The organism is Psychrilyobacter piezotolerans (assembly GCF_003391055.1).
Taxonomy (GTDB): domain Bacteria; phylum Fusobacteriota; class Fusobacteriia; order Fusobacteriales; family Fusobacteriaceae; genus Psychrilyobacter; species Psychrilyobacter piezotolerans.
Map to the genome: position 1 here is coordinate 57,672 of NZ_QUAJ01000001.1, position 57,671 is coordinate 115,342.

The window sequence follows — 57,671 nt, forward strand, 5'->3', positions numbered from 1 at the left end:
TATCTGTATCATAGGCTTTTTTAAACTCACCTATATCACGGATAGCCTGGTCTATTGTGTAAAATTGGGGGATTAATTTAGCTAATTTATCCACCTTATATAGGGGAATATTTAAGGCTCTTCCTACATCCCTTATGGCAGCTCTAGCCTTCATAGTTCCAAAGGTAATTATCTGAGCCACCCTGTCTCTGCCATATTTCCTTCCTACATATTCTATGAGTTCATGCCGTCTTTCCTGGCATATATCTATATCTATATCGGGCATAGATATCCGTTCAGGATTGAGAAATCTTTCAAATATAAGGTTATACTTTATGGGATCTAACTCTGTTATCCCCAGAGTATAAGCAACCATACTTCCTGCAGCAGATCCCCTTCCAGGACCTATGGGTATCTTTTGTCTTTTGGCATAGTCTATAAAATCCCAGACCACAACAAAGTACTCCTCATACCCCATCTTATTTATGATCCCCAGTTCATACTCTACTCTCTCTACTGCCTTTTCCTCTACCCCATTTGGGTATCTTTTATCCAGCCCATCATAGACCAATTTTCTCAGATACTCATGTACACCTTTAAATTCTTTCCCGACTTCATATTCAGGAAATTTAAATTTGCCGAATTCTATCTCTAAGTTGCATTTTTCTGCTATCTTTACTGTATTTTCCAGGGCATCGGAGTATCTGCCCAGTTTTTCTACAAGCTGATCTCTGCTTTTCATAAACAGTTCAGTTGTATTGATCCTCATCCTCTTCTCATCATCTATCCTGCTTCCTGTCTGTATGCAGATCAGCACATCCTGTAACCCATGCTGCCCATAGTAGGCATAGTGAACATCGTTTGTTCCCGCTACCTGAAGATCATGTTCCCTTGCCAGCTTATATAATTTATCGTTAATCGGATACTGCTCGGGAATCCCGTTGTCCTGCAGCTCTATATAAAAATCTTCCCTTCCAAAGATATCTATGTAGGAGTCTATAATACTTTTTAATTCTGCAGCGGTTTTCTCTTCTCTGATTCCACGGGCTATCTCTCCCTGCATACAGGCTGATAATCCTATGAGTCCCTCACTGTATTTTTTTAATGTAGTTTTGTCTATCCTGGGCTTGTAGTAAAACCCTTCCAAATATCCTATGGAGGATAGTTTCATGAGGTTTTTATAGCCTGTTTCATTTTTAGCTAAAAGTACCAGATGATAGGTTGTTTTTTCCTTGTCCTCCATGGAACCCAGGCTTATATATGCTTCCATTCCCAGGATTGGCTTTATCCCCCTTTTCCTGGCCTTTTTATAAAATTCTATGGCACCAAACATATTTCCATGATCTGTGATTGCCACAGCATCCATCTTTAGTTCCAGTGCACGATCTAAATACTCATCTATCTTCCCTACTCCGTCTAGGAGGCTGTATTCTGTATGTAGGTGTAGATGCACAAACTTATTTTTCATACTTTCCTCCCATTTTTCGATATTTATTTAAAAGCCTGACGCTGACTAAAATCTGACTGATCTTTTGAATTCAATTCTTTTTCTAAAAATTCTTAGCTTATGAAATAAGCTCTAGATATTTTGGTGATGACCCTTGCGGTTACTTTTTCGTTTCGATTCATGGGTATCAAATTTATTTATGCTCAATAAAGAAATTTAAATATGACTCACCAAAACGAAATGAACTCGTATTAAAGGCGAAACCTTTAGAATTTTCGATTCATGATTATTAAAATTATTTATATTCAATTAATAATTTTAAATATGTTCAAAGATTTTTAAATGCTTCAGAACGAAGAAGTGTCCTCTTTTCTATTATTATTTTATCACATTTTAACTGCGGTTTCCCAAAAACCTTGATAATAATCATTGTTAAATTACCCCAATATAAAAAAGATCTTCTACAACCTAGAAAATTCTAGTTTTGCGGGAGATCTTTTATATTTTTTCAATTTCTATATCCAACAATGATATTAATTTTTTATAATTACAATTATATGCTAATATCTCTGCATCTAATCTTTCTGAAGTTAGCGATTTAGAATAATCTATTTCATAGCCTGCTAGCAAACATAATTCTCTTATAAACTCTCTTATGGTTCTTCCGTTTCCTTCTCGAAAAGGATGAAGATGAATTAAATCTCCTGTCAATATAGCAATCTTTTCTATAAATTCTTCTTTTGTTAAATTTTTATAGTAATCTTCGGAGGCTATTTTATTCAAAATTTCATTACCTTGACTTTCTAAAAACCGGATATAACAAAATTGGCTTCCCTTCTTAGAAATCTCAACTTCCCTCGACTCTCCAGCAAAATAATAAATATCATGAAATAATTTTTTATGAATTTTTTTCAAATGTCTTAAATCAAAATTTCCATCTATAGGAATTTTTTCCAAATCCATTTGTCTTAGTTTAGTTATATAACGCTCAGCTTTTTCTAATTCTTCTTTATTTTTTAGGCCCAATTTATTTTTTAGGCCCAATTTATTTTTTAGTATATCAGTATTTTCATAACAATAAATTTTATCGACAGTTGTGTAATCTTTAGTATTCATAAGTGGCATTACCCGTTAGATTAGAGACTCTTTCCTTGTATTCTTTGATTAAAAGATCACTACTTAATTTTCCCATAGCCACTTCTTTAAGGGTTATCAAATCTCTTTTTGATAATTCAAATCCCTCTATTTCCATAGTTGCTTTTACTCGTCTGACTGCTCTATCAGCTTCTTTTGAATTCATAAACCATACCTCCTCTGTCCTTAGTTCCATAGTAATATTATACCATATCTTATTGCAAATCATTTAAAAAATCCTCCTACAAAACCAGATTTCTCTAGATTGCAGGAGGGGGATGTTTTTATTTTATTTTTTTTAAAATATCTCTTACTGCTAATATTCCCATTACTGCTGCGATATTTAATCCGCTTCCATAACCTGAGCTGTCTCCTGCTGAATAAAGACCTTTTACAGTAGTTTCCATATTTGAATCTATAGTCATCCTTGTGCTTCTAAACTTGATCTCTGGAAAATATAACAATAGATCGTTGGATGCGAATCCAGGAGTCACCTTATCATGTACCTCTATAAATTCCATGATGTTATCCAAAATCCTCTTTGGACAAGCCAGTGAAATATCTCCTGCTACATAGTCATCTGTTGTTGGCTCTATATTCAGTCTGGACATTCTTTCCTCTGTAGATCTTCTCCCTGCTTTCAGGTCTCCATATGACTGGCATAACACTTTCCCGCCTGTTAGCATCGTTGACATCTTAGCAATAGAAGCCGCATATTCAAAGGGCTGGTTAAATGGCTCTGTAAATGATTTAGTACATAGCAGTGCTAAATTTGTATTGGTTGATTTTTTATTCTTATATGCATGACCATTGGCTAACATAATATTGTCACTGTGTTTTTCTACAGCTATAAATCCACTGGGATTACTGCAGAAAGTTCTCATCTTATCATTATATTTTTTTGTATAAAATACCATCTTTGCTTCATAGAAGTTTTTATTGATAGTTTTCATAACTACATCGGGAATTTCTACCCTTACACCGATATCTACCGATCCAGCACTATAACCTATCCCGTGGGTCTGGCACATTTTCATCATTTGTTTAGCCCCGCTTCTACCTAAAGCTGTTATTATGTTATCACTATAGAAAGTTTTTTTCCCTTCTTTAGTCTCAATAACTGCACCTTTTACCTTCCCATCTTCAATGATTAAATCTTTGAAATCTGAATTCGAGCTAAATTCTACTCCCTTCTTTAAGAGAGTGTCTATTAATTTAGAATACAGTTCCCTAGAACCATCAGTTCCTAAATGCATAGTAGGAGTATCTACTAATTGAATATCATTTTCAATACATCTTCTCTTTATTAATTCCATCTCTTCGTTATAAACTAATCCTGTAGGTTCATCGTCAAATCCAAAATTCTTGTAGATATCTGAAACATACTGGATAGTCTCATTGACTAAACTTTTACTTGTTATAGTATGTACATCTCCTCCTACTCTATAGTCCATATTGAATTTAGAATCCGAATAAGCTCCTGCTCCACTTACACCATAGATGATAGCACAAGTAGGACATTTTACACATTTACCTAGCTTTTCTTTAGGACATATTCTTTTATCCAACATTTGGCCCTTATCAATCACCATTATCTTAAGGTTTGGATTTTTATTGATAGCTTCATATGCTCCAAAAACACTAGCTTGTCCCCCACCAACAAATATAATATCGTATTTCATTTTATACCTCCTAAAAATTAAAAAAATCTAAGTATATACATCTATATTAGTATACACTTAGATTAGATTTTATGTTTTCAAAGTTGCAAGCATCTATCTCATATTTTAAGATGAGATTATCTAAACCTATATAGTTTAAATCGAATACTTTACTTTTCATTTTTTCTCCTAAACTTACATTTTTTCTTTAAGCAATAATCATTTTATCATTTTTTATGCTTTTCTACAAGAATTTTTTAATTCAATAGATCCAGATAGACACATTAACTTATTCTGCCAAATTAAAACAACTGATATTATATGGTTTTTCAGCAGAATTCATAATTTTTTAGTATACATAACTTCTATTTTTACCATTCTTTTTGGCAATATATAACCCTTTATCAGCACAATCTATAAATTCTTTTTTTTCAATATCTCTTGTAGGAGCAACACTTGAAATGCCTATACTGACAGTTACAAATTTCGAGGTATCTACTCCCTCATTAACTATTTTTAAATTTTCTACATTTTTTCTTATTTCCTCTGCAATTAATTTTGCTCCATCTGAATCAGTTTCCGGCAGCAATACTATAAATTCTTCCCCGCCTAATCGTGCAACCTGGTCCGTTATTCTTCTCAAAGTCTTTTCGATGATTTTTGCAACATCTTTTAAACATTCATCTCCTTTAAGGTGACCATATGTATCATTAAAATTTTTAAAATTGTCTATATCAATCATTAATGCTGAGAAAAAACCATTGCTTCTAATGGTCCTTGCCCATTCTAATTTAAATATTTCCTCAAAGGCTCTCCTGTTAAAAACTCCGGTTAATTCATCAATTCTTATAAGGTGATTAAGTTTTTTTTCTACCATTTCCAATTGAGTTATTTTTTCTTCCAGTGCTCTTGTTTTTTCTTCGATTATTTTTGTCTGTTCGTTGAGTTTGACAAATACCTTTACCTTACTTTTCAAAATTTCATTGCTTATTGGTTTATACAGATAATCAACTGCTCCTAATTCATAGCCCTTAAAAATATATTCCTCTTCTTTATTGATGGCTGTAATAAAAATAATCGGAATATCCTTTGTCTTATTGTTAGCTCTCATCAATTCAGCAACCTCAAAACCGTTCATCCCGGGCATTTGAACATCCAAAAGAACAATATCAACTTTCTGTTTTAATAATATTTTCAGAGCATCATTTCCATTAGAAGCAGACAATATCTTTAAATTTTCACCTTCCAGGATCGCTTCCAATGAAATTAAGTTTGCCTTAGTATCATCTACAATAAGTATATTAGTGCTATAGTTACTCACAGTTGTTTCCCCCTATTTTTTTTATGTATCTATTAATCGAATCTAAACTCATAACATCACATGTTGAAACATATTTTAGTGCTGCTCGTGGCATGGTATCAAAATAAGCTTCTTCAGAATCTTGTACAATACATTTGCCACCTAATTTATTGATCTTTTCAATTCCTAAAGCACCATCTGAATTAGCTCCTGTCAGGATTATTCCCAGCAGATTATCCGTATATACCTCTGCAGCAGATTTAAAAAGTATATCGATAGATGGCCTTGAATAATTAACTTTTTCTTCCACCGATAAAGAAAATGTATAATCATCTTCAATGGACAAGTGATAATTTGAAGGTGCAAAATAAATAACACCATTTTTTATCTCTTCTTTATCCTCCGCTTCTTTAATCGTCAATTTATTTAAATTTTCATATATCTTTGAAAATCCATCTGTCCTTTCTTTAATATGGATCACAATAATTATAGGTAATTCAATAGTCGGCTCTAAATCTTTCAATACAATTTTCAGAGCTTCTATCCCCCCTGCAGAAGTTCCTATTACGATAGCTTTATATTTCATATTAACACCCTATCTTCTTTTTGTAAATTTTTGCAGTAGCAATACTTTCAAATTTTTCATTGACACTGGTAAATCTTAAGTTTTCTTTAGATCCGATACCAATTATCCCTCCTGGTATCAGACTTTCTTCAAACAACTCCAGAACTTGATTTTGTAATTCCTTATTAAAATATATCAATACATTCCTGCAGATAATTAAATTAGCATCAATAAAAATTTTATCTATTACCAGGTTATGTTCTAAAAACGTTACATTTTTTAATAGATTTTGATCAAATATAGCATGGTCATATTTTGCAACATAATAGTCCGAAAAAGATTTTCCCCCCCCTGCTTTTTGATAGTTTTTTGTCCATTTTTTTACCTCTTCTATAGGATATATCCCTTCTTTTGCAATATCTAACACCTGTTTATTGATATCTGTTGCATATATATTTACCCTATTTAACAATCCTTCTTCTTTTAATAAAATTGCCATAGAAATCACTTCTTCACCGGTAGAACAGCCGGCATGCCATATATTTATGGATGGATATGTCTTTAAAAGGGGGATCACTTCTTCCCGTAAATCTTTAAAAAATTCAGGGAACCTGAACATCTCTGTTACATTTATAGATAGATCTAATAATATCTGTTCCAGTACAACTCTATCATAAAGCATCTTTTCCGTTAACTCCGTTATATTTTTTAAATCATTTAATTTAACTCTTCTTAAAATTCTTCTTTTTAAATGACTTTTTGTATAATTTTTAAAATCATAACCATACCTTAAATAAATCGCTTCAATTAATAATTTTAATTCTATATTCTCTATTTCCAATAATTCTTTTTCATTCATAATTTACAACCAAACCCTGAGTAACGACAATAATTTATTTTTATCAATTGGCTTAGAAAGATACTCGTTGGCTCCAGCTTCAAGGCAGGCATCTCTGTCACCTTTCATAGCTTTTGCTGTCAAAGCAATAATAGATAAATTTTTAAATTTATCCATCTTCCTTATCTCTCTAATAGCCTCATATCCGTCCATAAGAGGCATCATAATATCCATTAAAACCAAATCAGGTTTTTTCATATCCTTTAGTTTTTTTAGTGCTTCAACCCCGTCATTTGCAACTTCTACATCAATCCCGTTCATCTCTAAAATACTAGATAACGCGAATACATTCCGCATATCATCATCTACGACTAATATTGTTTTATCTTTAAATATTTCGTCATCATTACTTGTGACAACATTCTTATGTTCTTTTACATTATGAACAAATAGTTTGATCTCATCCAATAATCTCTGACTTGATTTATCCCCCTTAATAATAATATTTTCAACTTTATTTCTTAATTCTTTTTCTTCATCCATACAAATTTCTTTACCTGTATAAACTATTATTGGAATATTTGAAAAATTACTATCTTCTTTCAGTCTTTCTATAAATTCAAAATCATTATAATCTAATAATCCTAAATCCAATATCAATAGATCTATATTATTTTCAGTTAGAATTTCTAATGCATTTTCCCCCGATCTGCTAGAAAAAATTTCAATATCTTTATAGTCATTTTTTATCAGTTCGGTCAGTGCATCATTCTGTATCTTATCATCTTCAACCACTAATATTTTATCGATTTTATACCCGCTTAATTCAGCATTCTTTAATATATTTTCAATTTGAACTTTACTTACAGGTTTTTTTAAAAATTCTACATCTTTTTCAAACATACTTTTTTCATAATCTCCGCCACTGATAATATTGACAGGAATATCCTTTGTTCTTTTATTGTTCTTTAATCTTTCCAGCACTTCTAACCCGTCAATTTTCGGCAGTCCTATATCTAAAATGATTCCTGTGGGCATATAATAGTCAGCAAGATATAACCCTATTTCTCCAGTTTCAGCAACAATCACTTTAAATTTTTTTGCTCTGCTGATATCCATTATAACCTTTGCAAAATTTGGATCATCATCAATAATGAGCAGTACTCTGTCATTGTCATTAATATCATGCCTGTCATCCAGTACATAGGGAACTTCAAAAGGTTTTTTAAATAGTTTTTCCCCTTCCTCTTTATTTATTTCTTCTATTAATTCATCGGATACTTTTTTTACAATATTTGTTTTTTCTTTTTCAAAATGAAAAGTATCGTATGTCACAGGTAAAGTTAAAATAAATTTACTTCCAAGGTCTTTAGTGCTTTCAGCCTCTAATGTCCCGCCTAATAATTCAGTGTATTCCTTGGAAATTGAAAGCCCCAGTCCTGTTCCGCCAAATTCTCTGCTTATAGTACCATCTTCTTGCTGGAAAGCATCAAAAATTGTTTTAATCTTGTCATCTGAAATTCCGATTCCAGTGTCATTTATTTCAAATTTAATTTTATTATCATCTTCTTTAATATTTAATTGAACACTTCCTTTTTTTGTAAATTTGAAAGCATTGGACATTAAATTTTTAACAATTTGTTTAACTTTAACTTCATCGGTCATTATATTTTCAGGCAATCTATCTGAAATATCAACTGAAAATTGAAGGTTCTTCTTAATTGATATTTGTTCAAACATCCCTAATATTTCACTTTTAAAGTCTTTAATATTCATCCTTGAAATATTGACTTCCATTTTCCCGGCTTCAACCTTGGATAAATCTAAAATATCGTTGATTAGTTTTAGTAAATCACTCCCTGAGGTGTTAATAGTTTTTGCAAACTTCCTTTGTTTTTCAGTTAAATTTGAATTTTTTTCACCTAATAATTCTGAAAGTATCAATATGCTGTTTAAAGGTGTTCTGAGTTCATGGCTCATATTTGCAAGAAATTCAGATTTATATTTATTTGATAAAACTAAATCTTTAGCTTTTCTTTCTAACTCTTTCTGACTGGTATTAAGCTCATTATTTTTATTTTCCAGCTCTTTTTTTTGTATCTCAAGCATCTCTGTATTTTCTTCTAACTCTTCATTTATGACCCTTAATTCTTCCTGCTGACTTTCTAACTCCGCCTGGGAATCTTTTAATACAACTGATTGTGTCTCCAGCTCTTCATTTGTAACCCTTAGTTCTTCCTGCTGTATCTGTAGTTTTTCAGCATACTCATTTGCAGCAGCCAATAATTTTTCTACAGTTTCAAAGTTTAAAATATTATTAATGGCAATCCCTATATTTATTTTAGCTAATTCTAAAAATTCAATTGCAGCATCCGAAAACTCCGATGTTGAAGCTATTTCCAATACAGCTACAACTTTACCCTGATAATTACATGGTATAACTACAATATTAGCAGGTGCACTGCTCCCTACCCCGGAATTTATCGATATATAATCTTTTGGAATATCTGAAACTACTATTATTTCTTTTTCTAAAGCTGCCTGCCCGACCAGGCCTTCACCAAATTTAAAAATATTTGGCAGCCCTTTTCTTCTTTTAAATGCATAACTTGCAGCCAATTCATATTGTTTTTCATCAGATTCCTCATTCAGTAGGTATACTACCCCGACCTGCCCGTCAATCTTTTTAGTGATAAATGAAATTAACTGTCCAAGTAAATTTTGCAGATCCTGATTTGTCTGAGAAATATCATTGATATCCATTTGTCCTTTTTGAATCCAATTTTTTCGTTTTCTTTCATCTAAATTCTCTTTCAACTTATGGATAAGCGAGCCATATCCTTTGGATAGTTCAACGAATTCACTGGATGAATTATCTGCAATATCCAATTTTACATCTAATTTATTAAAATCAAAATTTTTCATCTTTTCAACAAAATCAATGATGGGAGTAGTAATTTTACTTATTGCAATCCATAACAACATCAATGTTACGATTAATATTATTATCCCTGCTCCGATACTTCTATATGTTGTTTCCATAGTTTTATTTGTCAGTGTTTTTAAATCCGTAAATATATATATATACCAATTGACGTCCACCTGGGGTATTTCTATCTTTGAAACCACCTCATATCTGTCTTCGTTTTTCCTGGAAATTAAACTTTTTCCTTTTAATTCGTCAATGATGGAACTCACTTCTATCCCGATTTTAGAAACATTATTGTCATTTAAACCGGAATTAAAATTATTAAAAACAACCTTCCCCATATCATCCACTAAGGCTACATTTTCACCGGTGTTAACCAGTTGAGATATCAACTTTTCAAAATATTCCATTGAAATATCTATCCCTGCAACTCCTAGAAATTTATTTTTTTCATATAGTGGCTCCGCTATGGTAAACACTAATTTTTCTTCACCATTTTCAATAAATTTATACGGTTGTGAGATAATTGTCACCCCTGCTTTTTTTGCTTCTAAATAAAAATCATAATTCAGAATATTATTGATATTACTGATATTAACTTTTCCTGCTTCTTTTACAAGGTATGAAATATACTGGCCATTTTCAGCATACTTGTCATTGTTGATATAATCTGAATCTCTTCCGTCAAATGCGTCTAGCTCCATTACAATATTATAACCAATTATATTAGGTTGTTTAAGTATACTCTGTCCTATAATTTTTTCAAATACTTCTCTTTTATTGTAAATCTCATCATTATCTCTGATCGACATCAATATATTAGAAAACTCCTGATTTACTTTTATATCTTGATAAATTCTTTGTTCAATCTTTAACTTATTTATCTCTGCATTATTCTCTAATTTGAATACTCCTCCTTCAAATTCTAAATCTCTGCTATGTTTATACGAATATCCGATGAGTATCGTTCCTATAAAAAGTATTATGCTAAAAGCCCATGTAAAACCCTTTATTTTTATAGATTTATGTTTTTTCAATTGAAATTTCCTCCTAATTTTAATTTTTTACATATCCAGTTATTAACTAAACTTTCGCCGTGGTGCACGCATTAAAAACCGTAGAATAACATCTTAATATTATTACGGGCTTTGTAAGCGCGAGACATCAATTATTACAATAAAAAAATGGGGAGCCCCCATTTTTTCATTTTAGACTTTTTTAGTATATTCTTTTTCCTCTATTTTTTTCAATACGATTTCTAATTCTTCTGGTTTTCCATAGTAGTATCCTTGAAAAATTTCTACCCCCATCTCCTTTAACATATTTACCTCTTGTATAGTTTCTGTCCCCTCCACTATCACTTCTAAACCTAAACTCTTCCCTAACTCAATGATAGTTTTTATGATCTTCATATTTTCAGGACTCTCAAACATGTTTATTACAAATGAACGGTCAATTTTTAAGGTACTTACCGGCAGTTTCGATAAATAAGAAAGGGAGGAATACCCTGTACCGAAATCATCTATTGAAAAATTAATTCCTATTTTTTTTAAATTATCCATTTTTTCAATACATTTATCGACATCATCTATAAATGCACCTTCCGTTAGTTCAAAATTGATTCCTTTTAAAGTTCCGTGTTTAGTTATTATCTCCTCTGAAAAATATTTTTTATTAAAGTGAATGGGAGATATATTTAATGACACAGGAGTTTTTAACCTCACTATATCTTTTTTTACCTGCTCTATTAAAAAATAAGTTAAATCTATAATCAGTGAAGATTTTTCAGCTATTGGTATAAATATCCCCGGGGAGATATTCCCTTTTTCAGGATGGTTCCACCTCATAAGGGCTTCAAATTCAACCTTTTTAGTTTTTAGATTTACTTTAGGCTGGTAGTAAATTTTAAACTCCTTATTCTCTATTCCTTTTTTTATCTCATTTCCCAATAGATAGAATGCCCCGTCTCCGTGTTTTTTTTCAAAATCAAGCTGGTCAAATAAAGTCTTCATTGTAGTTTTTACAGATACATCTTTCTTATACTCCTTAAAAATTTTACAAATAAAGATCTTATAGTCGTTTTCCTTAGTTTGATTAAACTTATCTAAATTCTCTAAAAATCTTTTTTCTAATTTTATTACTTCATCTGAGTCAACTGAACCTTCTATAACCACTAAAAATTGATCTCCATTCAACCTTATAATTTGGTCCCCGCTTCTGAACGTTTCTCTCAATATAGAAACCAAAGAAATTATTGCCTTATCTCCTATTTCCATCCCAAATTCATTGTTGATATAGGATAGATCTACTATATCAAATAGCCCAAAATATATATTCTGATTGATTTTAGAAGCATTATTATAATTTATCAGTTCATTTAATTTTTCCATACCCTTTTCTCTTTTCAAAACTCCTGTAAGGTTGTCAAAGTTAGATTTTATATAGAGTTCTTCGGTAATTTTTTCTTTCTGGCTAAGTATTCTTCTGGTAGTAGAAATCAATAAAAGAACTAACAGTATTATTAAAACACCATTTAATATTATATAGGTAAATTTTTCTAAAATTCTTAAACTTAAATTTTCCATCTTTATATCTGCACCAGCAATATATTTTCTTCCATCTTTAGATTTCAACACCAGATATATCGACCTGAATCCTCCGCCTTTATCTGTGCTGTCTATATAATGTATATTTTTATTTTTTAATACATCTATAGTTTCCTTTATGGAATCATCTTCTAAATCTTTAAAATTTACCCAGTAAAGTTCTGTCGGATCTCCATTTTTCACCTTATCTATGTATTCCTCAACATCTCCTCCCACTGCTGTATAAGTAGGCATCCCACCTTCATCTATTACGGTAAACAGATAGTCAACATTATTTGCCCTTGACATCTCATTCAAAATTTTTGTTGCTTCCAATGCTTCTTCATCGGTATGTGAATTTTCATCCATACCTTCAAACGTATATTCATCTCCTAAATAATATGGTATATTTTTTGCCGCCCTGTACAGATTTGAATTTATCGCCTGTAACTCCTTATCTCTCAAATATGAATATCCTAAGTATCCGTAGATAAATATTCCTATTGTCAGTAGTACAAAAATTTTCATATTCTGCTTTACCTTCATCTATTCTCCTCTATGTTAAATTATTAATTAAATAATCATGTCCAATCATCAGTTATTACGCCTGTATTTTTTTCTTACTATTTAAATATATATTTTATTCAATTTTTTTGCAAATTAATTTCATACATATTAAAATAAATTAATTAGTTTTTAAGTTTTTTATTTCTATTTTTGTACAAATATTACTTTATTTACACTTTTTTTTTTCTATGGTATATTTAATTATAAAAATAAAAGGGGTTTTTATTATGAATTATATTGTTGAAAAGTTACATCTGACCAATGCAGAAGAGGTCAATGAAGTAAGATCATTTTTAGCTGCATTTCAATTAGACTATGAAAAAGATATCGATTATACCGTTGTTATCAGAGATTCCAATAAAATTATTGCTACCTGTTCAAAAGCTAAAGATGTTTTAAAAGGATTTGCTGTGGATAATTCACTGCATGGTGAAGGTATTACAAACCTCCTCATCAAAGCTATCCAGGACAGACTATTTCAAGAGGGAATTTTTCATTCCTTTATCTTTACAAAACCTGCCTATGAAACTACTTTTAAATCATTCGGTTATAAGGTTATAGCCAGTGTTGAAGAGGTTACCTTATTAGAGTACGGATTTAACGATATCCATAAAAGTTTGGCTACTATGAAAAATTTATACAATATCGACACCACCACTCCTAAAACAGCACTGGTTATGAATTGCAATCCTTTTACCTTGGGACATCGATATCTTATTGAGCAAGCAAGCTTAAAATCAGAGGAGGTTCTCATATTTATAGTTGAAGAAGATAAATCACTTTTTCCATTTATAGACAGATATCACATGGTAAAAGATGGAGTGGCAGATCTAAAAAATGTCACAGTTATTCCTGGTGGGAAATATATCATCTCCTCCGCTACCTTCCCTGCATATTTCCTGAGGGAAGAAACTAAGGTTTTAAGTGCATACACAAAGTTAGATGCTACTGTTTTTTCAGAATATTTTTGTAAACAGTTTAATATAACTAAAAGGATGCTGGGAGAGGAACCCTATTGTCCTGTCACAAGAAATTATAATGAGTCATTGGTGAATGTCCTGGAAAATCATGGGGTAGAGGTAGAAATTATTCCCAGAAAACGGATCTCTACACCTGAAAATTATATAAGTGCTTCTAAAGTGAGAAACCTTATAAAAAAAGAGGGCAGAGAAGCCTTGGAACATCTGTCAGATTTCATTCCAGCAGTAACACTAAATTATTTAAGATCGGAGGAGGGTAAGGAAGTAATTAAGAAAATTATAAATTCTAATACTCCCCATTAATCATTATGATAAACCCAATGGATATCTTAGATGCCAGAGAAAATCGCGCTTATTTACAGGAGGAATTAATAAAAAAGTTTAACCTTCCCCTCCTTGTAATCCGGGCTAACTACCCGGGAATAGATAAAAATAATGAAGTAACTAAATATATTATAGAAATAATGTATGAGACAATATTATCCTATATTTCCCCTATTAATATAAAAAAAATAGATTCCTTTGAAGGGATTGTCTACCTTTTAAGTATTGATACTTCTCCTGCTGTGTTAAAAAAGAGTGCAGTGGATATGGAAACTACCCACCCCTTGGGAAGACTGGTAGATATCGATATCTTAGACCTGAATAATCATACTTTGAGCCGTACCGACCTGGGATCTCCTCCCAGAAGGTGCTTTATTTGTTCCAGCCCGGCCCATAACTGTGTAAGAAGTAAAAAACATAGTTTAGAGGAAATTTTGAAACATATAGAAAATAAGGTTTCAGATTATAAAAATTTAACTGCAGATCACACAGACAGATACAAATAAAAAAGCAGCGTGACGCTGCACCCAAGGAGTTAAAAATGTATAACGACATAATATTTAAATTAGGTGAATTCGCCACTGAAGCTATGATCTATGAGGTCTCTTGTTTCCCTTCCTTTGGTTTGGTTTCCCCTGTATCTTCTGGAAGTCATACAGATATGGATTATTTTACCTTCATAGACAGCACCACTGCCCTAAACAGGTATTTTTTAGAAATGGCTTCTGCTGGATATTCCAACGACCCTATTAATGAGATATTTTCCAATGCCAGGAAAATCGGTGAAAAAGCTGAGAAAGCCATGTACATTAAAACTAAGGGGGTAAACACACACAAAGGGATGATCTTTGTTTTAGGTCTGGGGATCACTGCCAGCAGCAAAATTTTATATGATGGTGGAGATTTTAACGAGATCTCTAAGCTGATAAAAGATATGACCACTGGTATAGTAGAGAGTGAACTGAAAAACCTGAATACTAAAACTGACCTTACCCATGGGGAGAAAATTTTTTTAGAATATGGAATCAGCGGGGTTCGTGGAGAAGCTGAGATGGGATTCCCCATAGTCTTCGACTATGCCTTAGGCCTCTATGATTCTACCAAGGAATTAGGACAAAATAATCGTTTAGTCCAGGCGCTTTTAGGAATTATGAGCCGGTGTAAAGATACTACCATCCTTCATAGGCATGATTATGAGACCCTCCTAAATTTACAAAAAAACTCTGAAAATTTAATAAGTTTAGGAGGATTTAATAATTTAGATAACCTTTCTGAAATTAATAATTTAAATTATCACAATGAAAAACACGGTATTAGTCCCGGAGGGTGTGCAGACCTGCTGGCTTTAACTGTTTTTCTCAGTAAACTAAAGGAGTCATTTTTTCCTCTTAAATAAAATAAATAAATTTAAGTTGCAATTATTAAAAAAAATTAATATAATGACTTAAGAAATAAATATTCTTTCCCTAGTAATAATCTTATTTCTTGTTTGGACTCCCACAATATTTTTCTTCCCTAGTTAAATTATTGTAATATGGTGAGTCCAAACTAAAAAAAAACCATACTTTTCAGTGTGGTTTTTTTGTTTATTTATTTATTTTTTAAATTCTTGATTAAAAAAATCAAATATTATATAATTGTTTATAATCAAAATACCTTATTTTTGTATCTAACTGAAAAAAGGTTTTAAAAGGAGTAATATGAAATGAAACAATTTAGTAGGCAGTCTCTCCTAATTGGAGAGGAAAATACAAAAAAATTAATAAATTCTTCGGTAATCGTCTTCGGATTAGGTGGTGTCGGTGGATTTACCATAGAAGGATTAAGCCGTGCAGGTATCGGAACTATAACCTTGGTTGATTTTGATACTGTGGATATCACCAATTTAAACAGACAGCTTATAGCCACACACAGCACTGTTGGAGAAGAAAAAACAAAGTTATTTAAAGATCGTATCCTGGATATAAATCCTAATGCTGTAGTTAATATCCATAACCTCAGGGTTACACCTGAAAATGCAAAAACTTTATTTGATCATATTAAATATGATTATATTGTAGATGCCATAGATACAGTTTCTGCTAAATTAGCTTTAATTGAGATCAGTAAAGATAGAAATATCCCTATAATCTCTTCTATGGGATTTGGAAATAAATTGGACCCCACAACTATACAAATTTCAGATATCAGTAAAACCAGTGTCTGTCCTTTGGCTCGTACTATAAGACAGGAGCTGAAAAAAAGAAGGATAAAAAAAGTTAAAACAGTTTTTTCTACAGAGATTGCCATAAAGCCTAAGAATCCAGATGGTTCCAGGGAAAAAGCTGTCAATGTAGGGAGTGTCTCCTTTGTTCCTTCAGTAGCAGGGCTTATTATAGCCGGAGAAGTAATTAAAGATCTAATAAAAATTAAACAGGAGTTGATATAGATGAAAAAAATAGGATTATTTTATGGAACTACCGGTGGAAGAACTACTGGTGTAGTTGATGAATTTGATTTCAACCTAAGAGATGACGTTGAAATATTTGATGTAGCCAATGGAATCGAGAAAATAAAAGAATTTGAAAACTTAATCTTAGTTACACCTAGTTATGGATTTGGTGAATTGGAAGCTCACTGGGAAGCTGTCATAGAGGACTTTAAAAAAATTGATCTTAGTGGCAAAACTTTAGCTCTTGTAGGTTTAGGAAGCCAGACTACATTTGGAGAATCATTTGTGGGAGCTTTAGAAGTTTTATATAAGATTATCATTAAAAATGGCGGTAAGGTTATTGGATTAACTTCTACAGATGGATATCATTTTGAAGAATGTGAAGCTATAGTTGAAGGTAAATTTATGGGATTAGTTTTAGATGAAGAAAATCAAGATGACATGACTCCTGACAGGATCTATGAATGGCTTGAAGTTATTAAATCAGAATTTAACTAAAAAAATTAGGGAGGAAAAAATTCCTCCCTTTTTTTTACCTCGAACCCCTATCTCAATTTAAAGATAATTTTTATTGACAAATAAAGGTCATGCAGTTATAATGGTTATATATAAATAAAGATAACCAGGAGGAGTTTTTATGAAAGTTTCATCAAGGAAGAATAAATGGGTATTTGAATTTGACACTATCTCTATCGTCTGTGGTATTACTAAAGTTAATAATATATACACAGTCTTATTCGAACTGAATGACAAGATTATAAAAATAAATACCAGCGACCTGGATAAAACTTTTTTATCTCTAGAAGAATCTTTCAACTCCAACACTATCTCAAATTACAGATAATCTATAAAAACAGCTTTATGGATTTTTGGCGGCTATAAGCCGCCTTTTTTTATTTCAAATTTATGATATAATATAGGGAATATAAAATCATCAATTTGAAAAGATAGCACTATTGTAAAAAAAATTATTAGATAACTTAATTTGAAAGGAAATTTATGAAAGTATCAATACTAGGGAGCGGAAGTTCTGGAAATTCTATTTTTGTCGAGGTAGATAAGGTTAAAATTTTAATCGATGCTGGATTTAGCGGTAAAAAAATAAAGGAAAAATTAGAAGTTATAGGAGAAGATATCAATGATATTCAGGCACTCCTCATAACCCACGAACACGGAGATCATGTTTTAGGAGCTGGAATTATCTCCAGGAAATATAAGCTGCCTATCTATATAACCAAGGAAAGTTATAATGCCTGTCAGCATAAATTAGGAAAAATAGAACCTTCGAATCTAAATTTTATAGATGGGAAGTTTTATTTAGATAATATATCAATAACCCCATTTGATGTTATGCACGATGCAGAGAGAACTATTGGCTTTTCCGTGGAATACATGGAAAAGAAACTTACCTTGGCTACAGACATAGGGCATATAACCAATATTGTGCGGGAGCAGTTTAAAGGCTCTCAAATTGCCATTATTGAGTGTAACTACGACTATAATATGCTTATGAATTGTGATTACCCTTGGGATCTAAAATCACGTGTCAAGGGGCGAAATGGGCATCTCTGCAATGAGGACACTGCAAAATTTTTGACTGAGTTATATCATGAAGACTTAGAAAAAGTTTATTTGGTTCATGTGAGTAATGACAGTAATTGCTATGATCTGGCTTATAATACTGTGGAATTTGAACTGATAAAAAATGATATAAATATCGATCTTGAAATTGTGAGGCAAAATACCGTTACACCTATATATAAATCTAAAAAATAACCACCAATGGTACCAAAGAGATACAATTTTAAAAAAAATAAGAAGAATAGAACACGGATGTATAAATACATACACGGAAGAAACTTTGATGATCGCAGGATATGATGATAAATTCGTGTAATTTGTGACAAAAAAGATAAAAAAATTATATCAGCGATAATCAGAGCTATTATCAGATTTGATCCGCGTGCTATAGATTAGTGTAAATTGGTGGCAAAAAAGTCAGATTCTAGTCAGTGTCAAAGAAAGAAGGTTCTAAAGATTCCATCTTTAATACGGGTCTGTTTCGATTCACGAATATTAAAATTAGATGTAAATAGATCTAATTTTAAATGTGATTGACACAAGAAATAGACGAAAGAAAGTCAAGAAGGTTTATACCCGCAAGGGGCATCACCAAAATACTAGTAGTTTACTCTGTAAACATAGACTTTTGAGAAAATTGTCTTAGTGAGTAAGTCACGATCGTCATTGTAGGAAAAGTACTGCTGAAGCTCAACGACTATAAACTTCAGATTTTAAACCAAGAAAAATATTATCTCTTAGTGAGCTCTCTAGCTTTTCCTTTGTGAGCTTAGTGTAAAGGTTTTGGTTTTAATAATCAGAGCTATGATCAAATTTGATCCGTGTGCTATGGTTTAGATATTTTTTAGTGTAAATATGTGTAATTTGTGCCAAAGAAGGTTCTAAAGGTTTCGCCTTTAATACGAGTCACTTTTTCTCTGTAGCAAAAAAAAGTAACCAAAAAGTGCTAGAAGTTTACAATTGTCTTAGCTAAGTAAGTCACAATCGTTGTTGTAGAAACAGTACAGCTGAAGTTGGACGACTATAAACTTCATTTTTATAATCTAAAGAAAAGTCAGAACTTAGTCTACAGGAATGCTGACATTGTAACTTCATAACAACCTCATGCAACTGACTAAGTTCAACTACAGAGTTATATTCATAACTCTAAGTTTCAGTTATGCGTCAAAGAAAGAAGGTTATAACTAAGAAAAATGAAAAGATAGGAGGAAAATATGAAAATTAACAATTTATGGGAAGAACTCAATTTTGAGATAAATACCTGTAAGGTTTTTAAAAAAAGCGAAAAAGACAGTAAAGTATTGTTAGGAGGGGGAAATAGAAATTCTAACCTTTTATTTATAGGGGATGATCCCAGTCTTTTTGAGGATGAAAACCTGAGAGTTGCTCCTAACAGCAGCGGTGCATTTTTTAAAAATCTATATGAATTGGTCGATCTGCCACCTGAGGAATTTTATCTTACCAATATTGTAAAATGCAGTTTGCGATTAAAGGACCTTTCCCAGGAGGAGAAGAAGATCTATGCAGATGTTTTGGATATGCAGATTGCCCTTCTAAATCCTAAAGTAATAGTTACCCTGGGTCAGGAAGTCAGCCGGTTTTTACTGAGGGATAATACATTAAAAATTTCTGAAATTCGTGGAAAAACCTATGATTGGGATGGGGGAATCAAGGTAAATCCTATCTATGATCCTAATTTTTTAATCAGAAACAGTGACAAAAAAAAGGGCAGCCCAAAATGGCTCACTTGGAAAGATATGGAGGAGATCAAAAAATTCATGGAAAATACCCATGGATAAAAAACAAATAAGATCTGAAGTTTTAAAAAAAAGAAATAACCTCTCTAAGGAATTCATAAAAAAATATTCTGAAGAAGTTTTTAATATACTTATAAATTCTTCCATCTATGCAGATGCTCACGTTATCATGTCCTATATGAGTTTTGGAGGAGAGATCGACACTAATTTTATAAACAACCATATTTTAAAAAGTGGAAAGACTCTAATCCTTCCAAAAATGATGGAAGATGGCGGGTTGGCAGGAGTTATCTATGATGATTCTAAAAAATTTAATGATGATAATTCATTTAAAATCAAAGAGATAGACGGGACTCATGCAGATATTAAAAAAATAGATCTGATTATCATTCCGGGATTAGCCTTTGATCTAAATGGCAGCCGTATAGGATTCGGGAAGGGGTACTATGATAAATTTTTAGAAAATTATTCCGGCCTTATCGTAGCCCCCCACTACGACTTTCAACTATATGAAAACATTCCCTCTGAATCCCACGATAAAAAAATAAATTATTTACTGGGAGGCTCTCTAAAAATTGTTAAATAAAAAAACTCAAGGATGTCCTTGAGTTTTTTTACTTAACTTTCCTTTTTTCCTTCGATTTCAACTTTTTCTTTTTCCAGCTTTTTAGCTTCCACTTCTGCTTTCTTTTTTTCTTCCAACTCTTTTAGATATTTTTCTGCACTTATTTTTTTTATGGAAATAAGTTTTTCCCCTAGTTTAAATTCATCGTATTCCTCCTCTCCTTCCTTTACTTCCTTACTTCCCTTTGGAATTCTATAATAATATTCTACCTTCATCTTATTGGCACCCTTTGAAATCTTATTTAACTCTGTAATAGAATCTAAATAATTCTCTCTCATAGCCTTTCCCACCAATAAATCTTCTGTTTTTAATTTTTTCATATTTTCATAATAGGTTACCTTATAAACAACATCCAAGGCTGTTGTTCCTGTATTTGTTATCTTAGATACAAAATATGCCTTTTCCTTATCGGTAACAACCTGAAAGTCCTCAAAAATCCCCCCATACTCTAATTTACCCCTATAACCATATACTGTGGAAACCAGTATATGAATTATATCTATATTAACTCCTGCCTTACTCTCATCTTTTTCACTATTATCATATTTTTTTACCGGCAATTCTTCAAATACCAGATGGCTTCTATACTCTCCATCCACCAGACCCTGAGGAGGTCTGGCAGCCATCCTAATTGTTTTTTTACTATTGGGTTTAAGATAAACCAGCTTAGGATATACTATGATCCAGTCTCCCATATAGAGATCCTTGGTCTTCTGATCTTCAGGTCTCTGGGAATAAATTTTTATTTTTTTTAATTTATTGGTATCATTCCTCAGATAAATTTTCTGGGTTCCAGGTCTGTTTAAACTGACTTTTTGAACTTGAGGACCTACCTGGAAATTAGCATACAGCATTGAAATCATCAATAAGTATATGGATACTATTATTCTTTTCATCATTAACACCACCTATTCCTTTTCATAAGAGATAACTTTAAAGTTATAATCTTCATAATAACTTCCATATTTGTCCAGCTTAACATTTAATTTCTTAGTTTTTTCTTCGAAATTTAAACGTCCTTCTCCCCTGTAGTCCATCTCTAAGATATATTCTCCCGGGAGAACCTTATCCAGCATATAGAACCCCTCCGGTTCCACTCTTTGTTCCATAACTGTCTTTCCATCCAGAGTCTTCAACTGGATATAAAGCTGGGATATTATTGGAAAATGCTTTACCCCGTCCACTCCAGCTCCGCGGAACTCTAAATTCCCCATTATAACAGAAATTTGCTGAACCGGGATATCCATATGCCCTCCGGTTGCCGGATATAATTTCACATATTTTTTCTCATTGGCTGCTTCTAACATAGGATCTAACGTCTCTATATTAACCTCAAAATCCTTCACTTCATAGGAGCTGATATCATCTATAAAATACACTCCATCTGTTCCTGTTACTCCCTTTTTCCTTCCAACCTTTACCTCTACGCCTTCTAAGAGAACTTCCCCCTCATCAAATTGATCATTATTATTGTCATCCATAAATACTTTTCCTTCCATCCAGGACCTGCTTGGAGATGGATTAGAATTACTTGTAAATGGTTTTTCCAGGATAATAGTTTTTTCCACATCTACACCAACACTATAATCAGTTTCATCATCATCATGAGTTAAATCACCTATAACTTCTAGCCAGTTAAACACCTTATACCTCACTTCTAAACCTGCTTCATATTCATTTTCACTATTATACTTTACAAAAACACCTGCCTTTATTTTATTATTTTCTGCTGTTTTGAGGGCTACTTTCAGGTCTGTTTCATCCTCAAAATCTTGAAAATCAGAATTTATTTGGAGGATAAAATTCAAACTGGTATCATAAATTTTGATATCACTGTTGGAATAATTATAATATAATCTGCTCTTTCCATAGTCTTCTGAAAAAGGATAAGTAACTCCTAATTCATGGGTGGTATTATCTTTATTCCTATAAATCCCCGTACTACCGTATTCCTCAACTTCTCCAAATTTATCTAAGTTATCATATTTGAGATTGTATCCCCAATGCTTATTTATAACCCCTCTCCAATCGACAATATACCTGTTTTCATAACCTTCTAAAAAAGCTATGAAATCACTGTACATATACCCTTCCAGGGAAAGTACATTCCCGCCAAATCTTTGTCTTATCTTCCCTATATGGTTATACCTGTTTTCGGTATCATACTCTATATCATAGATCTCTGAGAACTCAAAATATGTGGGATATTTTACCGCTCCGGTTGTATAATATAAATTCAATCCCGCCAGTTCTGTAGGATAATTATAGATGGTTTGTCCTTCCCTATTCTCTGTAAGATCATTTATATATTCAGCCCCTATGGTTAAATTATTGGTCAATCCATAGGCGATCTTAATATTTCCTTCCACTTCTTTTTCTTCCAGATCAACTTTTTCTCCTTCCTCCTCACCGTTTATCTCCCTGTAGGTACCTATCAAAAGACCGTAATCTACTTCACCTTTTTTCAGAATCTTATCTCCACTCATCATAGAGACCTGCCTTATCTCTATGGAACCGTCAAAATGATATATCTTTATGGTATATATATCATTATAATTCTGGATATTAATATTTTCAAATATATAGGACCCGTCTTCTCCTACCCGGGTAAATTTATATAAGGAGCCGTTTCTGTATAATTCCACATTTGAATTAAAAGGCGCAAATCCTCTGATGGTGGTCTGCCCTATTTCTATATCCCCGACGCCATTCCACTCCTGAACAGCTAATCCTGTTAACCTTTTTGATCCCAGGAATTCATAGGTCTGCATATAGACATCCCCCACAATTATACTCTTTTCATCTATAATCTCATTGTATGTTAAGGCTGTATACCCCAGATAAGCATCCGGATGGATAAATCCCGTGGTGGTAAAATCCCCGTACAGCATGTGGGTATCATACCTTACCGATACAGTCCCCTCATCCTCCTCTAAGTTATAATTAGTGTATCTAGGACGTAAAACTCCCGGGGTAAACAATTTCCTCTCCTGGGAATATACATCTTCCTCCTCTATCTCTTCCTTCCCCTCAGCCCCCAATTCTTTGAGTTTTTTTTCCTGCTCCAGATAGATCTCATAGGGAGTTTTAAATTTGGTTTTTATCTTCATGAGATATGTCTCTGTATTCCAATTATATTCTTTCAGTTCAAAAACCCGGGACAGGTCCGTTCCCCTTATGTATACATCCTCTTCTCCTGTGATATATTTAGTATCTCCATAATAAAACTTGTAATCTCTTTCTCCCATCCTCCCGTAAATCATCTTTTTTTCCCTGTCTATCTTCATCCCCCTGGACATAGTTAGAGCAAATAAGTTCATCACCCCTATATAGGGTTCCTCCATCTCATAATCCATATATATGGGGAAAAATGAATATTTGATTTTTTTATTTACATCTATCTCTATATACCCCTCCTCATAATTCCCTTTAAATTCCTCCCCAAAGGAAATCATAGAGAATAATAATAAAAATATAATTATTTTTTTTTTCATCATCATATCCCCCCAAAAACAGCTTTCAGCCGGATTAACACACCACTAAGGTCAATTTTTTGAAACCGCTAATGACTACAATTTTCCTTTTCAAAGTCGTTTAAAGTCTGTGTCGAAATTTCTTGATCTTAATTTTCTATTTTCGTCTGACAACTATTTTTTCCCTAGTCCAGATACCTAACCACTATAGATAAATTATCTGTCAGGGTTTCATGTGCACTTATATTATTTAACTCTAGTTTTATATCTAACCTAAATTTCCCATTTCCATTGCCATCTAGTTTTATCATTTTCTCCCTGGGTCGGATAGTCATCTTATTCCCATCCAGATCATAAGTTTCAGGAACTATTATCTCCACCATTTTTCCTGACTTCCCCTCTACATAAACCCCTACATCGGTTAAGGAAACACTCCTGTCTCCTTCGACTACTACCCCAAAATCAAATGGATCTACACTGGAAATTTCCAGGGAAAAACTAAAACTCATCACCAGGAAAAACATTAAAATTAACTTTTTCATCTTATACACCCCCAAAATAACATCTATAATATTCATTTATAAGATACTGGATATTTTTTTATTTTCCTTTAAAAAAAAAATAAACTCGACTTGTATAAAATTTAACATCAATAATTATTTTTCTACCTGTATATAAAATAAGCAGGCCGAAGCCTGCTTATTATTTTTAGCTAATTAATCTTATTGATATTGAGCTATGGCAAATATAGTACCAGATTTCAATCCAGGGGTAGTTAATTTTTTAAAGTATGCGTCTATTTCTATTTCTTTTACTCCTAAACCTAAATATACAAATCTTCCTGCAACTTCTACACCTGCACCTAAATTACGTGTTTGTGTATAAGTGAATAATCCGTGATCCTTAATTGTTACTTTACCAGGAAGGTCGAATACTGGACCATGGAAGCTGAATACAACTGTTGCTAAACCTTGACCGGCAACTCTGAATCCGATATCACCAATTTGTAATTCATCACCTACAACTGCTTCAGTATACAAGTAGTCTACTTCAGAATCAATTCTAATAGGTCTAAGTACATTAAGATAAACCTTAGTCATTGCTGTATCTGTCCAGCCAGGACCTTTGTCTCTGAATATATTGACAGCTCTGTTATTGTGTATTGCATTATCACCAGTAGTTATATCTCTATAAGCGTTAAATCCTCCTGCGTGTCCTGCTTCTGCATTAAGTTTAATACTTGGACCGTACAAAGCATCAGGTCCATTTAGAGAGATTCCTGCAGATACTGCAAATGCAGTTGATCCTATTGCTAAAATAGCAGCTAATAATAATAATTTTTTCATTTTTCCCACCTCCGAAATTAAAAAAACGATAAGTTTTTAACTTCAGTATTTTCCATTGATGTTCTCTTGCTTTACATATTAATTGTTCCCCAACCACAGTAAAAAATCGAACAGATAACTCCCCTTCTATTCACTTTGAAACTCAAAGTAAATGTTTGATTTAGTTAGTTAAAGTGAATATTTCTATAAGGATATTCAAAAAAAATTTAAACTTTTTCAAAAAAAAATGACTTTCTACTGAAAGTCATTTTTTCTGCTATATATTTAATGCTTTTAAAATATCTTTTATACTTTCCTCTGAAACTTTATAGCAGACTTTTTTCCCGTTCTTCCTGGAACTTACTATCCCTGAATTCCTGAGGTGTGCCAGGTGCTGGGAAGCACTGGACTGGGAGACATTCAAAAGATCTTCCAAATTTCCTACACAAATTTCATCTCTAAGTGTTAATTCCCTCAATATCCCTAATCTTATTGGATTAGACATCATCTTAAGCAGTAAGGTTGCTCTTTCTATAGTCATCTTTCCCCCTCTAAATAATTCCATTTCTCGTCAAATTATTTTTTTCTTCCCCAATGGTAGTCATCCCTGAATGTCCGTTATATACCCTTGTTTCGGCCGGCAGAGTATCGCATAATTTTTTCAGGCTGGCAAATAAGCTTTTCCCATCACTGGTTGGCAGATCATACCTTCCATAACTTCCCTTAAACATAGTGTCTCCTACGATTACTATCCCTGATTCCTTATGGAAAAAACATTTCCCGCCTCTGGTATGCCCCGGAGTATCTATTACTACAAATTCATCTATAGTATCTCCATCCTTTACTGTTTTATAACTGTCTTCATATTTAAAATCTATCTTAGCTAAATAATCCGAAAGACTTAGGGCAGAATTTGTTAAAAACTCCTCCTCTTCCTTTCCTATATATACCTCTATATCAGGATAGATCTCTTTTAATTTTAATAATCCAGCAATATGGTCATAGTGCCCATGGGTAAAAACAACTTTTTTTAGAGTTAAATTGTTCTCCTCTATAAAAGTTTCTAATCCCGATAAGTTTGCTCCGCCGCAATCAAATAAAACAGCCTCTTTGTCCTTCCAAACTAAAAAACTATTTGTTGGCATCATTCCAAGTTTAAATTCCTTTATATTCATCTTTTATCTCCTATTTTCATCAATAAATTTTATTTTTTCTATATTATACACCCTGTTCAACCGGCAGCCTGTAATATAGTTATATTTGAATACTTGTAAAAAGATTAACATAAATTTTGTCAAATAACAACCGATTTTTATGTAAGTTATATTAAAAAAATAAGGATTGTGAATTTTATATCTCTTATATATAAAAATAAATGAGCCCGGAGGCCCATTTATTATTATCACCTTAGCAAACTGTAAAAATTAAGGTTACGTTTAATTGAATACAATATCACGTTATTTTTTATACATTAAATAAGAATTCCATTAGATCTCCATCTTTTACAACGTACTCTTTCCCTTCAAGTCTGAGTGATCCGGCTTCTTGGGAACCTTTCCATCCATTGTTTGTGATGAACTCATCATATCCTACTACTTTGGCTCTGATAAATCCTTTTTCAAAATCAGTATGGATCTCTCCGGCAGCTTTAGGAGCAGTATCTCCTATCTTTATAGTCCATGCTCTAACTTCTTTTACCCCTGCTGTAAAGTAAGTTTGAAGTCCTAATAATTTGTATCCACCACGAATAAGTCTGTTTAATCCAGGCTCAGTTACTCCTAATTCCTCTAAAAACATCTCTCTGTCTTCTTCATCCATCTCCTGTAATTCAGATTCAACCTGAGCTGATACGATTACAACCTCTGCATCAAGATCTTTTGCATATTCTACTACCTGCTCCACATATTCATTTCCTGTAGCAAGATCACTATCAGATACATTAGCAGCAAACATCATAGGCTTTACTGTTAATAACTGGTATCCCTTTATAGTTTCTAATTCTTCCGGAGTTAACTTTAACGTATTTAATAATTTAGAGTCTTCCAAGTGAACTTTACATTTTTCCAGTACAGGAACCAATGCCATAGCTTCCTTGTTTTTAGCTCTGACTAATTTAGCTTGTTTTTCGATACCTCTCTCTACAGATTCTAAATCCGATAAGATAAGTTCAGCATTTATTACTTCAATGTCTCTTATTGGGTCTACAGATCCATCTACATGAACTACATTTTCATCCTCAAAACATCTTACAACCTGGCATATTGCCTGTGTATTTTTGATATGTGTCAGGAATTTATTTCCTAATCCCTCTCCACTGGCTGCACCTTTTACCAATCCTGCGATATCTGTAAATTCTACTGTAGCATGTTGTACTCTCTGCGGGTTTATTATCTTAGATAGTTCCTCTAATCTGCTGTCAGGTACTGTTACCATACCTACATTGGGCTCTATGGTACAAAAAGGATAATTTGCTGCTTCTGCCGCTCCTGCCTTTGTTATTGCATTAAATAATGTTGATTTACCTACATTTGGTAGTCCAACGATTCCTATTCCAATCATCTTTACTTTGCCTCCTAAAATTCTTTTTTTATTGCTTATAAATTTATAAAATTATGCAATAAATTAAGTTTATTCCTAAGTGAATGCAACTTCACGTTGCTTTTTTACTCTTAATTTTATCATTTATAACAAGTAATTACAAGGCACTATCTGGAAAGCTTTTAAAAACCGCTGATCTCATTAATTATGTCAATTAAAGGCCATATTTAAAAATTTAATTTTTTTCGATTTTTATATTTTAACCCAAGTTGCTACCTTAATAAGATATTTAATTCTTCATGACAAAGTAAGGGCTAAAGAACTACCAGCGAGTGGTATCACCAATATTTCTAAAGATTATTACATAATCTAAGAACCTTGAGATATTAGTTTATTTCATAAACATAGAACTTTGAGAAAATAAGATAAAGAAGTAGAATAATAAATTCTAAGGGTTCCACCCTTAACTGGGTTCATTTCTCGTCTTAACACGAGAAACGGAACCAAAGAGAGTCAAGAAGTTTTATACTCTTCCTTTTTATGGTTTCTCTCAAATCAGAGAAACCGAAGCTATAACCATCTTGTCTTTGTTGAGTAAGTCAGTGAATCTCCGTTTCTTATTGGGATGCCTGACGGGCATGGTGGGTACGACGAAACTCGTTAGATATTTACTGTGAAGTCGGACGACTATAAACTTCAGAGTTATAAATAATAAAGACACTTAAAAAAATTATTTTCTCTTGATTTTTTTAACTTTGAAAGTGATATTACTTTGTACTTTCATATATACTAGAGCGTTCAACAAATTAAGTTTCGCAGTTAAGCGAGAACTGTAGCTTTCAAAGCTCGTATATGAATATTTTACATAGGAACAATTTTCAAAGTTTGAGCTTTTCTTTCCTCTGTTTCTTTTACTGCATTTTTATTTTTTTCTAATGTTATTAGAGGAAAATAAAATATTCGCATATCTGAAATAGAGCCAGTTAAGGATGGTATCCTTAGGTTATTTTATATTTTTTCAGATACTAAAAAAACCTATAAATATAGATTTTTCAAAACATCTATATTTATAGGTTTTGGTTTAAAATAATTTACTTTGATAAATCTATTAAGCGACTGCTTCTTCTGCTGCTTTTTCTTCTACAACTAAGCCGTTTAATTTCTTATCCAGTCCCCAAAGGATAATTCCGGCAAAGATAGCAATTGCTGCAATAACAAGATATGCCTTTGCAAAGTCAAACTTTAGCGTATATGCATATAAGTAACCATATGATTTACCTGCAAAGAACACCGCTAATACCCAGATACTCATCATCCCAGTTAGTAATCTTGGTGGCGAAAACTTTGCGATAAATGAATTTCCAAGTGGAGAGAACACCATTTCACCAGTGGATAGTACAACACCCATTGCAATTATCCAAGCGATAGGAGCAAGATTGTTTCCTCTTGAAATGTCAGCTAGTGCAAATATCACATAGGATAGTCCCATAAGCATCATACCTAAGGCAGTTTTCTTAAACATGCTCAAGTCACCCTTAGGTCTCTTAGCTAATGTAGACCATAACTTACCTAATACAGGTCCCAGCGCGATACACATAAATGCGTTTAATGAATCAAACCAAGCTGTAGGGATTGTAAAGTTTCCAATCATCCAGTTTGCAGCTCCGTTGTCTCCACCCCAGTAGTAATAAACAGGCATATATGCTAAGTACCATAGTACCCAAAAGATAATTGAGAAGACCGATACTAAAACGATAGCACCAATTCTTTTCTTTTCAATTGTAGTTAAAGGAACTTTTTCTTCTTTTTCTTCAACTTTTTTCTCTTCTTTATTCTCAGCGATTTTAAATGGCTTTTTACCTGTGTCCCCTAGAAATCTCCAACCATATACAAAGAAAGCTGCGTTAACAAACATTATGATTGCAATAACTAAGAAACAGAAAGAATATCCTTTAAATCCTACAAGCAAACCGATAATAGTTGTTCCCAAGAAAGCACCAACATTAACGAATGAATACTGAGTAGAAAATGCTCCGTCTAATTCACCGGGATCATCGAAAAGTCTACCTGTTATGGCATTTGTCTGGCACTTGAATAATCCTGTACCTAAAGATAGTAAGATAATCATTAAGTTAACCATCCCGGTACTATTAGCCTGCCATCCTACTAAGTAACCTGCTCCCATGAGTAACATACCGATAGGCACAAGGTATCTGGCTCCAAATACTTTATCTGAAAGATATCCTCCAATTATTGGTGCTAAGTAAGTAAATGCTACCAAGTTTGCTGTCATCTTTGCTGCATCCCCTGGTTCAATTCCTAATCCACCGTCTGCTATCTTAGCAACTAAGAATACTGCGATTAACCATTTAGCTGAGTAAAACGCAAATCTTTCAAATACGAAAGCCATTGAACACACATAAAATCCTAATGGCTTTTTTCTTGCTTTTTCCATCTTCATTCCCCCCGATTAAAAAAATTAATGTTGCTTTTATATTTATAAAAAACCAAGTTCCTACCTTAAAATCAGATAACAACTTGATTTTAAATACCGTAACTATGTATTATTAATTATTCATTAACAATTAGTGAATAACTTTAAAGTAACTACTTATATATATACCTTTTTTCATTGATATTTCAAAATATTAATGTCACTTTATTTCGAATAGCTCTTTTTTTTTCCACATCTACTCAATTTCATCTTTAAAATTCATCTTATGTCCGTTTTCCATCTATATTGAACTGCATTATAACATATAACACTTAGTTAAAACAATTTGTTTTTAATTTTTCAAAGATTTACTTAATGGAGAAATTGACATTTGAAGATAATCGTATTATAACTATACTAAATCAATAAAAAAATTTAGAATTTTATAAATATTAGAAGAGCTTATTCTTAAAAAAAGTCTCATCAATACTTTATAATTAACTATGGAGGTACTAACTATGAAAATTACCCAAGGTTACATGCCGTATTTAGAGTATAAAACTTACTATCGTATAGTGGGAGAATGCACAGGAAATAAAAAACCACTGGTATTATTACACGGTGGGCCGGGGTCAACTCATAACTATTTTGAAGTCCTTGATAAAGTAGCAAATGATGGACGGGCAGTTATCATGTATGACCAATTGGGCTGCGGGCTGTCTGCCACACCTTCCCGTCCTGATCTATGGAATGCTCAAACCTGGATCGATGAATTAATCCAACTGCGTAAACATTTAGGTTTAGATGAAATTCACTTATTAGGGCAGTCTTGGGGTGGGATGCAGGCCATTCAGTATGCTTGTGACTATAAACCTGAAGGAATCAAAAGTTATATATTATCCAGTACCTTACCATCTGCTTCAATATGGGAAAAAGAACAGCGTAGAAGAGTTGCATACCTTCCAAAAGATATGCAGGAAGCCATTGCACAGGCTGAAAAAACTAATGATTACTCCTCTGAAGAATACCAAAGAGCAGAGGCAGAGTTTATGGTTCGTCATTGTGCAGGTGAAGTAGGACCAGATTCACCGGAGTGTTTAAGACGTCCAAAAGTTTCTGGAACAGAATCTTATATAACTTCATGGGGTCAAAATGAATTTTGTCCCTCTGGAACATTAAAAAACTTTGATTTCACAGAAGAGATCAAAGATATAGAAGAGCCTTGTCTGGTTATTAGTGGTTTACTGGACCTTTGTTCCCCTCTTGTTGCCAAAACAATGTATGATAAAATTCCTAATTCAGAATGGGAACTATTTGAATTCAGTCGTCATATGCCATTTATAGAAGAAACTGATAAATATATAGAAGTCCTCAATAGATGGCTGAACAAAAACGACTAAAAACTAAAGAATATAAATATTTAAGATAATATGGTGAGTTATTTTACAGCCCACCTATTTTCTTAAATATTTTTTGATTTAAAATTTTAAGATCTTCTAAAAAACAAAAAAGGCTTCCAATTAAGAAAGCCTAAACATCTTTATTTTTTCCTATAGCTGAGAGCTTCCATGATATGGGATAACTCTATATTTTTACTCCCCTCTAAATCGGCTATGGTTCTCCCTACTTTGAGTACCTTATCGTAGCTTCTCCCGGAAAGACCAAATATATCTATGGAGTCGATCAGCACTTTTTTGCTTTTATCATCTAATTTACAGTATTTTTTTATCTCTTTAGGAGTCATATTCCCGTTAATTTTTGAGCTCCCAAATCTTTCCCACTGTATCTTCCTTGCTTTTTCTACCCTTTCCCTTATTTTAACCGACCTCTCTCCCTCTTCATAGGAGGCCAGTTCCGATCTCGATAATTTCTTTATTTCTAAATACAGGTCTATCCTGTCCAGTAACGGCCCTGAAATCTTATGCTGGTACCTGTTTATCTGGGACAGGCTGCAGCTGCACCTGTTTTCAAACAAGTTTCCGCAGGGACAGGGATTGGATGCCATTATAAGTACCATATCTGCCGGCATCTCCACCCTGTACTCTGCTCTGGTTATAGATACTTTTTTATCCTCCAGGGGCTGCCTAAGTGTTTCTAATACCATCCTTGGAAATTCTGTAACTTCATCTAAAAACAAGACCCCATTGTGGGCTAAACTTACCTCACCGGCTTTGGGAACCCTCCCTCCTCCTACAATGGAAACCATGGAGCTGCTATGGTGGGGAGATCTAAATGGTCTTTTATCTATTATGGGGATATCCTTTGTCAGCAGTCCTGTACTACTGTAGATCTTGGTTGATTCGATTATTTCACCCTCACTCATAGGCGGCAGGATGGTCGGCAGTCGTTTGGCCAGCATTGATTTCCCTGCTCCCGGAGTTCCTATCATATAAAAATTATGTCCCCCTGCTGCCGCTATCTCTATACATCTTTTCGCCTGGACCTGTCCCTTTACCTCTTTAAAATCAACTGAATAATCTTCCCCTTCCTTTTTTTCCTCTGCTTTTGGAGACTCTATCTCTATCTTATCATTTAAAAATTGGACTACCTGAACCAAATTATCAACGGGTATTATCTCCACCCCCTTTATGACACTGGCTTCTAAATAGTTCTCCCTGGGCAATATTACCCCAAATATCTCATTTTCTTTGGCACAGATGACTGAATTTATGGCTCCGTCAATTTTTCTGATATCCCCATTTAAAGACAGCTCTCCCAAGACTATATATTTCTTTAATTTTTTATTTTCCACCTCTCCCAAACTGGCTAATATCCCTATGGCTATAGGAAGGTCAAAGGAAGCTCCCTCCTTTCTGATCCCGGCAGGAGAAAGATTTATTACTATCCTTCTGGCAGGCACTTCATACCCGCTATTTTTTATGGCAGCTCTGACCCTTTCCTTGCTTTCAGAGATAGCCACATCTGCTAACCCTACTATATTAAAACTGGGCAGCCCTGCCATGATATCGGCTTCTACCTCTAATATGTATGATTCTATACCTATATAACTCGAACTAAGCACCTTGGAAACCATAAAATCACCCCTAGTTAATTTTTTCTGTATTCTTTAAACATATTCAAATATATTTAGTTTTTTCCTATAATAGGAGGGAAATTCCATTTATTATAATCGATCCCAGCAAGGAAATAGCAAAACCTGAAACACCCATGGCTATATATATGCATAAAATAATTATAGACAACGAGTAAAAATTATGATAAACTCGTTAAAATACTTCGTTTGTATAAAAATATATACATATTTGTATAAAAAAAAATACATGCGGAAATTAAGGGGGTTATATCATGTCTAAAACAAAACTAATGATTGATGAAGTTGAAAAGTGGAGTGCTCATAATTATCATCCCATTCCCATTGTTATTGCAGAAGGCGAAGGCATCTGGGTAACTGATGTAGAAGGCAATAAGTATATGGATATGTTAGCAGCATATTCGGCAGTAAATCAGGGGCATAGACACCCCAAAATAGTTTCAGCGCTTATTGACCAGGCTCAAAAAATGCCATTGACTTCAAGAGCTTTTCACAATGACAAGATGGGGGCTTACGTAAAAAAGTTATGTGAATTCACAGGTTTTGAAAAGGTTTTACCAATGAATACAGGCGCAGAAGCGGTTGAGACTGCTCTAAAAGCTGTTCGAAAATGGGGTCATCAAGTGAAAGGTGTTGAATGTGCTGAAATCATTGCCTGTCAAAATAACTTTGCCGGAAGGACAATCAGTACAATTTCTTTTTCAACAGAAGATCAATATAGGGAGGGCTTCGGACCTTTCACACCAGGTTTCAAAACTGTTCCTTTTGGTGATTTAAAAGCATTGGAAGATGCCATAACAGACAATACAGTTGCTGTAATTATGGAGCCGATTCAAGGTGAAGCCGGTATTATTGTACCTCCTGAAGGGTACTTAAAAGGTGTGAGAGAAATTACAAAAGCCAATAATGTTTTAATGGTCTGTGATGAAATTCAAACTGGCTTTGGTAGAACTGGAAAGCTTTTTGCCTTCGAACACGATAATATCAGACCGGACGTTGTAACAGTAGGTAAAGCTTTAAGTGGTGGATTGTATCCGGTATCTGCAATGCTATCATCAAAAGAAGTTATGGATGTATTCAGACCAGGTGACCACGGATCAACATTCGGAGGTAATCCATTAGGATGTGCGGTTGCTATGGCAGCATTAGATGTTCTAGAAGATGAAAACTTAGTGGAAAGATCTAAAGAATTAGGAGACTATCTTTTGGATGAATTGAAGAAGATAGATTCAGAACATATTAAAGAAGTGCGGGGTAAAGGTCTGTTTGTTGGTGTTGAACTGGATAAACCAGCAAGACCATTCTGCGAAGCTTTAATGAAGGAAGGTATTCTTTGTAAAGAAACACATGAGTTTACAATTCGTTTAGCACCACCTTTAGTAGTTAAAAAGGAAGAATTAGATATATGTATAGAGAAATTAAAGAAAGTATTGAAATAAAGGAAAGAACAGAAGTTTATAATAAAGGGGTAAGTTAGTGGTGCTTTATTTCCACCATAAAATCCATGATTGTAAATGTCTCGAAATTTGTAGGAGTTTTGGACAGAGAAAGGAGTTAGACAACTGTCTAACTCCTTTCTCTATTTCCTCTTCATCCTTTTGAAGTTTATACTCATCCAAATTTTATTTTAATTCTTTTTCTAGATGTTCTTCTACTTCTCAGAAGTTTCCCTACTTAGTCGTACAACAGAATAAGTTCCGCAGTGAAACGAGGACTGTAGCTGTAAAAAGACGAAGATTCCTCTGACTTACTCATATAACATCACTTAGAAAAGGTGAGCTTTTCTTTGGTTCGTTTCCTTTGCTCATCAAAAGAAATGAACCCGTATTAAAGAGGGGCTCTTTAGAGCTTTCAATTAATATTACTAAGTTGAGTATTTTCTAAATCTAATATACAAAAAAACTCCTGAAAAATGTAATTCGATTCTACATTAATCTGGAAGTTTATACAAACTTTGGAGGTACACTCTCTATTTTTTAAAGGAATTATAAATTACACTTTTAGATATTTCAAATCTTTGGTCATGGAATCGATGAGGAATGCTTTTTTCATCGGGATATCCCACAGGGAATAGTGCAACTGGTATTATATTTTCAGGTAGTGAGAATGTATCGATAATCTTTTTAGGATCAAAATGACCAACCCAAGTAGTCCCCAGGTTAAGATTAGTTATTTCCAGCATCATTTGAGTTGCCACAATAGTTGCATCAACTTCACCCATATCCTTATTGTCAAAACTTCTCTTCCAACTTATAGTATTGTCATAGCAGATAAGCATTGCCAGGGGGGCATCGAAATGATATTTGGTACATTCTTTTAGTTTCTTCAAACTTTCATCTGATTCAAGTAGAAGAATTCGTTGAGGCTGATAGTTAACTGCTGTAGGTGCAATTCTACCAGCTTCGAGAATCAAATTAATTTTTTCTTTTTCAATTTTTTGATTGCTAAATTTACGCACAGAATACCGCTTTTTTGCTAATTCTAAAAAATCCATAATAAAAAACCTCCAAATTTATATAAATATTTTCGCACAAACTTTTTTTCTGTATTCTCTAAACATATTCAAATATTTTTGTTTTTTCCTATAAGGGGAGGATGATTCCATTTATTATAATTGAGTTAGGTTTTGATTTCATTGATGTTATAAAAAATATAAAATACATTCCTTGACATTTATAAAAAATAACTATAAAATTAGTTTGTTTTTAAGTTAAAACAAACTAAAATTTTATTTTTAATTTAATAATAAAAAATAAAAAAACAATAAATAATAAAAAAAAGGAGGAAGTGTGATTGGTATTTTACTATAGACTTAATCACACAAATAAAAGATGAATTTAGCAGGTGAAGGATCAATTGGTTTAATATTAGGTGGGATAGCAGGAATGACATTATTTCTTTTAACTTTAGAGATTGTTTTCAACCATATCAATAAGAGTAAAAAAGCTAAAAATAGTGGTAATTTTAATAATATTGAAATTATCACTAAATAAAATGATAAATAGCTTGAATTTTAATAGCACTAAAATTCAAGCTAAAAGACTGTCGCAAGTTTTGTGTAAACTCATAAAAATTGATTTATTCTATATCCCCAACCTCTTCTTCATCCTATTAAATAGCCAAATCTCACCTTTCCCAGTAACCATAGATCTCATTAGCAATAATTCTTTAATTTTGAAGGGAATCTAGCTTTCGCAGTAATTATCCTACTAAGAGCGATATACAGGTTAAGTTCCGCAACAGAATGAGGACTGGAGCACGGAAGCTCGTCGCTATACTACCCCTACTTAGGAGCCATTTTCAAAATTTGTGCTTTTCTTTCCTCTATTTCTTTTTCACATAAAAAGAAACAGAGTCCGTTAAGGGTGACACCCTTAGATCTTCTTTGAAATTTATAGACTTCGGTTTCTCCCTATGAGGGAGAAAACATAAGAAGGAGGAGGGTTAAATATATATAATTTCAGCCTTACTCCACAAAAAACAAAGTAATCTCATTTTTTGAGCCAAGTCTCATATGAGGTCCCCATGTTCCTGTACCCGGAGATACATATATGTATCCATTCTCCAATGGATAAAGTCCCTTCATATATTTAAATGCTGTTCTGACTATAAAATTGAAGGGAACTATCTGACCATAGTGGGTATGGCCGCTCAATATCAGCTTAACTCTTTCATCTCTCACATCCATGGGCACATGCAGGAGAAGCAGTGCGGGAGTTTTTTTATCAAGTTTCAGTTCTGATAAAACATCATCCACTTTATTTTTATCCCTTTTATAATCAATTCCTATGACCTGAACCCCCTTATAAAAGTCCACCTCATCTATTAGAACTTTAACTCCTGTGTTTTCAATAAGTTTCAAAACTTTGTCTTTATCTATATAATGCTCATGATTTCCACTTATGAAGTAGGTTTTTGCTTCAATATTTTTTAAAGGTGCAAAAGTGATAGGATTTATGAGGGTATTATGTGAAACTATATCTCCAGTTATTGCCACAATGTCCGGCTTTAAAGAATTGATTCTTTCCACTATTTCCGGGAGCCTCTTAGAAGACGTTAAGGGATCCAGATGAAGATCTGTGACTTGGACAATTTTTAATTTTTTTCCAAAGTTATCAATATCTACAGTTTTCACATCTACTTTTCCTGCATTAATAAAGGAGTAAATCACTATAATCAGTGACAATATCAGAGAAGCAGCTGTAAGGTAGGTCCTATGAATAGAACACACTCCCCCTATTATTTGAAAAATAAGCAGAGAGATACAAGTTACAAAAAATACCCCCATCAATAACCAGGAAAAACTGTAAAATAGCTGAGAAATAAAGTTATTATTCCATTCTAAAAGAATTGTTGCTGGAATTATCAAGAGAGATGTAAAAAAGGATAAAATATATAAAATAACATTCCTTCTTCCACTCCAAAATATTGAAACTTTAAAGAAAACATAAAGGTGGATAAAAAAGTTTAAAGCCAATATCAAAATAAGCCAAAATATAAACCTATGCATATATAAACCTCCCTTAGTTTTAATTTTTTTCATTCCCTCTATTATTCCATCCATATGATTTTTTTCCTATAAAACACCCTCTTTTCATGGTAAACTTCTATCAAGGATTATCAAAGGAGGAGTATATTATGATCATAGAAAAGATACAGATTGGAAAGATCAAGATTCCGTTAATCACACCATTTAAAACAGCACTTCGAACCGTGGAAAGTGTAGAAGACATAGTTATAATTATAGAGACCGATACAGGGAATATTGGGTTTGGTGAAGCTCCTCCAACTGCTGTTATCACAGGGGATACCCATAATTCTATAATAGGAGCAGTTAGTTTAATAGGAAAGCAGTTGATAGGAAAAAATATCGAAGATTTTAACGACCTTATAGGTCTTGTACAGGGTGCAATAATCAAAAATACCAGTGCAAAGGCAGCTGTGGAGATCGCTCTTTACGACCTGTTTGCCCAGTCCATGAATAAACCTCTGTATAAAGTCCTAGGAGGAGGCCCCAGCCAATTAAAGACCGATCTGACCATAAGTGTAGATAGCGTTGAAAAGATGGTCTCTGACAGCCTTAAAGCTGTAGAAGCAGGCTTTGATCAGTTAAAAATTAAGGTGGGGAAAAATATTGAAGAAGATATCCATAGGATAAAATCAATCTATGAGGCAGTGGGTCCCAATATAAAATTGAGGTTAGACGCAAACCAGGGATGGAGTACAAAAGAATCACTCTATGCCATCAAGAAGATTGAAGAATATGGGATTGTCCTGGATTTTGTAGAACAGCCGGTAAAAGCCGTCGATATCCATGGAATGATAAAGGTAACATCTGAAGTTTTATCTCCAATTTTGGCAGATGAATCTATCTTTTCACCCAGAGATGCAGTGGAGGTGATCACTCGAAAAGCTGCTGATATTGTCAATATCAAATTGATGAAAACAGGGGGAATATCAAATGCTTTAAAAATAATTAATATCTGTGAAATATACGATATCCCATGTATGATCGGCTGTATGTTAGAAGGTGGAATAAGTGTTACAGCAGCAGCCCATCTGGCAGCAGCAAAGAGTTCTGTTATAACCCGGATAGATTTAGATGGTCCTGCCCTCTGCAGTGAAAATCCATTGGATGGCGGCCTTATCATGGATGGGTCTAAGATAACCTTACCCCCTGAACCTGGCTTGGGAATAAAAGCTGTGGCCGGATTTGAATTTATCCAAGAGATAAAATAATAACCGGCTTTAAAAGTAGTTATTTTCGTGGTAAAATTTAAATACAATCAATATAAATAGAAGGAGTAATTAGAATGGATGGAAGAAATAGAAGCGATGTAAAACCTGGGATAGAGGTAGCTATCGTCTTAAAAAATGACCAAAGAAGCGGTAAATTAACCTATGGAACAGTACAGGATCTCCTGACTAACAGCAAGTTTCATCCCCATGGAATAAAAGTGAGACTTACAGACGGGCAGGTTGGAAGGGTAAAAGAGATTATAATAAAGTAAATAAAAAGCCTCCTACATTTAGACTTTTCTAGGTGTAGGAGGCTCTTTTTTTTATTTAATTTTTAAAATGAAATTTAATATTTCCTTTATATTCTAACCTTTCTCGTTCTTCCCGCTGCCAGGATCATAAAGTTCACCAAGAATGAAGAGATAATTATCATGTTTCCCGTTGTTCCCCCCATTATTTTACCATAGAGAGCCAGTCCTCCCCCAAATAAAATTCCCAATACAGCATATTTTTCCCCGCACTTATATCCTAAAATTCCTGCCAGACAAGGAACTATAAAAGCCCCTGAATAGACCGCCAGAGCCAGCAGCAGTGTGGGCAATATAAAGGTAAGTTTTAGTGCTACCAGTATAGAAAATCCTCCGAAAATAAGGATAAATATTCTGGTTAATCTGATGGCTTTCTCCTCCCTGAGATCTTTCATGAAGATCTGGGCAAAGGTAGATGAGGCGGTAAGCAGGGTTGTATCTGCTGAGGAGATAACTGCCGATAATAGTCCAAAATAAAGTAAGATCACTATTGGCTGGGGCAACACTCTGTCTGCTAAAAACATCAGCACCGATCCTTTAGCTATGTCTACTCCGTAGTTTGAACTCACATAAACTCCTATCCCCGCTAAAATAAATCCCAATGGGATTAAAATTACAATGGATAATTTTATTGCTTGTTTAGCTGTCTTTTCATCTCTCGCACAAAATATCCTGGAGTAAATATCCGGCCCCACCAAAAAAGTAGATGAATAGGTAAGGATCATAATAAACAGATCTAAATAATCAAATTTTTCATTGATCATCCCCATCCCGTTTATTTCTCCATTCCCTTTTAAAATATAGACAAAACAAAGAACTACCCCTGCTATTATAAACAGAAATTGAATAAAATCTGTTTTGATAATAGATAACTGCCCGCCTAAAAATGTATAGGCAATGAATACTAAGCCGCTTAGAATAACTGCAGTAGAATAATTCATATCCACAAAGATAGAGATTATCTTAGCAGATCCCATTATCTGAGCTGCAACTATACCTACCCATGCAATAGGAATAATAACAGATGATAGATTTTTCACTTCCTCCCCGTAAAATTCTCCCATGAGTTCCGGAAGATTGTAACTTTTATTTTTTTTTAACCTGTCTACCAGGGGTAAAAGACATAAGAGTCCAAAAGCTGCACAAAGCATAAACCAGGATCCAGCCCATCCATTGGCATAGGAAAAATTAACACTTCCTATAATCGCTGAACTTCCCAATACTGTTGCCAAAAGACTTCCGGCTATCTCCCTTACACCTGCATCTTTTCCTGCTATAAAATAATCTCTCGATCCTTTGATTTTCCTGTAAGAACTATAACCTATAAAAATAACTATAAAAAAATACAAACTTAAAATTACCTGATTCATTTAAACACTCCTAAAAACTATAATATAGATATTATATCATATTTTTCAAAGTAAAAAATCCCTCCTAAAATTAGGAGGGATTTTTATCTTTTTTCTATACTTCTGCTTCTGCTTCTACCTTTTTCTTTTCTATCTTTTCAATAGAGAATCCTGTATACCCATAGATTATAGCTACAATTGGATTGATTAAGTTCAAGAAACAATATGGAACATAAGTCCATGGTGCCAGCCCCAGGGTAGCGATCATATATGCCCCGCATGTATTCCAAGGGATCAATGGTGATGTAAGGGTTCCTGCATCCTCCAATGATCTGGAAAGGTTTTTAGGGTGTAATCCTTTTTCTTCATAGGCACCTTTAAACATTCTTCCAGGCACAACTATGGCAAGATACTGGTCTCCAGCTACTGAGTTTACAAAAATTGGTGTTAATATAGTTACTAATATTAAGTTTCCAGTAGTATGTGCCACAGATAAAATCTTCAGTGCTAAAGTTTCTAACATTTGTGTTTTTTCCATTATTCCACCTAAGATCATGGCACAAATAATTAATGAAACAGTCCACATCATAGAGTCTAGTCCTCCTCTATTTAATAGAGAGTCTACCATTTCTAACCCTGATTCACCTTCGTATCCATAGTGTAAAGTCGAAAATACCGTAGCTAATGATGCTCCTTGGAAGATCATTGCAGCTATTCCACCTAGGATAGCTCCACCGAATAATCCGGGTATTGCCGGAACTTTCATTATTACTGCCCCGATTACAATAACCGGTACTAATAATAGTAGTGGGCTGATATTAAAGTTTCCACTTAGAGTGCTTAATATTCCGTCGATCATCTCTGTATTTAATGCTGCTCCTGTATATTTAGTCCCGATAAATCCAAATAAAATTATAGATATGATGAAACTAGGTACTGTTGTATACAGCATATGTTTAATATGAGTAAATAAATCTGTCCCAGCCATTGCCGGTGCTAAGTTCGTCGTATCCGATAATGGTGATAATTTATCCCCCATATATGCTCCGGAAATAATAGCACCTGCTACTATATGTCTAGGTATTCCCAGTCCTTCTCCTACACCAATAAGTGCGATACCAACTGTTGCTGCTGTTGTCCATGACGAACCGGTAGCCACCGATACAATAGCACATATAATAAGAGTTGCCGGTAAAAATATTCCCGGTGACAAGATCTTTAATCCATAAAAGATCATAGTTGGTACTACACCAGATTGAATCCAAGTTCCTACTACCATTCCGATTATCATAAGAATTATAATTGCACCTAAAGCCATCTTGATAGTTTCAACTACTCCTTCTTCTATCTCATTCCATGTGTAGTTCAGACCAAATATAGCTACTCCTGCTGCGAAAAATGCCGATACTAAGATAGGTATGTGTACATCAATGTGTGCAATTTGAATTGCATAAAATAAACTCCCTATTAAAAATAACAACGGTATCAGTGCGTACATCAGTGTCGTTTCCTTTTTCATCTTACTCCCCATAATCAATTCCTCCTGATTTTTTTATTTATAAGTAACAAAAAGAGCTATCGATAACACTATCAATAACCCCCAACAATAAAACTTAAATAAAGTCTATGCTCAAAATCATTTAATAGCACATCACCAATTTTATATGGTGACAGTCTTATGGATCTTATCCATAATCCCAACACAAAGAATTTTGACTCTTTTCTTCGCATTTCGGCAAATTTACCTTTCATTCTAGGATCAACGCTTGTCATGACTAACCTATAATTACTCTTTAATATTTGCAACCTCTATCTAAATTTTTCTTTTCTGAAAGTTATTCTATAATAATTTATTAATTCTGTCAATTTTAATTAAACACTTTTTTTACATAGGGTGATGTGGTTAACTGCAAAAGGGAACCATAATCTAACTTAAATTCCACTATATCTCCTACCTTATATTCCCTTTTTGAATCGGTTACATCCAGCACCAAATGATCACTACTGGCACCTAATATTATTAATTTTTCATCCATTGCTTCTAAGTTAGACTGGTCTACATCTTGTTTTCCAATGGCTAATATAGCACGTTTTCTCTTTCCCCTGTCGATAAATACAGGTTTTTTCCCAAAAGCATTGAGCCCAATTTCTCCCACTGGATAGGACTCCTTTTCTTTCAGTTCTATTATCTCTACCTCTAATTTTACACTGTCATAGAAGCACCCTTCTAGATTTTTTCCATAGGCTGTTCCCCTCCCAAAGATAAGGGCTTCTCCCAACCTTAGGTTATTTATTTTTGGCGGCATCTTCTTCTTCCACAAAAGATCTAAACTACTGGAATTCCCTCCTGAGATAATATTCAATTTTAAATCATATTTTTTCTCTATTAAATTCGCAATTTTTTCTAATTGTTCTAAATTATCGAAGCTGGGGATGATCCCACCATAACATGTGAGATTCACACCTATCCCCTCTAATTTAATATTTTGCATAGAACTTATCTGATCCATATAGCTCTCTACATCTTCAGGCAGGATTCCCTCTCTGAGGTCTCCTAATTCAAGCATCAGAATAATTCTGTGGACTCTATATTGTTTTCCTGCCTCCTCATTTAAAAGAGCTATAGTAGATATTTCACTGTTTAAACTTATATCCACATGTTTTACCACTTCTTTTATCTGGGAACTCATAGGCAGACGGATCATTACCTTGGGAACATCTAAGCTTTCATATTTTTTTAAATTTTCTACCCTGGAATCTCCTAAATATTTTACTCCTCCTTCCACTAATATCTTAGCTACCTCAATATTTCCAGAAAAAACTTTGGTTATTCCCACTACATCTATCTGGGATTCCCTGCATTTTTTTGTCAAAACTTTTACATTTTTTCTAATTTTATCCAAATCAACCACTACCCTTGGGTATTCAGTCATAAAGTTTCCACCTCCTCTATCCTTAAACTTTTTTTGAGTAATTTAACAGCTGACTCTTTATTATATTTTGATAGGACTCCCAAAGAAGCCATAATATAATCATTATCTATCAATATTTTTACCTCTGGTGTAGGCAGAAGTTTATCTCCCTTGTTGCTCATTGCTACTTTTTTTAAGATCTCTAACCTGTTTGGCAGTTTAGTCAATGCTCCTCCAGTCCCAATTATCCACTTCACACTGGTAAGGTCCTTTCCCTCAGCAAGAGTTTTTTTAGTTTCACCAAAAAGGTGTCTATATCCTCCCGCATGCCGATGAATTGACATAATTACCGCTTTTTCCGTCAGGATCTCTACTAATTTCATCTCCACTTCACTTTTAGGAATAGGCGGAAAATTCAAAAGATGTTCCGTCAGCTCTTCCTCCTCCAAGGTCAGTTCTTTAGCCAGGTTTTTTTCTCCTATTATCTCAACTATGTTTTTCATATTTACATAGACTCCCAAGTCTCCCTCAACAGTCCTTTTGGCTATAGGTTCCGGGGAAATTAAAATACGCGTAATCTCCTCACTGCCATCGGTTACCGAATGGATATCTGTGGTAGCTCCCCCCACATCTATCGTTACCAGATCCCCTATAACTTCTTTCAAGATCTTAGAACCTTCCATTACTGCTCCCGGAGTAGGTACTATAGGTCCGCTTACTATGTCTCTTACCCTTTCCATCCCCGGAGCATGGATGATATGTTCTTCAAAAACATCCTGGATTACACGTCTTACAGGTTCGACATTCAGCTGGTCTATCTTAGGATATACATTTTCTACTATCTTTAGAAGATCTTCCTTCCCATAGTCCTCAAATATTAACTTTATTTCCTCACAATTTTGGATGTTCCCTGCATAGATTACAGGGACATCCAGATTAAGTTTAGCCAGGAGTTCTGCATTGTATAGAGCTGTATCCCGCTCACCATAGTCCACTCCTCCAGCAAGTAAAATTATATTTGGTTTAATTTTTTCTATTTCCTTTAGATCGGTTCTTCGGAGTTTTCCCGATGTAACCATGTGGATATTTGCTCCCGCTCCAAGGGCTGCTTCCTTTGCCGCTTTGGCTGTCATATCATATACCAACCCATGAACAGTCATCTTCAGGCCCCCTGCCGCACTGCTTGTAGCCAGGAACTCATCATATTCCAACTCTCTAATCCCCAATTTTTCCTCTAGATCATAGGTAGCATCCATAAGACCTAGATTTACATCACCCTGATCTACCGTGGTAGGTGCCTGCCCCTGCCCTATAAATTTAGGGTTTTCTCCCTCTAGATTTCCAAAGGCATTGACAACTGTTGTAGTACTTCCTATCTCTGCTACCAAAACATCTATTTTCATATATCACCAACCTTTTTGAAACCGCTAATATTGCGAAAACCTTTTCAATATAGAGGCTCAAAGTATTCAGAGAAACACGGAAGAAATTTTCTGTAAATCTCAGTGACCTTTGGCCCCTGCTTTGTCTAGATTAGTTTAATTTATATTTCTGTTTTTTTAGTTTAAGTCATAGACTTATTTCCCTGCCATCATCTCTTTCTTTCTTTTCACCAGGAATGAGGCTACATTTACTCCTCTGTCATTTTTCGAGAACCCTTCATCCATCCCATTTTTTCTAGCTATCTCAGGTGTTACCTGGGTACCGCCGGCACAGATAATTATCTTATCTCTGATTCCTTTTTCAATGGCTAATTCATGTAATTTTTTCATATTCTTATAGTGAACATCGTCATGGGAGATGATTGTAGAAGCTAATACTACATCTGCATTTAATTCCACAGCTGCATCAATTAATTTCTCACAAGGTACAGAAGTTCCCAAATACTCAACTTCCATTCCAAATTTTTCCACTCCTCCATGTTTTATATCTATAACTTCACGAAGTCCAACTGAATGTTCGTCTTCTCCTACAGTTCCTGCTACTATCTTCATATCATATTTTTCTACCAATTCTCTGATCTCATCATCTGACATTACTTCAGGCTCAGGCGGTATTACCAAACTATTCAGATCCAGATCAAATTCAACCTTTCCTTTGACCTGTACCCTGGTTCCCTCGCTTATATGCATAACTTCAGAATGAATTACCTCTGGATTTGTCAGATTCATCTTCTTGGCAAATTCAATAGCGGCAAATTCTGCTACCCTCTGGCTTGTAGGCAGGAATAGCTCTATCTGTACAGTTCCGTCAGCCAGCCATTCTACCTCTGGCTTGATCTTAGATGTGGATCTATACTCCTCATTTTCTGCCATCCTTACATTTACATTATCTACGTCATCTAACTCATCGATATATACGATCTTATCTGGATCTTCAAATGTGCAGCCACCTATTAAGTCCGCTGGATTAGTAGCTCCGTATTGATCTATATTATTATTTCCAAAATGTCCTGTTACAGGGGCCATATAGTCTTCATCCCTTGTGAATACTCTTCCTGCTCCTACTCCTCCATCTTTTTTTCTGCCTATTCCATCACCATTTTTTTCAGGATAGTTACCGGAATCTACGAAGAAACCTTTTTCTACAGCTTCAAAATATCCGCCGGTTTCCATCATCTCTTCCAGATAAAGTACTGCTCTTTCCTTTAATTCTCTTACCATTTTTGGAAGGTATCCGTCTTTTCTTACTTCTACCATCTCCAGTAACCCGTCTAACCCTACTAGAGTTTGTTTAGCTGTATCACAAGCCTCTATATTATACACATGCCAAGGTACATTTCTTCCCTCATCTGGTGTAATTGTAGACTGGATATCAGCACTTGTCAGCCTGGAGATCATCATATTCATTACATGAGTTACTGTAGCTTCCCTGGAAGATGAAGTGATATATTTTGTATTCATCTGAGCTCTCATCTTATATTCTGTAAATAGATCTCTAAGAGCCACTGCATAAGGCAGGTCAAATTTCATAGATGGTGCCGGGGCTGCTGTAGGTGGTACAGTAGAAAGACATATATTTTCTTTCTTTATTCCTGATTTATATGAAAATATAGAGTTAAGCCCGTGCTGAACCATAAGTTCCGGCATTACCTTCCATGCATCTCTAGCTGTTGCATTGGCATTATGTGCTCCATCTATTTGAGCCATCTCAGCCCAACCCATTATTTTTTTAGATTCCGCCGCATCTATAAATGATCTTATCATATTTATATTTCTATAGAGTACATTGTATTGGGGGTCCTGATGGGCTCCATTTACACCCTCTTCCGCAAACATTACCGCTACGTCAGGTCCTGCTACTCCAGATACATATGAATGGTAGTTTATAGGTCTCCCTACCTCTTCCTCTATGAGATCACAAGCTTTCCTCTGTGCTCTCACTTGTTTTCTAGTGATAGGAACTCCTCCAATCCCCTGGGGCGTTCCCTCGATCAGTCCATCAAAATGAGATTGTCCAGCTGTTCTGATTACCATAAGGTGATCCGCTCCATGCCAGGCTGCCATCCTCATCCTTCTTATATCATCTTCAAATCTTCCTGATGCTATCTCTGTTGTGATTACTTCTGCTGGCTGGGGGTCTAAATTATCAAAATATCTGGATGCTGGTATTCCTATAGAATTTTTTAACGGTTCCGAGCAGTCAGTAAATTCAAATGCTCCCATCTTTAAATTCTTTACCTTCTTTCTCCAAGTCCATCCCCTTCTTTTGGGTCTGTAATTTTCAAGGTCACTCAGGATCTCTCTTATATCCATTTTTTCAGTTGGTATTAATTTTTTCATTATTTCTTACCTCCCTTAAAGATTTCTATAAGGGTATCCCAGTGGTTCCCCTCTATCATCTCTTCCCCTGCTTGCCGGATAGATATGTTTTTTTCCTCTGATATCTTATATACTAAATGACCTACACCCTTCCCCATAAGCCCTCGATCTATTGCTCCGTCTACCAACGGCTTAGCCTCTATACTGGAAAATCCCATTCTTAAGAGTACAGATCTCTCAATTGAAGGTGTTGTGTGTGTTTTAGCCAGGTCTAACATTGGATCCACTAATTTTTCTGCCAACTCCCAAAATCTGTTTTTTAATTCCTCATCTGTTAAATTATGCAGATGTTTTCTTCTTGTAGAGAAATCATCCTCTCTTTTTAAATATCCTTTCATCTCATCCCCCCTAATCGCCTATGGTGAAGCTGCAAGGGCTGCCCTTGCAGCTTCGTCTATGGCAGCTGTTCAAACTGCCTCTATTAAATTTAATTTATTTTCTTCTCTATTAATTGGAGTAACTCATCTACATATTCAGAAGTTTCCGCTCCCTTTTCATATATTGGGTTATATTCCACTATATCTATAGATGTTACAGATGCCGTATCTATCATCTCCGATACCAGGGTCTTACCCATTTCACGGCTAAGCCCCCCTGGAACAGGTGTTCCAACAGCTGTTATCTCTGCAGGATCTATCCCATCCAGATCAAAACTGATATGCAGGTTTTTATCTTTAAAGAATTCTTTTACCTCTCCTAAAGCTTTTTCAAACCCCATCTCTGCTATCATTTCCCAAGTATAATTTTTGATCCCCAGTTCATCGATCAATTTTTGTTCCTTCTCATCTATATCCCTGGTCCCGAATAGGATTACATTTTCTTTTTTTACCTTAGCTCCATTGTAGAAACAATCTATTAATTTGGAATGTCCGTGTCCTACAGAAGCAGCCAGCGGCATCCCATGTATATGTCCTGAATCACTTATCTCAGGAGTATTCATATCCCCATGAGCATCCATCCATAATATTCCGATCTCTTTTTCTTTGGCCACCCCGGCTATACTTCCTATGGCTATGGCATGATCTCCTCCCAGACTAATGGGAAAATCTCCATCCTTTATTATCTTATTTACATTGACAGCCAATTCTTCACAGGTTTTTGCCACTGTATTCAGATATTTAGCTCCCTTTGTTGAAAAATCTTCCAATTGTTTCTCTACTCCTAAAACCTCTATCTTATCTCTATATTTTGGATATCTGTCTATAAAGTTTTCTACACTAAATTCCAGTCCGCATCTGTTAGCTCCAAAGTTTAATGGTACCCCTATTATTTTTGTTTTCAAAATATTCAGCTCCTCAATTTTTTTTTATTTTACTACATCTATTGTCATTTTTGTCTCAAGAGCAATATAATTGAGTTTTTCTTTATTTTTTACATAAATTTTATTTTAATCTTCCTTTTACTTCTTCTACTGTTAAGTTTGTCTCAACAGCAATATAGCTGAGTTCTTCATCACTAAATTCTCTGTCGTCAGATTTTTTCTTCACCATATTTTTTACATATGATTGTCTTATCTTATCCATATCTAAATCCACAGCTTTTATCATCTTTGGATGTTCCGGTAATATGATGCTCTTTCCGGGAATTTCATCTCTAGGGTTACCAAAGTGTAGGTCTATCCCATTATCCCTTGCAAATGACAGCTGCGGCTGAATATGTTTTCCTGCACCTGTATATTCTGTTTCCTGTACCACTATGATCTGATCTTCATCCATTTCCTGTGCTATGGAAAAAGCTGCTGCCAAGGATGTATTCCCGGCAGGTCCTCTCTCCAGCCCTTCTAATTGTGCCAGAGATTCTGTCATATAAAATACTTCCCCCTGAGTTATTGTTACATACCGATCCATATATCTAAGGGGTCTGGCTGCTGATCTGGGTACATCGGATCTGTCTGGATTAGTTGTAAATGGTATCCCAAACCCGGTATGTCCCGTTGTAAATGATTTTTTATTGAAATCAGTATCCGATGCCATGTGTAATCCTTTTAAATTTACACTTGCTCCTACTACTTTTACACCTTCTGCTCCTACTTTTCTCATTCCACGGGCAGTTCCAGTTAGATTTCCCCCTCCTGCATTGGTACACACCACTACATCAGGCTGTTTCCCTGTCTTTTCAACTATCTGCTCCACCAGTTCTGATCCCAGTGTTTCTACTCCTGCGATACCAAATGGTGTATAGAGGGAAGCATTAAAATACCCTGTTTCTTCCAATAAATTTAAGAATGAGTAAAATAATTCAGGCCCCACAGTCAGTTGAACTACCTCAGCCCCGTATGCCTCACACTTTCTGGCTTTTTCTACAATTTCAGGCTGCCCTTTTCCTTGGCTGTCATAGCACTCCTGCACTATTATACATTTTAATCCCAGCATGGCTGCCTGAGATGCTACTGCTGCTCCATAGTTTCCAGAAGTTGCAGCAATAACTCCTTTATATCCCAGCTTTTTGGCATGATATACTGCTGTGGCAGCACGCCTGGCCTTAAAGCTTCCAGATGGGTTAGATGCCTCATCTTTTAAAAATATTCTGGCTCCCTTTCCAGCCGGAGCCATTTTTCTGGCTAAATTAGTCAAATTTCTAAGTTCATATATAGGAGTATTTCCTACTCCGGTTTCCCCTTGTATTTTTTTTATCTCTTCCAGCGAATATCCCGCTTCCCTCATCATAGCTTCATAGTCAAAAACTATCCCTTCCTTCTCAAAGGTATCGTAATCTATCCCTACAGCTTTTTTCATTATCTCTGTCTTTCTAGACATCACAGCATTATAACTTCTATCCATTATTTCCCCTCCCCATCAAAAAGTAGTTCCTTCAGGGTTTTTCCTATCTGTAAAATTTCAGGCACATGGTTTCCATAGTTGTGTTTATGGTTGGGATGGATCTCAATCAATTTCCCACTAACCTTTCTCCCTACTATTGTCTCTATATCTGCCATCTCTCCTACCTCGGTGTCTTCCAACAAAAATCCCTTTATCCACATCTCCAATGGAACTTTTTTTGTATCCTCCGGTATTTGAGGTGCTCTGTCTTTTGGTTCCAATACTATGTTGTAGATCATTACCCAGTCACCTTTTTTAGCTAACATATAACTACCTCCTAAATACCCTCATCCTCATCTCCTTCTCCTCAAAGGTAGAAGGAAAAATTAATTTTAATATTGTAGAATCAACCCAGAGGAAGAGGGCAGCAATAATTTTCTCTTTTTTAGTATCGACTAATTAAGTTCTACCTCTATCATATCCCTGTAATCTCCAACTATACATCTAGGAACCGGCAGATCGATCATTGTTTTTAATCCAGGTCTGGAATTTATGATTTGCGGTATCATGTTGATACACATTGCGATAGTTCCTATTCCCCCATCTATCTCAGGAGTGATTGCCATACTGATATTAGGAGTTCCAGCCAATGTGATATAGTCACCTGTTTCTACTCCTCCTAATTGCGGCTCTATTTGCTGCGGGTGAACCATTTCTACTTTCTTCTCCCCTTCTACATATCCGTCTCCTAACATAGAACATCCTGCTACATATCCTGCATCCACTTTTATATACTGTGTTTCACGAGGAACATCTGTCACTATTGGAGCCATAGAAGTCTTTAACGGCCCGTCTAATTTCCACCCTACTGCATCTGTCATCATATTTACAGATTCTTCAAATCCAACGTGTCCTGCTAAGGTACCTGCCTTATCCTGCTCTATAAAATCTTCCTTACTGAGCCCTACTCCCTGCTCCTCCATAACTGCATGACCAAATGGAGACAGACTGTTTATCCTCTCTGATTTTATATGTGTAAGATCCGTCATAGCACCTGTTAATGTCAATACCAACAAGTCCATCATGAGTCCTGGGTTTATCCCTGTTCCCAATATTGATACACCATTTTCTTTGGCTATTCTATCTAATTCCAATGCTTCCTCTGGGCTCTGTGCCTTTGGATAAGCCATCTCTTCCGCTGTAGATATTACATTTATCTTCTTTTCCAAAACTAACTTTAATCTAGGAAATGCTTTTTTTACAAATGAATCTGTGGCACACAGACATACATCACAAGACTTTTCTTTCAATACTTCATCTATATTTCCATTTATATAAACCGGAGCTCTATCTCCCCTGTTTACTCCTAAAACTTCATGCATCTCCCTGTCTACCCTGTCTGGATGAAGGTCGCATACACCTACGATTTCTATCCCTTTTTTATTTAATAGTGCCTTAGCCATCCCACTACCCATTGCTCCAAATCCCCATATTGCTACCTTAATATTTCTCATTTTTACCCCCTTGACGACCTTCGGTCGAATTGATAATTAATAATTAATTCCTTTATTCTTACTTCCCCTCGATTCACGAGTACTTAAATTTATTCTAAAGTCAGGATTAATTTTGATATTCATGAAATCTCCATAAGAAGGAGGAGTTACAAATCTATATTGTCCAATACTTCATCCTTTATCTCTATAATTTCATTATCTTTTTTATATACTCTAGGAACTCTTTTACTTACATTGCATAGGACTTCATAACTTATGGTCCCCAATATATCTGCTATATCCTCTGGAGTCACTCTATTGTACTGGTCTTCCCCGAATAAGATAACTTCATCTCCTCCATGTACATCTAAACCTGTTATATCCACTACAAATTTATCCATACAGATGGCTCCAGCTACTCTCGCCACTGCATTTTTACCCTTGATGATTACTTTTCCCTTATTACTGAGTCCACGGCTGTATCCATCTGCATATCCGATTGGTATCAATCCTGTCCGGGATTCTCTGTTTACCGTATATGTAAGTCCATAACTTATTGATTCCCCTTTTTCCAGTGTTCTTATATGATAGATCTTACTGTGCAGGGACATCACCTGTTTCAAATCTATCACCTTATCTTTCTCCTGTACTTCCGATGGATAGTGTCCGTACATGAGGAGTCCTGCCCTCACCATATCATAGTTAAATTCCGGCAGATCTAATATGGCTGCACTATTTGACACATGTTTTATGGGTATTTCTACCCCTAGTTTTTTTAGTTCATCTATTATGTACGTAAATTCCTTCACCTGTTTTATGGTGTACCATTTATCTGCTTCATCAGCCACTGCAAAATGGGTGTAGACTCCCTCTAAATATAAGTTATCCAGCTCACTTATCTCTTTTATAACTTCTACAGTCCTATATTTTATAGGTAATCCTACCCTATGCATTCCCGTGTCTACATTTATGTGTACCGCAATTTTTTTCCCGTGTAATTTAGCCAATTCATTTAATACTTTGGCCTGTCTAAGGGAGTATATTGTAGGAGTTATATCCCATTGAATTACCTCTTCTAAATTAGCATCTGGAGTATATCCCAGCAATATAATCTGTATATCCTTATATGAATTCCTTATCTCTATAGCTTCCGACAATACTGCCACTGCAAATTTATTTATATTCTCTGCTTTTAGTGTGTCGATCACTCCCAGAGCTCCATGACCATAGGCATCAGCTTTTATTACCGCCATGACTTCGGTTCCTGGTTTTATGTGTTTTTTTATCTCCCTCATATTGTGTCCCAAATTATCTAGATTGACCTCTACCCAAACAGGTCTTTTGAGATTTAATTCCATTTTTTCTTCACACTCCTGATATCTTTTTACATATATATTTTATTTATTTTTTATATCATACTCACAACATATTAAATATAGGAACATAACAATTTTTCTATTTAAAACAAGTGTTATAAATAAAGGTCTCTCAATTATTATTAGTGAATTTATATCTCTTATAAATTTACTGAATATATCTTTCACTTTTATATTAATACATTATCCTTCTAAATCCAAACTTTTTGTCTAAAAATTAATCATTTAAGTGTTTTCTAATATACTTTTAACGCTAAATCATATATAAAATATATGAATTACATAGTATTTCCTAAGAAATTCCTCATTTTAAAAATTAAAGTTATTCTTCATCATTCAAAAAATGAATGACTCCTCATTTTTAGGTTAAAAAAATAGTCAGCACTTTTCTACCCCAGCCCCCATCTGGATGATTTTTTTGATATAATATAACCATGAATACCACTATTAAACTAAAAAAATAATTCTTTTATTGATGCTCCTCATAGAGCTATTATTTTTTCCTCTACTCAATAATAGTCTACTTCTTTTTTTTTTTATATCATAATTCATTATATTCATCCTGTATATGCCGACCCATTCATTTCATTCATCCTGGGAATGTTTAAGTTTCGATCCACTACCTTATTTTTTTCTTCTTTTGAGAAATTATAAGTGCTTTTTTTAAATACAACCCACTCTATTTACCAAATATATGTCATCATTTATGCACTATTTACCACAAGAATACTTAAATTCCATTCTACTGTTGTGATTTTTTCTTTTTTTAAGAAATTATAAGTATTTTTTTCAAATATAACTCACCTTATTTATAATATATATATAACTGTATTATTTCTATTTATTTTATTCATCCTAGAGAAGTTTGAATCCCATTCTACTACCGTGATTTTTTTCTTCTTTTGAGGAAGTGTAATTCAAAAAAGGTTATAGACGGATGCCGTCTATAACCTTTTTTTTATTATGTTTTATTAGGTTGTTTCAAAAGTATTTTTTATATAAATAGAACAGCACACTTTACCATGTTTTTTTTACGTAGGGTGATGTGGTTAACTGCAGAAGGGAACCATAATTCAGCTTAAATCCAACTATATCTCCTACCTTATATTTTATTTTTGAGTCAGTTACATCCACCACCAAATGATCACTGCTGGAACCTAAGATTATTAATTTTTCATCCATTGTTTCTAAATTGGAATGATCTACATCTTGTTTTCCAATAGCTAGTATAGCCCGCTTTCTCTTACCTCTATCGATAAATACTGGTTTTTCTCCAAAAGCATTGACTCCAATTTCTCCCACTGGATAGGACTTCTTTTCTTTTAATTCTATTATCTCTACCTCTAATTTTACACTGTCATGAAAGCAGCCTTCCAGATCTTTTCCATAAGCGGTTTCCCTTCCAAAAATAAGAGATTCTCCCAACCTTAGATTATTTATTTTTGGCGGCATATTATTGTTCCACAAAAGATCCAAACTACTGGAATTTCCACCTGATATAATATTTAATTTTAAATTATATTTTCCCTCTATTAAATTCGAAATTATCTCTAATTTTTCCAAATTCTCAAAGCTGGGAATGATCCCACCATAACACGTGAGGTTTACACCAATCCCTTCTAATTTAATATTTTTCATAGAATTTAGCTGATCCATATAACACTCTACATCTTCAGGCAGGACCCCTTCTCTCAGGTCTCCTAATTCAATCATCAAAATAATTTTATGAACTTTACCTTGTTTTCCTGCCTCCTCATTTAAAAGGGCTATGGTAGATATTTCACTGTTTAAACTTATATCCACATGCTTTATCACTTCTTTTATCTGGGATCTCATAGGCAGACGGATCATCACTTTGGGAACATCTAAATTTTTATATTTTTTTAAATTTTTCACCCTGGAATCTCCCAAATATTTTACCCCTCCTTCCACCAAGACCTTGGCCATCTCCAGGCTTCCAGAAAAAACTTTGGTTACCCCCACTACATCTATCTGGGATTCATAACATTTTTTTGTCAAAAATTTTACATTATCTCTGATCTTTTCCAAATTCACTACTACTCTTGGGTATTCAGTCATAGAGTTATCTTCTTCTCTATTAATTGAAGTAACTCATCTACATATTCAGACGTTTCCATTCCCTTCTCATATATCGGATTATATTCCACTATATCTATAGATGTTACAGATGCTGTATCTATCATCTCCGACACCAGAATTTTACCCATTTCACGGCTGAGCCCTCCTGGAACAGGAGTTCCAACAGCTGTTACCTCTGCAGGATCTATTCCATCCAGATCAAAACTGATATGCAGGTTTCTATCTCTAAAGAATTCTTTTACCTCTCCTAAAGCTTTTTCAAACCCCATCTCTGCTATCATATCCCAAGTATAGTTTTTGATTCCCAATTCATCTATCAGTTCTTGTTCCTTCTCATCTATATCCCTGGTCCCAAATAGGATTACATTTTCTTTTTTTACCTTAGTCCCCTTATATAAACAATCCACCAATTTAGAATGCCCATACCCTATGGATGCAGCTAGTGGCATTCCATGTATGTGTCCAGATTCACTTATCTCAGGAGTATTCATATCCCCATGAGCATCCATCCATAATATTCCTATCTCTTTCTCTTTGGATACCCCGGCTATACTGCCTATGGCTATGGCATGATCTCCACCTAAAGTGATGGGAAAATTTCCATCCTTGACTATCTTATTTATGCTCACAGCTAATTTTTCACAGGTTTTTGCCACTGTATTCAGATATTTAGCATTCTTTCTTGAAAAATCTTCCACTTCTCTCTCTACTCCTAACACCTCTATCTTATCCCTGTATTTTGGATATCGGTCTATAAAGTTGTCTACACCAAATTCCAATCCGCACCTGTTAGCTCCAAAGTTTAACGGTATCCCCACTATTTTTGTTTTCATTAAATCATCTCCTTTGTTTTCTTTTTTTCATCAATTATCATGTATGATAATTGGCGGCTAAGTTTTTAGTTTTTATTACTGCGAAACATGGGTTAAAAATTTAAATCTATCTTGTCCAGCACTTCATCCTTTATCTCCATTATCTTATTCCCTTTTTTATACACTCTAGGAACCCTTTTACTTACATTACATAAAATTTCGTAACTTATGGTCCCCAGCATATCCGCCAGATCTTCCGGAGTTATTTTATTGTATTCATCCTCCCCGAATAAGATAACTTCATCTCCTCCATTTATATCCATATCTATATCTGTAATATCTACTACAAATTTATCCATGCAGATAGCCCCTGCTACCTTTGCCAATCTATTTTTCCCTTTGATAATTACACTTGCTTTATTACTGAGTCCACGGCTGTATCCGTCGGCATATCCGATCGGTATCAACCCCAGCCTGGAGTCTTTGTTTACCGTATATGTCAGTCCATAACTTATTGATTTACCTTTTTCCAATGTTCTTATATGATAGATCTTACTATGGAGAGACATCACCGATTTCAACTCTATCACCTTATCTTTCTCCTGTACTTCCGATGGATAGAGTCCATACATGAGGAGTCCTGCCCTTACCATATCATAGTTAAATTCCGGCAGGTCTAATATAGCAGCACTATTTGACACATGTTTTATAGGAATTTCTACCCCCAATTTTTCCAACTCATCTATTATATATTTAAATTCTTCCACCTGTTTTATGGTATACCCTTTGTCCGCTTCATCAGCTACTGCAAAATGAGTATAAACCCCCTCCAAACATAAATTATCCATCTCGCTTATCTCTTTTATAACTTCTACAGTCCTATATTTTATAGGTAATCCTACCCTGTGCATCCCTGTATCTACACTTATATGTACAGCAATTTTTTTCCCATGTGATCCAGCTAATTTGTCCAATATTTCAGCCTGTCTAAGGGAATATATTGTAGGAGTTATATTCCATTTAATTACCTCTTCTAAATTAGCATCTGGAGTATATCCCAGCAATATAATCTGTATATCCTTATCTGAATTCCTTATTTCTATAGCTTCTGACAACACTGCCACTGCAAATTTATTTATATTTTCTGATTTTAGTGTCTCTATCATTCCCAAAGCACCATGACCATAGGCGTCGGCTTTTATTACTGCCATAACTTCAGTTCCTGGTTTTATGTGTTTTTTTATCTCTCTCATATTGTGTCCTAAATTATCTAGATTGATCTCTACCCAAACAGGTCTTTTAACATCTAATTCCATTTTTTTCACACTCCCAATATCTTTTTATCCCATATATTTATTACAAAGAAAGGTACCTCGACCGGCATTATACCATTTTCACAATTAAATGTTGCAATAAATAATTTATTATATGGCACCCTTATAAAAATTTCTCAAATTGATACTATTTATTGAACTTT

48 protein-coding genes and 1 riboswitch (1 of these 49 only partly in view) are annotated in these 57,671 nt (G+C 34.2%); of the genes, 14 read left to right on the forward strand and 34 right to left on the reverse strand.

Annotated elements, in window-relative coordinates; genetic code table 11:
• The 9 genes from DYH56_RS00285 to DYH56_RS00325 form a co-directional block, all read right to left on the reverse strand.
• Window positions 1-1,447, reverse strand: the 5' portion of a protein-coding gene (locus tag DYH56_RS00285; RefSeq protein ID WP_114640844.1) for a DNA polymerase III subunit alpha. The gene continues 1,970 nt to the left of window position 1, outside the view; the window shows 1,447 of its 3,417 coding nt (coding positions 1-1,447); the start codon lies at window positions 1,445-1,447; its stop codon lies off the left edge, out of view.
• Window positions 1,448-1,924: 477 nt separating this feature from the next.
• Window positions 1,925-2,542, reverse strand: coding sequence for a Fic/DOC family protein (locus tag DYH56_RS00290; protein WP_158538992.1), 618 nt, complete (start codon window positions 2,540-2,542; stop codon window positions 1,925-1,927).
• The gene (locus DYH56_RS00295; RefSeq protein ID WP_147269574.1) at window positions 2,532-2,726 is read right to left on the reverse strand and encodes an antitoxin VbhA family protein; all 195 of its coding nucleotides are present in this window, start codon (window positions 2,724-2,726) and stop codon (window positions 2,532-2,534) included. Before DYH56_RS00295 ends, DYH56_RS00290 begins: the two co-directional genes overlap by 11 nt.
• Window positions 2,727-2,844: 118 nt before the next feature.
• Window positions 2,845-4,242, reverse strand: coding sequence for an NAD(P)/FAD-dependent oxidoreductase (locus DYH56_RS00300; protein ID WP_114640847.1), 1,398 nt, complete (start codon window positions 4,240-4,242; stop codon window positions 2,845-2,847).
• Between the two features lie 328 nt (window positions 4,243-4,570).
• Complete coding sequence (locus DYH56_RS00305; RefSeq protein ID WP_114640848.1) at window positions 4,571-5,542, reverse strand: diguanylate cyclase; 972 nt, start codon at window positions 5,540-5,542, stop codon at window positions 4,571-4,573.
• The gene (locus DYH56_RS00310) at window positions 5,535-6,107 is read right to left on the reverse strand and encodes a chemotaxis protein CheB (RefSeq protein ID WP_114640849.1); all 573 of its coding nucleotides are present in this window, start codon (window positions 6,105-6,107) and stop codon (window positions 5,535-5,537) included. The genes DYH56_RS00305 and DYH56_RS00310 overlap by 8 nt, the downstream gene beginning before the upstream one ends.
• 1 nt (window position 6,108) lies before the next feature.
• Window positions 6,109-6,945 (reverse strand): CheR family methyltransferase, encoded by an 837-nt coding sequence (locus DYH56_RS00315; RefSeq protein WP_114640850.1) that lies wholly within the window; start codon window positions 6,943-6,945, stop codon window positions 6,109-6,111.
• 3 nt (window positions 6,946-6,948) lie between these two features.
• Window positions 6,949-10,890: a response regulator gene (locus DYH56_RS00320; protein ID WP_114640851.1), complete on the reverse strand. Its 3,942-nt coding sequence runs from the start codon at window positions 10,888-10,890 to the stop codon at window positions 6,949-6,951.
• A 171-nt stretch (window positions 10,891-11,061) separates the two neighbouring features.
• Window positions 11,062-12,984 carry a putative bifunctional diguanylate cyclase/phosphodiesterase gene (locus tag DYH56_RS00325; RefSeq protein ID WP_114640852.1) on the reverse strand — a complete coding sequence of 641 codons (1,923 nt, stop codon included), beginning with the start codon at window positions 12,982-12,984 and terminating at the stop codon, window positions 11,062-11,064.
• Between the two features lie 248 nt (window positions 12,985-13,232).
• Between DYH56_RS00325 and citC the strand changes: the two genes are divergently transcribed.
• From citC to DYH56_RS00370, 9 genes are all read left to right on the forward strand, one after another.
• Window positions 13,233-14,288, forward strand: a complete 1,056-nt coding sequence (gene citC, locus DYH56_RS00330; protein ID WP_114640853.1) for a [citrate (pro-3S)-lyase] ligase — start codon at window positions 13,233-13,235, stop codon at window positions 14,286-14,288.
• A gap of 5 nt (window positions 14,289-14,293) precedes the next feature.
• Window positions 14,294-14,815, forward strand: coding sequence for a citrate lyase holo-[acyl-carrier protein] synthase (citX, locus tag DYH56_RS00335; protein ID WP_114640854.1), 522 nt, complete (start codon window positions 14,294-14,296; stop codon window positions 14,813-14,815).
• Between the two features lie 35 nt (window positions 14,816-14,850).
• Window positions 14,851-15,705 carry a triphosphoribosyl-dephospho-CoA synthase CitG gene (gene citG / locus DYH56_RS00340; protein WP_114640855.1) on the forward strand — a complete coding sequence of 285 codons (855 nt, stop codon included), beginning with the start codon at window positions 14,851-14,853 and terminating at the stop codon, window positions 15,703-15,705.
• A 309-nt stretch (window positions 15,706-16,014) separates the two neighbouring features.
• Window positions 16,015-16,737 carry a tRNA threonylcarbamoyladenosine dehydratase gene (locus DYH56_RS00345; protein ID WP_114640856.1) on the forward strand — a complete coding sequence of 241 codons (723 nt, stop codon included), beginning with the start codon at window positions 16,015-16,017 and terminating at the stop codon, window positions 16,735-16,737.
• Window positions 16,738-17,238 (forward strand): flavodoxin, encoded by a 501-nt coding sequence (locus DYH56_RS00350; RefSeq protein ID WP_114640857.1) that lies wholly within the window; start codon window positions 16,738-16,740, stop codon window positions 17,236-17,238.
• Window positions 17,239-17,377: 139 nt separating this feature from the next.
• Window positions 17,378-17,584: a hypothetical protein gene (locus DYH56_RS00355; RefSeq protein ID WP_114640858.1), complete on the forward strand. Its 207-nt coding sequence runs from the start codon at window positions 17,378-17,380 to the stop codon at window positions 17,582-17,584.
• A gap of 155 nt (window positions 17,585-17,739) precedes the next feature.
• Window positions 17,740-18,516 (forward strand): MBL fold metallo-hydrolase, encoded by a 777-nt coding sequence (locus tag DYH56_RS00360; RefSeq protein WP_114640859.1) that lies wholly within the window; start codon window positions 17,740-17,742, stop codon window positions 18,514-18,516.
• Between the two features lie 1,019 nt (window positions 18,517-19,535).
• Window positions 19,536-20,120 (forward strand): uracil-DNA glycosylase, encoded by a 585-nt coding sequence (locus DYH56_RS00365; protein ID WP_114640860.1) that lies wholly within the window; start codon window positions 19,536-19,538, stop codon window positions 20,118-20,120.
• Window positions 20,113-20,664 (forward strand): 5-formyltetrahydrofolate cyclo-ligase, encoded by a 552-nt coding sequence (locus tag DYH56_RS00370; protein WP_114640861.1) that lies wholly within the window; start codon window positions 20,113-20,115, stop codon window positions 20,662-20,664. Before DYH56_RS00365 ends, DYH56_RS00370 begins: the two co-directional genes overlap by 8 nt.
• Window positions 20,665-20,696: 32 nt before the next feature.
• Here the strand turns inward: DYH56_RS00370 and DYH56_RS00375 are convergent, their stop codons facing one another.
• The 8 genes from DYH56_RS00375 to DYH56_RS00410 form a co-directional block, all read right to left on the reverse strand.
• Window positions 20,697-21,599 (reverse strand): fimbrial biogenesis chaperone, encoded by a 903-nt coding sequence (locus DYH56_RS00375; RefSeq protein WP_147269575.1) that lies wholly within the window; start codon window positions 21,597-21,599, stop codon window positions 20,697-20,699.
• 12 nt (window positions 21,600-21,611) lie between these two features.
• A complete protein-coding gene (locus DYH56_RS00380) occupies window positions 21,612-24,197 on the reverse strand; it encodes a hypothetical protein (protein ID WP_158538993.1) in 2,586 nt (861 codons plus the stop codon).
• A 164-nt stretch (window positions 24,198-24,361) separates the two neighbouring features.
• Window positions 24,362-24,718, reverse strand: a complete 357-nt coding sequence (locus DYH56_RS00385; RefSeq protein WP_114640864.1) for a hypothetical protein — start codon at window positions 24,716-24,718, stop codon at window positions 24,362-24,364.
• Window positions 24,719-24,898: 180 nt separating this feature from the next.
• Window positions 24,899-25,522, reverse strand: a complete 624-nt coding sequence (locus tag DYH56_RS00390; protein WP_114640865.1) for a hypothetical protein — start codon at window positions 25,520-25,522, stop codon at window positions 24,899-24,901.
• 256 nt (window positions 25,523-25,778) lie between these two features.
• Complete coding sequence (locus DYH56_RS00395) at window positions 25,779-26,042, reverse strand: ArsR/SmtB family transcription factor (protein WP_158538994.1); 264 nt, start codon at window positions 26,040-26,042, stop codon at window positions 25,779-25,781.
• Window positions 26,043-26,052: 10 nt separating this feature from the next.
• Window positions 26,053-26,676: an MBL fold metallo-hydrolase gene (locus DYH56_RS00400; RefSeq protein WP_114640867.1), complete on the reverse strand. Its 624-nt coding sequence runs from the start codon at window positions 26,674-26,676 to the stop codon at window positions 26,053-26,055.
• Window positions 26,677-26,965: 289 nt separating this feature from the next.
• Complete coding sequence (gene ychF, locus DYH56_RS00405) at window positions 26,966-28,060, reverse strand: redox-regulated ATPase YchF (protein WP_114640868.1); 1,095 nt, start codon at window positions 28,058-28,060, stop codon at window positions 26,966-26,968.
• A gap of 1,087 nt (window positions 28,061-29,147) precedes the next feature.
• Entirely contained in the window at window positions 29,148-30,494 is a 1,347-nt protein-coding gene (locus DYH56_RS00410) for a peptide MFS transporter (protein ID WP_114640869.1), read from the reverse strand.
• A gap of 497 nt (window positions 30,495-30,991) precedes the next feature.
• Here DYH56_RS00410 and pepI point away from each other — a divergent pair, with 497 nt between their 5' ends.
• Window positions 30,992-31,873, forward strand: a complete 882-nt coding sequence (pepI, locus tag DYH56_RS00415; protein WP_114640870.1) for a proline iminopeptidase — start codon at window positions 30,992-30,994, stop codon at window positions 31,871-31,873.
• Between the two features lie 140 nt (window positions 31,874-32,013).
• On the opposite strand, the gene DYH56_RS00420 is transcribed toward pepI, so the two are convergent.
• The gene (locus DYH56_RS00420; protein ID WP_114640871.1) at window positions 32,014-33,507 is read right to left on the reverse strand and encodes a YifB family Mg chelatase-like AAA ATPase; all 1,494 of its coding nucleotides are present in this window, start codon (window positions 33,505-33,507) and stop codon (window positions 32,014-32,016) included.
• Window positions 33,508-33,779: 272 nt separating this feature from the next.
• Here DYH56_RS00420 and rocD point away from each other — a divergent pair, with 272 nt between their 5' ends.
• A complete protein-coding gene (gene rocD, locus DYH56_RS00425; RefSeq protein ID WP_114640872.1) occupies window positions 33,780-34,964 on the forward strand; it encodes an ornithine--oxo-acid transaminase in 1,185 nt (394 codons plus the stop codon).
• 530 nt (window positions 34,965-35,494) lie between these two features.
• Here rocD and DYH56_RS00430 read toward each other — a convergent pair.
• Window positions 35,495-36,019 (reverse strand): nitroreductase family protein, encoded by a 525-nt coding sequence (locus DYH56_RS00430; protein ID WP_114640873.1) that lies wholly within the window; start codon window positions 36,017-36,019, stop codon window positions 35,495-35,497.
• 337 nt (window positions 36,020-36,356) lie between these two features.
• On the opposite strand from DYH56_RS00430, the gene DYH56_RS15800 reads away from it, so the two are divergent.
• Window positions 36,357-36,518 (forward strand): hypothetical protein, encoded by a 162-nt coding sequence (locus DYH56_RS15800; protein WP_158538995.1) that lies wholly within the window; start codon window positions 36,357-36,359, stop codon window positions 36,516-36,518.
• A gap of 473 nt (window positions 36,519-36,991) precedes the next feature.
• Here the strand turns inward: DYH56_RS15800 and DYH56_RS00435 are convergent, their stop codons facing one another.
• Complete coding sequence (locus DYH56_RS00435; protein WP_158538996.1) at window positions 36,992-38,035, reverse strand: metallophosphoesterase; 1,044 nt, start codon at window positions 38,033-38,035, stop codon at window positions 36,992-36,994.
• A gap of 128 nt (window positions 38,036-38,163) precedes the next feature.
• Here DYH56_RS00435 and DYH56_RS00440 point away from each other — a divergent pair, with 128 nt between their 5' ends.
• Both DYH56_RS00440 and DYH56_RS00445 read left to right on the forward strand, forming a co-directional pair.
• Window positions 38,164-39,264, forward strand: coding sequence for a dipeptide epimerase (locus DYH56_RS00440; RefSeq protein ID WP_114640875.1), 1,101 nt, complete (start codon window positions 38,164-38,166; stop codon window positions 39,262-39,264).
• Between the two features lie 74 nt (window positions 39,265-39,338).
• Window positions 39,339-39,536, forward strand: a complete 198-nt coding sequence (locus DYH56_RS00445) for a YwbE family protein (RefSeq protein WP_114640876.1) — start codon at window positions 39,339-39,341, stop codon at window positions 39,534-39,536.
• 86 nt (window positions 39,537-39,622) lie between these two features.
• On the opposite strand, the gene DYH56_RS00450 is transcribed toward DYH56_RS00445, so the two are convergent.
• The 14 genes from DYH56_RS00450 to alr (DYH56_RS00515) all read right to left on the reverse strand — a co-directional run bounded on the left by DYH56_RS00450 (window position 39,623) and on the right by alr (DYH56_RS00515) (window position 57,510).
• Window positions 39,623-40,942: a sodium:solute symporter family protein gene (locus DYH56_RS00450; RefSeq protein WP_114640877.1), complete on the reverse strand. Its 1,320-nt coding sequence runs from the start codon at window positions 40,940-40,942 to the stop codon at window positions 39,623-39,625.
• A gap of 94 nt (window positions 40,943-41,036) precedes the next feature.
• Window positions 41,037-42,452, reverse strand: coding sequence for a Na+/H+ antiporter NhaC (nhaC, locus tag DYH56_RS00455; RefSeq protein ID WP_233499968.1), 1,416 nt, complete (start codon window positions 42,450-42,452; stop codon window positions 41,037-41,039).
• 105 nt (window positions 42,453-42,557) lie between these two features.
• A riboswitch (Lysine riboswitch) is annotated at window positions 42,558-42,741 on the reverse strand.
• A gap of 48 nt (window positions 42,742-42,789) precedes the next feature.
• Window positions 42,790-43,854 (reverse strand): ornithine racemase Orr, encoded by a 1,065-nt coding sequence (gene orr / locus DYH56_RS00460; RefSeq protein ID WP_114640878.1) that lies wholly within the window; start codon window positions 43,852-43,854, stop codon window positions 42,790-42,792.
• Window positions 43,851-45,236 carry a GlmL-related ornithine degradation protein gene (locus DYH56_RS00465; protein WP_114640879.1) on the reverse strand — a complete coding sequence of 462 codons (1,386 nt, stop codon included), beginning with the start codon at window positions 45,234-45,236 and terminating at the stop codon, window positions 43,851-43,853. The genes orr (DYH56_RS00460) and DYH56_RS00465 overlap by 4 nt, the downstream gene beginning before the upstream one ends.
• A 174-nt stretch (window positions 45,237-45,410) precedes the next feature.
• Window positions 45,411-47,615 carry a D-ornithine 4,5-aminomutase subunit OraE gene (gene oraE / locus DYH56_RS00470; protein WP_114640880.1) on the reverse strand — a complete coding sequence of 735 codons (2,205 nt, stop codon included), beginning with the start codon at window positions 47,613-47,615 and terminating at the stop codon, window positions 45,411-45,413.
• Window positions 47,615-47,992: an ornithine aminomutase subunit alpha gene (locus tag DYH56_RS00475; RefSeq protein WP_114640881.1), complete on the reverse strand. Its 378-nt coding sequence runs from the start codon at window positions 47,990-47,992 to the stop codon at window positions 47,615-47,617. The genes oraE and DYH56_RS00475 overlap by 1 nt, the downstream gene beginning before the upstream one ends.
• Window positions 47,993-48,081: 89 nt before the next feature.
• Window positions 48,082-48,936: an arginase gene (locus DYH56_RS00480; protein ID WP_158538997.1), complete on the reverse strand. Its 855-nt coding sequence runs from the start codon at window positions 48,934-48,936 to the stop codon at window positions 48,082-48,084.
• Between the two features lie 100 nt (window positions 48,937-49,036).
• Window positions 49,037-50,434 carry a 2-amino-4-oxopentanoate thiolase subunit OrtB gene (gene ortB / locus DYH56_RS00485; protein ID WP_162056563.1) on the reverse strand — a complete coding sequence of 466 codons (1,398 nt, stop codon included), beginning with the start codon at window positions 50,432-50,434 and terminating at the stop codon, window positions 49,037-49,039.
• Complete coding sequence (gene ortA, locus DYH56_RS00490; RefSeq protein ID WP_114640884.1) at window positions 50,434-50,739, reverse strand: 2-amino-4-oxopentanoate thiolase subunit OrtA; 306 nt, start codon at window positions 50,737-50,739, stop codon at window positions 50,434-50,436. Before ortA ends, ortB begins: the two co-directional genes overlap by 1 nt.
• 129 nt (window positions 50,740-50,868) lie before the next feature.
• A complete protein-coding gene (gene ord, locus DYH56_RS00495) occupies window positions 50,869-51,927 on the reverse strand; it encodes a 2,4-diaminopentanoate dehydrogenase (protein ID WP_114640885.1) in 1,059 nt (352 codons plus the stop codon).
• Window positions 51,928-52,073: 146 nt separating this feature from the next.
• On the reverse strand, window positions 52,074-53,264 hold the full coding sequence (gene alr / locus DYH56_RS00500) for an alanine racemase (protein ID WP_114640886.1): 1,191 nt from the start codon (window positions 53,262-53,264) through the stop codon (window positions 52,074-52,076).
• A gap of 1,035 nt (window positions 53,265-54,299) precedes the next feature.
• Window positions 54,300-55,361, reverse strand: coding sequence for an ornithine racemase Orr (gene orr / locus DYH56_RS00505; protein ID WP_114640887.1), 1,062 nt, complete (start codon window positions 55,359-55,361; stop codon window positions 54,300-54,302).
• Window positions 55,358-56,215 (reverse strand): arginase, encoded by an 858-nt coding sequence (locus DYH56_RS00510; protein WP_114640888.1) that lies wholly within the window; start codon window positions 56,213-56,215, stop codon window positions 55,358-55,360. Before DYH56_RS00510 ends, orr (DYH56_RS00505) begins: the two co-directional genes overlap by 4 nt.
• A gap of 92 nt (window positions 56,216-56,307) precedes the next feature.
• Complete coding sequence (alr, locus tag DYH56_RS00515; RefSeq protein ID WP_114640889.1) at window positions 56,308-57,510, reverse strand: alanine racemase; 1,203 nt, start codon at window positions 57,508-57,510, stop codon at window positions 56,308-56,310.
• Between the last annotated feature and the right edge of the window lie 161 nt (window positions 57,511-57,671).

Excerpts from the sequence above, each read along its gene's own strand:
- DYH56_RS00290 (WP_158538992.1), bottom strand. The coding sequence starts at position 2,542 with ATGAATACTAAAGATTACACAACTGTCGATAAAATTTATTGTTATGAA.
- DYH56_RS00295 (WP_147269574.1), bottom strand. The coding sequence starts at position 2,726 with ATGAATTCAAAAGAAGCTGATAGAGCAGTCAGACGAGTAAAAGCAACT.
- DYH56_RS00300 (WP_114640847.1), bottom strand. The coding sequence starts at position 4,242 with ATGAAATACGATATTATATTTGTTGGTGGGGGACAAGCTAGTGTTTTT.
- DYH56_RS00310 (WP_114640849.1), bottom strand. The coding sequence starts at position 6,107 with ATGAAATATAAAGCTATCGTAATAGGAACTTCTGCAGGGGGGATAGAA.
- DYH56_RS00315 (WP_114640850.1), bottom strand. The coding sequence starts at position 6,945 with ATGAATGAAAAAGAATTATTGGAAATAGAGAATATAGAATTAAAATTA.
- DYH56_RS00325 (WP_114640852.1), bottom strand. The coding sequence starts at position 12,984 with ATGAAGGTAAAGCAGAATATGAAAATTTTTGTACTACTGACAATAGGA.
- citC (WP_114640853.1), top strand. The coding sequence starts at position 13,233 with ATGAATTATATTGTTGAAAAGTTACATCTGACCAATGCAGAAGAGGTC.
- citX (WP_114640854.1), top strand. The coding sequence starts at position 14,294 with ATGATAAACCCAATGGATATCTTAGATGCCAGAGAAAATCGCGCTTAT.
- citG (WP_114640855.1), top strand. The coding sequence starts at position 14,851 with ATGTATAACGACATAATATTTAAATTAGGTGAATTCGCCACTGAAGCT.
- DYH56_RS00345 (WP_114640856.1), top strand. The coding sequence starts at position 16,015 with ATGAAACAATTTAGTAGGCAGTCTCTCCTAATTGGAGAGGAAAATACA.
- DYH56_RS00350 (WP_114640857.1), top strand. The coding sequence starts at position 16,738 with ATGAAAAAAATAGGATTATTTTATGGAACTACCGGTGGAAGAACTACT.
- DYH56_RS00355 (WP_114640858.1), top strand. The coding sequence starts at position 17,378 with ATGAAAGTTTCATCAAGGAAGAATAAATGGGTATTTGAATTTGACACT.
- DYH56_RS00360 (WP_114640859.1), top strand. The coding sequence starts at position 17,740 with ATGAAAGTATCAATACTAGGGAGCGGAAGTTCTGGAAATTCTATTTTT.
- DYH56_RS00365 (WP_114640860.1), top strand. The coding sequence starts at position 19,536 with ATGAAAATTAACAATTTATGGGAAGAACTCAATTTTGAGATAAATACC.
- DYH56_RS00370 (WP_114640861.1), top strand. The coding sequence starts at position 20,113 with ATGGATAAAAAACAAATAAGATCTGAAGTTTTAAAAAAAAGAAATAAC.
- DYH56_RS00375 (WP_147269575.1), bottom strand. The coding sequence starts at position 21,599 with ATGAAAAGAATAATAGTATCCATATACTTATTGATGATTTCAATGCTG.
- DYH56_RS00380 (WP_158538993.1), bottom strand. The coding sequence starts at position 24,197 with ATGAAAAAAAAAATAATTATATTTTTATTATTATTCTCTATGATTTCC.
- DYH56_RS00385 (WP_114640864.1), bottom strand. The coding sequence starts at position 24,718 with ATGAAAAAGTTAATTTTAATGTTTTTCCTGGTGATGAGTTTTAGTTTT.
- DYH56_RS00390 (WP_114640865.1), bottom strand. The coding sequence starts at position 25,522 with ATGAAAAAATTATTATTATTAGCTGCTATTTTAGCAATAGGATCAACT.
- DYH56_RS00395 (WP_158538994.1), bottom strand. The coding sequence starts at position 26,042 with ATGACTATAGAAAGAGCAACCTTACTGCTTAAGATGATGTCTAATCCA.
- DYH56_RS00400 (WP_114640867.1), bottom strand. The coding sequence starts at position 26,676 with ATGAATATAAAGGAATTTAAACTTGGAATGATGCCAACAAATAGTTTT.
- ychF (WP_114640868.1), bottom strand. The coding sequence starts at position 28,060 with ATGATTGGAATAGGAATCGTTGGACTACCAAATGTAGGTAAATCAACA.
- DYH56_RS00410 (WP_114640869.1), bottom strand. The coding sequence starts at position 30,494 with ATGGAAAAAGCAAGAAAAAAGCCATTAGGATTTTATGTGTGTTCAATG.
- pepI (WP_114640870.1), top strand. The coding sequence starts at position 30,992 with ATGAAAATTACCCAAGGTTACATGCCGTATTTAGAGTATAAAACTTAC.
- DYH56_RS00420 (WP_114640871.1), bottom strand. The coding sequence starts at position 33,507 with ATGGTTTCCAAGGTGCTTAGTTCGAGTTATATAGGTATAGAATCATAC.
- rocD (WP_114640872.1), top strand. The coding sequence starts at position 33,780 with ATGTCTAAAACAAAACTAATGATTGATGAAGTTGAAAAGTGGAGTGCT.
- DYH56_RS00430 (WP_114640873.1), bottom strand. The coding sequence starts at position 36,019 with ATGGATTTTTTAGAATTAGCAAAAAAGCGGTATTCTGTGCGTAAATTT.
- DYH56_RS15800 (WP_158538995.1), top strand. The coding sequence starts at position 36,357 with ATGAATTTAGCAGGTGAAGGATCAATTGGTTTAATATTAGGTGGGATA.
- DYH56_RS00435 (WP_158538996.1), bottom strand. The coding sequence starts at position 38,035 with ATGCATAGGTTTATATTTTGGCTTATTTTGATATTGGCTTTAAACTTT.
- DYH56_RS00440 (WP_114640875.1), top strand. The coding sequence starts at position 38,164 with ATGATCATAGAAAAGATACAGATTGGAAAGATCAAGATTCCGTTAATC.
- DYH56_RS00445 (WP_114640876.1), top strand. The coding sequence starts at position 39,339 with ATGGATGGAAGAAATAGAAGCGATGTAAAACCTGGGATAGAGGTAGCT.
- DYH56_RS00450 (WP_114640877.1), bottom strand. The coding sequence starts at position 40,942 with ATGAATCAGGTAATTTTAAGTTTGTATTTTTTTATAGTTATTTTTATA.
- nhaC (WP_233499968.1), bottom strand. The coding sequence starts at position 42,452 with ATGGGGAGTAAGATGAAAAAGGAAACGACACTGATGTACGCACTGATA.
- orr (WP_114640878.1), bottom strand. The coding sequence starts at position 43,854 with ATGACTGAATACCCAAGGGTAGTGGTTGATTTGGATAAAATTAGAAAA.
- DYH56_RS00465 (WP_114640879.1), bottom strand. The coding sequence starts at position 45,236 with ATGAAAATAGATGTTTTGGTAGCAGAGATAGGAAGTACTACAACAGTT.
- oraE (WP_114640880.1), bottom strand. The coding sequence starts at position 47,615 with ATGAAAAAATTAATACCAACTGAAAAAATGGATATAAGAGAGATCCTG.
- DYH56_RS00475 (WP_114640881.1), bottom strand. The coding sequence starts at position 47,992 with ATGAAAGGATATTTAAAAAGAGAGGATGATTTCTCTACAAGAAGAAAA.
- ortB (WP_162056563.1), bottom strand. The coding sequence starts at position 50,434 with ATGGATAGAAGTTATAATGCTGTGATGTCTAGAAAGACAGAGATAATG.
- ortA (WP_114640884.1), bottom strand. The coding sequence starts at position 50,739 with ATGTTAGCTAAAAAAGGTGACTGGGTAATGATCTACAACATAGTATTG.
- ord (WP_114640885.1), bottom strand. The coding sequence starts at position 51,927 with ATGAGAAATATTAAGGTAGCAATATGGGGATTTGGAGCAATGGGTAGT.
- alr (WP_114640886.1), bottom strand. The coding sequence starts at position 53,264 with ATGGAATTAAATCTCAAAAGACCTGTTTGGGTAGAGGTCAATCTAGAT.
- orr (WP_114640887.1), bottom strand. The coding sequence starts at position 55,361 with ATGACTGAATACCCAAGAGTAGTAGTGAATTTGGAAAAGATCAGAGAT.
- DYH56_RS00510 (WP_114640888.1), bottom strand. The coding sequence starts at position 56,215 with ATGAAAACAAAAATAGTGGGGATACCGTTAAACTTTGGAGCTAACAGG.
- alr (WP_114640889.1), bottom strand. The coding sequence starts at position 57,510 with ATGGAATTAGATGTTAAAAGACCTGTTTGGGTAGAGATCAATCTAGAT.